The organism is Ruegeria sp. AF7, assembly GCF_056541885.1.
This window is the reverse complement of the sequence record NZ_JBQFYX010000019.1, coordinates 1-54,081: the sequence shown is the minus strand read 5'-3', so window position 1 is coordinate 54,081 and position 54,081 is coordinate 1. Positions and strand designations below refer to the sequence as shown.

General features: G+C 56.0%; 63 protein-coding genes, 1 tRNA gene and 1 pseudogene (1 of these 65 only partly in view). 28 read left to right on the top strand and 37 right to left on the bottom strand.

From position 1 onward, the window contains the following. The 19 genes and pseudogenes from rplF to ACR0AP_RS18530 form a co-directional block, all read right to left on the bottom strand. Positions 1-110, bottom strand: partial view of a 50S ribosomal protein L6 gene (gene rplF, locus ACR0AP_RS18620; protein WP_039523384.1) — the 5' portion only. Its footprint begins 424 nt before the window's first position; only the first 110 of its 534 coding nucleotides appear in the window; its start codon is at positions 108-110; its stop codon lies off the left edge, out of view. Between the two features lie 11 nt (positions 111-121). Beyond that, positions 122-514, bottom strand: a complete 393-nt coding sequence (gene rpsH, locus ACR0AP_RS18615) for a 30S ribosomal protein S8 (protein WP_209505841.1) — start codon at positions 512-514, stop codon at positions 122-124. 13 nt (positions 515-527) lie between these two features. Then, positions 528-833, bottom strand: coding sequence for a 30S ribosomal protein S14 (gene rpsN / locus ACR0AP_RS18610; RefSeq protein WP_142639784.1), 306 nt, complete (start codon positions 831-833; stop codon positions 528-530). A 19-nt stretch (positions 834-852) separates the two neighbouring features. Beyond that, positions 853-1,413 carry a 50S ribosomal protein L5 gene (gene rplE, locus ACR0AP_RS18605; protein WP_209505843.1) on the bottom strand — a complete coding sequence of 187 codons (561 nt, stop codon included), beginning with the start codon at positions 1,411-1,413 and terminating at the stop codon, positions 853-855. Beyond that, positions 1,406-1,717 carry a 50S ribosomal protein L24 gene (gene rplX, locus ACR0AP_RS18600; protein WP_480474055.1) on the bottom strand — a complete coding sequence of 104 codons (312 nt, stop codon included), beginning with the start codon at positions 1,715-1,717 and terminating at the stop codon, positions 1,406-1,408. The genes rplE and rplX overlap by 8 nt, the downstream gene beginning before the upstream one ends. 2 nt (positions 1,718-1,719) lie before the next feature. Beyond that, complete coding sequence (gene rplN / locus ACR0AP_RS18595) at positions 1,720-2,088, bottom strand: 50S ribosomal protein L14 (RefSeq protein ID WP_005621870.1); 369 nt, start codon at positions 2,086-2,088, stop codon at positions 1,720-1,722. A 74-nt stretch (positions 2,089-2,162) separates the two neighbouring features. Continuing rightward, on the bottom strand, positions 2,163-2,393 hold the full coding sequence (gene rpsQ / locus ACR0AP_RS18590; RefSeq protein ID WP_209505845.1) for a 30S ribosomal protein S17: 231 nt from the start codon (positions 2,391-2,393) through the stop codon (positions 2,163-2,165). A gap of 4 nt (positions 2,394-2,397) precedes the next feature. After that, complete coding sequence (gene rpmC / locus ACR0AP_RS18585) at positions 2,398-2,604, bottom strand: 50S ribosomal protein L29 (protein ID WP_209505847.1); 207 nt, start codon at positions 2,602-2,604, stop codon at positions 2,398-2,400. A 156-nt stretch (positions 2,605-2,760) separates the two neighbouring features. Further along, positions 2,761-3,243, bottom strand: coding sequence for a hypothetical protein (locus ACR0AP_RS18580; protein WP_480508529.1), 483 nt, complete (start codon positions 3,241-3,243; stop codon positions 2,761-2,763). A gap of 178 nt (positions 3,244-3,421) precedes the next feature. Continuing rightward, positions 3,422-4,042, bottom strand: a complete 621-nt coding sequence (locus ACR0AP_RS18575) for a 2OG-Fe(II) oxygenase family protein (RefSeq protein ID WP_480508527.1) — start codon at positions 4,040-4,042, stop codon at positions 3,422-3,424. A 236-nt stretch (positions 4,043-4,278) separates the two neighbouring features. Then, complete coding sequence (gene rplP / locus ACR0AP_RS18570; RefSeq protein WP_267364819.1) at positions 4,279-4,692, bottom strand: 50S ribosomal protein L16; 414 nt, start codon at positions 4,690-4,692, stop codon at positions 4,279-4,281. 12 nt (positions 4,693-4,704) lie between these two features. After that, a complete protein-coding gene (gene rpsC, locus ACR0AP_RS18565) occupies positions 4,705-5,415 on the bottom strand; it encodes a 30S ribosomal protein S3 (protein ID WP_209505853.1) in 711 nt (236 codons plus the stop codon). Continuing rightward, a complete protein-coding gene (gene rplV, locus ACR0AP_RS18560) occupies positions 5,415-5,795 on the bottom strand; it encodes a 50S ribosomal protein L22 (protein ID WP_209505855.1) in 381 nt (126 codons plus the stop codon). The genes rpsC and rplV overlap by 1 nt, the downstream gene beginning before the upstream one ends. Before the next feature lie 3 nt (positions 5,796-5,798). Then, complete coding sequence (rpsS, locus tag ACR0AP_RS18555) at positions 5,799-6,077, bottom strand: 30S ribosomal protein S19 (RefSeq protein WP_005980699.1); 279 nt, start codon at positions 6,075-6,077, stop codon at positions 5,799-5,801. 3 nt (positions 6,078-6,080) lie between these two features. Continuing rightward, complete coding sequence (rplB, locus tag ACR0AP_RS18550; RefSeq protein ID WP_480508525.1) at positions 6,081-6,923, bottom strand: 50S ribosomal protein L2; 843 nt, start codon at positions 6,921-6,923, stop codon at positions 6,081-6,083. A gap of 191 nt (positions 6,924-7,114) precedes the next feature. Next, the gene (locus ACR0AP_RS18545) at positions 7,115-8,167 is read right to left on the bottom strand and encodes a hypothetical protein (RefSeq protein ID WP_480508523.1); all 1,053 of its coding nucleotides are present in this window, start codon (positions 8,165-8,167) and stop codon (positions 7,115-7,117) included. A gap of 12 nt (positions 8,168-8,179) precedes the next feature. Continuing rightward, a complete protein-coding gene (locus tag ACR0AP_RS18540; protein WP_480508521.1) occupies positions 8,180-8,716 on the bottom strand; it encodes an ImmA/IrrE family metallo-endopeptidase in 537 nt (178 codons plus the stop codon). A gap of 205 nt (positions 8,717-8,921) precedes the next feature. Then, positions 8,922-9,005 (bottom strand): annotated as a pseudogene (locus ACR0AP_RS18535) (50S ribosomal protein L23); the annotation flags it as partial. Positions 9,006-9,022: 17 nt separating this feature from the next. Further along, the gene (locus ACR0AP_RS18530) at positions 9,023-10,057 is read right to left on the bottom strand and encodes a fatty acid desaturase (protein ID WP_480508542.1); all 1,035 of its coding nucleotides are present in this window, start codon (positions 10,055-10,057) and stop codon (positions 9,023-9,025) included. A gap of 319 nt (positions 10,058-10,376) precedes the next feature. On the opposite strand from ACR0AP_RS18530, the gene rplO reads away from it, so the two are divergent. From rplO to ACR0AP_RS18440, 18 genes are all read left to right on the top strand, one after another. Beyond that, positions 10,377-10,850, top strand: a complete 474-nt coding sequence (gene rplO / locus ACR0AP_RS18525) for a 50S ribosomal protein L15 (RefSeq protein ID WP_480508519.1) — start codon at positions 10,377-10,379, stop codon at positions 10,848-10,850. Positions 10,851-10,960: 110 nt separating this feature from the next. Next, on the top strand, positions 10,961-12,325 hold the full coding sequence (secY, locus tag ACR0AP_RS18520; protein ID WP_480508517.1) for a preprotein translocase subunit SecY: 1,365 nt from the start codon (positions 10,961-10,963) through the stop codon (positions 12,323-12,325). Continuing rightward, the gene (locus tag ACR0AP_RS18515; RefSeq protein WP_209505861.1) at positions 12,322-12,966 is read left to right on the top strand and encodes an adenylate kinase; all 645 of its coding nucleotides are present in this window, start codon (positions 12,322-12,324) and stop codon (positions 12,964-12,966) included. Before secY ends, ACR0AP_RS18515 begins: the two co-directional genes overlap by 4 nt. A 16-nt stretch (positions 12,967-12,982) precedes the next feature. After that, positions 12,983-13,342, top strand: coding sequence for a hypothetical protein (locus tag ACR0AP_RS18510; RefSeq protein ID WP_480508515.1), 360 nt, complete (start codon positions 12,983-12,985; stop codon positions 13,340-13,342). Between the two features lie 264 nt (positions 13,343-13,606). Next, positions 13,607-13,975: a 30S ribosomal protein S13 gene (gene rpsM / locus ACR0AP_RS18505; RefSeq protein ID WP_209505862.1), complete on the top strand. Its 369-nt coding sequence runs from the start codon at positions 13,607-13,609 to the stop codon at positions 13,973-13,975. A gap of 15 nt (positions 13,976-13,990) precedes the next feature. After that, a complete protein-coding gene (gene rpsK / locus ACR0AP_RS18500) occupies positions 13,991-14,380 on the top strand; it encodes a 30S ribosomal protein S11 (RefSeq protein WP_170462414.1) in 390 nt (129 codons plus the stop codon). 114 nt (positions 14,381-14,494) lie between these two features. Further along, a complete protein-coding gene (locus ACR0AP_RS18495; protein ID WP_209598874.1) occupies positions 14,495-15,511 on the top strand; it encodes a DNA-directed RNA polymerase subunit alpha in 1,017 nt (338 codons plus the stop codon). A 175-nt stretch (positions 15,512-15,686) separates the two neighbouring features. Continuing rightward, positions 15,687-16,109: a 50S ribosomal protein L17 gene (rplQ, locus tag ACR0AP_RS18490; protein ID WP_480508513.1), complete on the top strand. Its 423-nt coding sequence runs from the start codon at positions 15,687-15,689 to the stop codon at positions 16,107-16,109. 109 nt (positions 16,110-16,218) lie between these two features. Further along, a complete protein-coding gene (locus ACR0AP_RS18485; RefSeq protein WP_480508511.1) occupies positions 16,219-16,626 on the top strand; it encodes a hypothetical protein in 408 nt (135 codons plus the stop codon). A 65-nt stretch (positions 16,627-16,691) separates the two neighbouring features. Then, a complete protein-coding gene (locus ACR0AP_RS18480; RefSeq protein ID WP_480508509.1) occupies positions 16,692-18,077 on the top strand; it encodes a trypsin-like peptidase domain-containing protein in 1,386 nt (461 codons plus the stop codon). A 3-nt stretch (positions 18,078-18,080) separates the two neighbouring features. Then, positions 18,081-19,391, top strand: a complete 1,311-nt coding sequence (locus tag ACR0AP_RS18475; protein WP_480508507.1) for a replication-associated recombination protein A — start codon at positions 18,081-18,083, stop codon at positions 19,389-19,391. Between the two features lie 186 nt (positions 19,392-19,577). Then, entirely contained in the window at positions 19,578-20,621 is a 1,044-nt protein-coding gene (locus ACR0AP_RS18470) for an RluA family pseudouridine synthase (RefSeq protein ID WP_480508540.1), read from the top strand. Continuing rightward, a complete protein-coding gene (locus ACR0AP_RS18465; RefSeq protein WP_480508505.1) occupies positions 20,618-21,289 on the top strand; it encodes an HAD-IA family hydrolase in 672 nt (223 codons plus the stop codon). Before ACR0AP_RS18470 ends, ACR0AP_RS18465 begins: the two co-directional genes overlap by 4 nt. A 3-nt stretch (positions 21,290-21,292) precedes the next feature. Continuing rightward, complete coding sequence (locus ACR0AP_RS18460; protein ID WP_480508503.1) at positions 21,293-22,000, top strand: ATP12 family chaperone protein; 708 nt, start codon at positions 21,293-21,295, stop codon at positions 21,998-22,000. A gap of 205 nt (positions 22,001-22,205) precedes the next feature. Beyond that, positions 22,206-23,222, top strand: coding sequence for an amino acid ABC transporter substrate-binding protein (locus tag ACR0AP_RS18455; protein WP_480508501.1), 1,017 nt, complete (start codon positions 22,206-22,208; stop codon positions 23,220-23,222). A gap of 123 nt (positions 23,223-23,345) precedes the next feature. Continuing rightward, positions 23,346-24,578: an amino acid ABC transporter permease gene (locus ACR0AP_RS18450; RefSeq protein ID WP_480487310.1), complete on the top strand. Its 1,233-nt coding sequence runs from the start codon at positions 23,346-23,348 to the stop codon at positions 24,576-24,578. Positions 24,579-24,581: 3 nt separating this feature from the next. Then, positions 24,582-25,880 (top strand): amino acid ABC transporter permease, encoded by a 1,299-nt coding sequence (locus tag ACR0AP_RS18445; RefSeq protein ID WP_480508499.1) that lies wholly within the window; start codon positions 24,582-24,584, stop codon positions 25,878-25,880. Between the two features lie 12 nt (positions 25,881-25,892). Next, positions 25,893-26,684 (top strand): amino acid ABC transporter ATP-binding protein, encoded by a 792-nt coding sequence (locus ACR0AP_RS18440; RefSeq protein ID WP_480484762.1) that lies wholly within the window; start codon positions 25,893-25,895, stop codon positions 26,682-26,684. A gap of 44 nt (positions 26,685-26,728) precedes the next feature. On the opposite strand, the gene ACR0AP_RS18435 is transcribed toward ACR0AP_RS18440, so the two are convergent. From ACR0AP_RS18435 to ttcA, 8 genes are all read right to left on the bottom strand, one after another. Continuing rightward, positions 26,729-27,226 carry a SixA phosphatase family protein gene (locus ACR0AP_RS18435; protein WP_480508497.1) on the bottom strand — a complete coding sequence of 166 codons (498 nt, stop codon included), beginning with the start codon at positions 27,224-27,226 and terminating at the stop codon, positions 26,729-26,731. Then, positions 27,223-27,909, bottom strand: a complete 687-nt coding sequence (locus ACR0AP_RS18430) for a ferredoxin (RefSeq protein ID WP_480508495.1) — start codon at positions 27,907-27,909, stop codon at positions 27,223-27,225. The genes ACR0AP_RS18435 and ACR0AP_RS18430 overlap by 4 nt, the downstream gene beginning before the upstream one ends. 22 nt (positions 27,910-27,931) lie before the next feature. Next, a complete protein-coding gene (gene argB, locus ACR0AP_RS18425; protein ID WP_209505885.1) occupies positions 27,932-28,795 on the bottom strand; it encodes an acetylglutamate kinase in 864 nt (287 codons plus the stop codon). Between the two features lie 60 nt (positions 28,796-28,855). Beyond that, entirely contained in the window at positions 28,856-29,509 is a 654-nt protein-coding gene (yihA, locus tag ACR0AP_RS18420) for a ribosome biogenesis GTP-binding protein YihA/YsxC (RefSeq protein ID WP_480484759.1), read from the bottom strand. After that, positions 29,506-30,243, bottom strand: coding sequence for an MOSC domain-containing protein (locus tag ACR0AP_RS18415; protein ID WP_480484758.1), 738 nt, complete (start codon positions 30,241-30,243; stop codon positions 29,506-29,508). Before ACR0AP_RS18415 ends, yihA begins: the two co-directional genes overlap by 4 nt. Next, positions 30,240-32,069 carry a membrane protein insertase YidC gene (gene yidC / locus ACR0AP_RS18410; protein ID WP_480508493.1) on the bottom strand — a complete coding sequence of 610 codons (1,830 nt, stop codon included), beginning with the start codon at positions 32,067-32,069 and terminating at the stop codon, positions 30,240-30,242. The genes ACR0AP_RS18415 and yidC overlap by 4 nt, the downstream gene beginning before the upstream one ends. Before the next feature lie 126 nt (positions 32,070-32,195). Next, positions 32,196-33,731, bottom strand: coding sequence for a putative bifunctional diguanylate cyclase/phosphodiesterase (locus ACR0AP_RS18405; RefSeq protein WP_480508538.1), 1,536 nt, complete (start codon positions 33,729-33,731; stop codon positions 32,196-32,198). Positions 33,732-33,796: 65 nt separating this feature from the next. Beyond that, on the bottom strand, positions 33,797-34,690 hold the full coding sequence (gene ttcA, locus ACR0AP_RS18400) for a tRNA 2-thiocytidine(32) synthetase TtcA (protein WP_480508491.1): 894 nt from the start codon (positions 34,688-34,690) through the stop codon (positions 33,797-33,799). Positions 34,691-34,804: 114 nt separating this feature from the next. On the opposite strand from ttcA, the gene ACR0AP_RS18395 reads away from it, so the two are divergent. Further along, a complete protein-coding gene (locus ACR0AP_RS18395) occupies positions 34,805-35,740 on the top strand; it encodes an alpha/beta fold hydrolase (RefSeq protein ID WP_480508489.1) in 936 nt (311 codons plus the stop codon). On the opposite strand, the gene yidD is transcribed toward ACR0AP_RS18395, so the two are convergent. From yidD to rpmH, 3 genes are read right to left on the bottom strand one after another with little or no spacing between them, the layout of a single operon-like run. Next, complete coding sequence (yidD, locus tag ACR0AP_RS18390; RefSeq protein WP_480508487.1) at positions 35,737-35,970, bottom strand: membrane protein insertion efficiency factor YidD; 234 nt, start codon at positions 35,968-35,970, stop codon at positions 35,737-35,739. The genes ACR0AP_RS18395 and yidD overlap by 4 nt on opposite strands. Further along, a complete protein-coding gene (rnpA, locus tag ACR0AP_RS18385) occupies positions 35,967-36,392 on the bottom strand; it encodes a ribonuclease P protein component (protein ID WP_480508485.1) in 426 nt (141 codons plus the stop codon). The genes yidD and rnpA overlap by 4 nt, the downstream gene beginning before the upstream one ends. Positions 36,393-36,418: 26 nt before the next feature. Beyond that, entirely contained in the window at positions 36,419-36,553 is a 135-nt protein-coding gene (gene rpmH, locus ACR0AP_RS18380) for a 50S ribosomal protein L34 (RefSeq protein ID WP_005980833.1), read from the bottom strand. Between the two features lie 269 nt (positions 36,554-36,822). Here rpmH and ACR0AP_RS18375 point away from each other — a divergent pair, with 269 nt between their 5' ends. The 4 genes from ACR0AP_RS18375 to ACR0AP_RS18360 all read left to right on the top strand — a co-directional run bounded on the left by ACR0AP_RS18375 (position 36,823) and on the right by ACR0AP_RS18360 (position 40,545). Further along, the gene (locus ACR0AP_RS18375) at positions 36,823-37,581 is read left to right on the top strand and encodes a TVP38/TMEM64 family protein (RefSeq protein WP_480508483.1); all 759 of its coding nucleotides are present in this window, start codon (positions 36,823-36,825) and stop codon (positions 37,579-37,581) included. Positions 37,582-37,584: 3 nt separating this feature from the next. Continuing rightward, a complete protein-coding gene (locus ACR0AP_RS18370) occupies positions 37,585-39,003 on the top strand; it encodes a dihydrolipoyl dehydrogenase family protein (RefSeq protein WP_480508481.1) in 1,419 nt (472 codons plus the stop codon). 18 nt (positions 39,004-39,021) lie between these two features. Next, positions 39,022-40,404, top strand: coding sequence for an ATP-binding protein (locus ACR0AP_RS18365; protein WP_480508479.1), 1,383 nt, complete (start codon positions 39,022-39,024; stop codon positions 40,402-40,404). A gap of 64 nt (positions 40,405-40,468) precedes the next feature. Further along, positions 40,469-40,545: transfer RNA gene (locus ACR0AP_RS18360), tRNA-Arg, on the top strand. A 339-nt stretch (positions 40,546-40,884) separates the two neighbouring features. Here the strand turns inward: ACR0AP_RS18360 and ACR0AP_RS18355 are convergent. Further along, a complete protein-coding gene (locus ACR0AP_RS18355) occupies positions 40,885-41,412 on the bottom strand; it encodes a hypothetical protein (RefSeq protein WP_480508477.1) in 528 nt (175 codons plus the stop codon). 1,191 nt (positions 41,413-42,603) lie between these two features. On the opposite strand from ACR0AP_RS18355, the gene ACR0AP_RS18350 reads away from it, so the two are divergent. Further along, positions 42,604-45,063, top strand: coding sequence for a DUF4062 domain-containing protein (locus ACR0AP_RS18350; RefSeq protein WP_480508475.1), 2,460 nt, complete (start codon positions 42,604-42,606; stop codon positions 45,061-45,063). 415 nt (positions 45,064-45,478) lie between these two features. Here ACR0AP_RS18350 and ACR0AP_RS18345 read toward each other — a convergent pair whose 3' ends face one another. Then, positions 45,479-46,273, bottom strand: a complete 795-nt coding sequence (locus tag ACR0AP_RS18345) for an SDR family oxidoreductase (RefSeq protein ID WP_480508473.1) — start codon at positions 46,271-46,273, stop codon at positions 45,479-45,481. 349 nt (positions 46,274-46,622) lie between these two features. Between ACR0AP_RS18345 and ACR0AP_RS18340 the strand changes: the two genes are divergently transcribed. Continuing rightward, positions 46,623-47,255 carry a tyrosine-type recombinase/integrase gene (locus ACR0AP_RS18340; protein WP_480508536.1) on the top strand — a complete coding sequence of 211 codons (633 nt, stop codon included), beginning with the start codon at positions 46,623-46,625 and terminating at the stop codon, positions 47,253-47,255. 249 nt (positions 47,256-47,504) lie between these two features. Here ACR0AP_RS18340 and ACR0AP_RS18335 read toward each other — a convergent pair whose 3' ends face one another. Both ACR0AP_RS18335 and ACR0AP_RS18330 read right to left on the bottom strand, forming a co-directional pair. Then, complete coding sequence (locus tag ACR0AP_RS18335) at positions 47,505-47,687, bottom strand: GDCCVxC domain-containing (seleno)protein (protein ID WP_480508534.1); 183 nt, start codon at positions 47,685-47,687, stop codon at positions 47,505-47,507. Between the two features lie 40 nt (positions 47,688-47,727). Beyond that, on the bottom strand, positions 47,728-48,051 hold the full coding sequence (locus ACR0AP_RS18330) for a hypothetical protein (RefSeq protein ID WP_170447553.1): 324 nt from the start codon (positions 48,049-48,051) through the stop codon (positions 47,728-47,730). 98 nt (positions 48,052-48,149) lie between these two features. Here ACR0AP_RS18330 and ACR0AP_RS18325 point away from each other — a divergent pair, with 98 nt between their 5' ends. From ACR0AP_RS18325 to ACR0AP_RS18315, 3 genes are all read left to right on the top strand, one after another. After that, positions 48,150-48,539, top strand: coding sequence for a MerR family transcriptional regulator (locus tag ACR0AP_RS18325; RefSeq protein WP_480508470.1), 390 nt, complete (start codon positions 48,150-48,152; stop codon positions 48,537-48,539). Between the two features lie 505 nt (positions 48,540-49,044). After that, positions 49,045-49,251, top strand: a complete 207-nt coding sequence (locus ACR0AP_RS18320) for a cold-shock protein (protein ID WP_170430361.1) — start codon at positions 49,045-49,047, stop codon at positions 49,249-49,251. A gap of 87 nt (positions 49,252-49,338) precedes the next feature. Beyond that, the gene (locus tag ACR0AP_RS18315) at positions 49,339-50,337 is read left to right on the top strand and encodes a fatty acid desaturase (protein WP_480508468.1); all 999 of its coding nucleotides are present in this window, start codon (positions 49,339-49,341) and stop codon (positions 50,335-50,337) included. On the opposite strand, the gene ACR0AP_RS18310 is transcribed toward ACR0AP_RS18315, so the two are convergent. From ACR0AP_RS18310 to ACR0AP_RS18300, 3 genes are all read right to left on the bottom strand, one after another. Continuing rightward, a complete protein-coding gene (locus ACR0AP_RS18310) occupies positions 50,329-50,577 on the bottom strand; it encodes a ParB N-terminal domain-containing protein (protein ID WP_480508466.1) in 249 nt (82 codons plus the stop codon). The two genes, ACR0AP_RS18315 and ACR0AP_RS18310, sit on opposite strands and share 9 nt — an antisense overlap. 74 nt (positions 50,578-50,651) lie before the next feature. After that, on the bottom strand, positions 50,652-51,341 hold the full coding sequence (locus tag ACR0AP_RS18305) for a hypothetical protein (protein ID WP_480508464.1): 690 nt from the start codon (positions 51,339-51,341) through the stop codon (positions 50,652-50,654). 1,639 nt (positions 51,342-52,980) lie between these two features. Then, complete coding sequence (locus ACR0AP_RS18300; protein WP_170403722.1) at positions 52,981-53,613, bottom strand: tyrosine-type recombinase/integrase; 633 nt, start codon at positions 53,611-53,613, stop codon at positions 52,981-52,983. Positions 53,614-54,081 lie beyond the last annotated feature (468 nt).

The window sequence follows — 54,081 nt, the reverse complement described above, 5'->3', positions numbered from 1 at the left end:
GCGGTGAAGCTGCGGGTGCCTTTCGGACCTTTGACTTCGATGGTCTGACCCGACACAGAGGCGGTAACGCCGCTGGGCAGCTCGACCGGTTTTTTACCAATACGAGACATTGCAGACCTCCTTAGAAGACGGTGCAGAGCACTTCGCCGCCAACATTGTTGGAGCGAGCGTTTGCGTCCGACATCACACCTTTCGGAGTGCTGACAATCGACACGCCCAGACCCTGACGGACCTGTGGGATGTCATTGACGCCCATGTATACGCGGCGACCGGGTTTCGAAACCCGCTTCAGTTCGCGAATGACAGGGGTGCCTTCGTAGTATTTCAGGCTGATTTCGATGGCCGGATGACCGTTTTCACCGGTCGTCTTTTCATAGCCACGGATGTAACCTTCGTCCGCCAGCACGTCCAGAACCCAAACACGCAGCTTCGACGCCGGAGTGGAAACGGTGGACTTGCCGCGCATTTGCGCGTTGCGGATACGGGTGAGCATATCGCCGATAGGATCATTCATATCTATGTCTCCCTTACCAGCTCGATTTCACCATGCCGGGGATCTGACCAGCAGAACCCAGCTCGCGCAGCATGATACGGCTGACCTTCAGCTTACGGTAGTAAGCGTGGGGACGACCGGTCAGCTGACAACGGTTGTGCAGACGGGTAGCCGAGCTGTTGCGCGGCAGTTTCGCCAGTTTCAGACGCGCTTTGAAACGCTCTTCCATCGGCTTGCTCTCGTCATTCGCGATTTCTTTCAGCTCGGCACGCTTTGCGGCATATTTGGCCACCAGGCGTTCGCGCTTCTTCTCGCGTTCGATCATTGCTTTTTTAGCCATGTCTCAATCCTCCCGGCGCTTACGCGTTGAACGGCATGTTGAATGCTTTCAACAGTGCCTTTGCTTCAGCGTCGGTTTTCGCTGTGGTGGCAATTACGATATCCAGGCCCCAGACCTCGTCGACCTTGTCGAAGTCGATTTCCGGGAACACGATGTGCTCTTTCATGCCCATGGCAAAGTTGCCACGACCGTCGAAAGAGGGCTTAACACCGCGGAAGTCACGAATACGCGGCATCGCGATCGTGATCAGACGATCCAGGAATTCGTACATCCGGTCACCGCGCAGGGTCACTTTCGCACCCAGCGGCATGTCTTCCCGGACGCGGAAACCCGCGATCGATTTCTTCGCCTTGGTTGCAACGGCCTGTTGACCGGCAATCGCAGTCAGATCCTCGACAGCAGCTTTCGCTTTCTTCGAGTCTTTGACAGCCTCAGCACCACAACCGATGTTCAGAACGATTTTTTCCAGCTTGGGCAGCTGCATGTCGTTCTTGTAGCCGAACTCTTCTTTCAGAGCGGCACGGATGGTCTCGGCGTACTGCGCTTTCAGGCGCGGGGTGTAGGTTGCGTTATCAAGCATCGATCACGTCCCCTGTGGTCTTGGCAAACCGCACCTTCTTGTCACCTTCCATACGGAAGCCAACGCGGGTTGCTTTGCCGTTCTTATCCAGCAGTGCCAGGTTCGACAGCTCGATCGGGTTTGCCTGAGGCAGGCGACCACCTTGCGAGGTTTGCGACTGGCGGGTGTGGCGGATGGCGATGTTGATACCATCGACAACAGCTTTACCGGCTTTGGGGTCAACCGAGGTGATAGTTCCCTCTTTGCCCTTGTCCTTGCCGGACAGCACGACGACCTTGTCGCCTTTGCGGAGTTTAGCAGCCATGATTACAGCACCTCCGGAGCCAGCGAGATGATTTTCATGAAGTTCTTCGCGCGCAGTTCACGAACAACGGGGCCAAAGATACGGGTACCTACGGGCTCGTTGTTGTTGTTCAGGATGACGGCGGCGTTGCGATCGAAACGGATCGCGGTGCCGTCTTCGCGACGGACTTCTTTGGCGGTGCGTACGACGACGGCCTTGCGGACGTCACCTTTCTTTACGCGGCCGCGCGGGATGGCTTCCTTCACCGAGACGACAATGATGTCGCCAACGGAGGCGTATTTACGCTTGGAACCACCCAGGACCTTGATGCACTGAACTCGGCGTGCGCCAGAGTTGTCAGCGACATCCAGATTGGTCTGCATCTGGATCATGTGGTTTCTCCCGACCTGTGGGGGCTGGTCTGATTAAATCCCCCAGGGTTTCGACAAATGAAAATCCCGGAAGCTTACGCTTCCAGAACTTCCCAACGTTTCGTCTTCGATTTCGGCGCGCATTCGATGATGCGTACGGAGTCGCCGACCTTGAAGGCGTTCTTTTCGTCATGAGCCCGGTATTTCTTGGACTTACGAACGGTTTTGTGCAGCAGCGGGTGCTTGAAACGGCGCTCGACCAGTACGGTGATGGTCTGTTCGTTGGCGTCGCTGGTCACGGTGCCTTGCAGGATACGCTTGGGCATCTGATTACTCCTCGGATGCCGCGGCAGCGGCCTTTTCGTTCAGGATGGTTTTGACGCGGGCAGCGTTGCGGCGGGCCGCTTTGATGCCAGCAGTGTTTTCCAGCTGACCGGTTGCCTGTTGAAAGCGCAGGTTAAAGCTTTCTTTCTTCAGGTTGACCAGTTCCTCGCGGAGCTGATCAGGGGTCTTGTCACGCAGTTCTTGGGCGTTCATCGCCTTTTTCCTTTGCTCAAAACACCAGAAGGCCCCGTACTCGGGTCACCTTTGACCTGGTGGATGAATGATAGACATACGAATCGCCCGACAACGCCGGGAGACCGCAAGATGCCGCTCTATAGGGGTTTGGGGGGTGGGTGGCAAGAGGAAGTTTCAGCCTTGAATTTTCGCATCATTATCGCCGCCGCCACGGCGCGGGCGATACTCCAATCCAAATGGAATGGTAACAAAAGCCGCGATCAGCGCAGCCGCTGTCGCGCCAAACCAAAAACTAACACTTCCAAACACGGGAATGAAGTAGCGTTGATCCATGGGCGCGCCAATCACGTCCAAGAAACTCACCGGCAATCCGGCACGCTGGTTAAGGTTGTAACTAACAGCTGCTTCGAAGCAGAATGCCAAAAGGCAAACTGCTGCGACAGCGGGCAACTGGAAGCCCCAAAGCGACTTCTTTTCAATCTCGCACAATTGCATAAGTTGAATTCGCGCTACCCGACCCAGAAAAATTGGTGCCAATGCCGAAAGGCGTAAGATCTCACCTAAATAAGCCGGTTTGCTGACCAACAAAAAATAGATCAGGGCCAAGGCCCAAACCAGAAGAACTGCCAAAATATAGTAGACTGCGGCCTTGGGCATTTGTCAGCGTATCCTCAAGTTTTTGTGGAAGTAGTAGGTGCCCTCAACGGAAGCAAAACACAACCCAAAGAAGATGGTAATCCCGAAAAATCAATCAGTTTCGAGGAAAGCTGTAGTTGGTTTGGATATTCTCTCTAACAAATTGAGGCAAAGCTGATTGGTGCCAACACCAATGGCCTCACTCCCATTTGTAATTAAAGCTGACACTGATCCGCTCATCCTCGGACATGTTCATCGGCACCTCGTGGCGCAGCCAGCTTTCCCATAGCAGGACATCGCCCACCTGCGGCTTCATATAGATGAAGGGCTGCAAATCGCGTCGCCCGCCTTTCAGCCGTGTCGGCGCGGCCATCATGCGGCCCGAACGGGGGTCTTCCAGTTTCAGCGCGCTCGCGCCTTCTGGCATCGCCACATAGGTGGTGCCGGAAATCACACTGTGCGGGTGCAGGTGGCTGGAATGCATGCCGCCTTCGGGCAGGATGTTGATCCACAGGTCTTCCAGCTTCAGCTTGCCCTCGCCCAGATCAAACTCCAGATCCTTGGCAAAAGCCGCCACATGGCTGTCCAGCGCCTTGACCAGATCGGCGAATATCGGAAACCGCCAGGGCAGGTCGGTCAGCGAGGCATAGCTGGTGTAACCGGGATAGCCGTTTTCTTCGCACCAGTCCTGACCGGCCTCGTCATCCTCGGCGATGACAAGGCACGAGCTTTCCAACTCCTCCGCATCGATCGGGGGACCAAACTCGGACAAAGAGGCACGATAGAGGCGGGTGACGAAGAGTGATTCAATCTGTGGCATGGCGCCGTCTTAACCCAGCCGCGTGGCGAAAGCGATGGCTGTTTTGCGAGGCTCTGCCTCGCGCTCCGGGATATTTGCGGCCAGATGAAGAACGGATCCCCTGCTTCATCTGGCCCAAAATATCCCGGGGGAGGCGCGCGGCACGCGCGACGGGGGCAGAGCCCCCTATGGAAAAACCCCCGCCGGTGTTCCGACGGGGGTCAATCTTGTCACGAGCGGGGGTGCCCCCGGATCGCTTACCAGTCTTCGCGAACCACGACGCGGGTCTTGATCGGCAGCTTCATCGCAGCCAGGCGCAGGGCCTCGCGGGCGATGTCGTCATTGACGCCGTCGATCTCGAACATCACGCGACCGGGCTTGACCTTGCAAACCCAGCGGTCGACCGAACCCTTACCTTTACCCATACGAACTTCGATCGGCTTTGCAGTGACCGGAGTGTCGGGGAAGATGCGGATCCAGACACGGCCCTGACGCTTCATGTGACGCGTCATGGCACGACGTGCAGCTTCGATCTGGCGTGCGGTTACACGCTCAGGCTCGATCGCTTTCAGGCCGTAGGTGCCAAAGTTCAGATCAGAGCCGCCCTTGGCTTCGCCCTTGATCCGGCCTTTGTGCAACTTGCGGAATTTTGTACGCTTTGGTTGAAGCATATCTTTCCCTCCTTAGCGACGACCGCCACCAGCACCACGAGGTGCAGGGCCGTCCTGGAGTTCCTGTGCTTTACGGTCACGTGCCTGCGGATCGTGCTCCATGATCTCCCCTTTGAAGATCCAGACCTTGATCCCGATGATCCCGTAGGGGGTCATCGCTTCGGCATGTGCGTAATCGATGTCGGCGCGCAGCGTGTGCAGCGGCACACGGCCTTCGCGGTACCATTCGGTCCGTGCGATTTCGGCACCACCCAGACGGCCAGCGACGTTCACCCGGATACCCAGGGCGCCCATGCGCATGGCGTTCTGTACGGCACGCTTCATCGCGCGGCGGAACGAAACACGGCGTTCCAGCTGCTGAGCGATCGACTCGGCAACCAGCTGACCGTCAAGCTCGGGCTTGCGCACTTCGACGATGTTCAGGTGCAGTTCGCTGTCGGTCATCGCGGCCAGCTTCTTGCGCAGAACTTCGATGTCTGCACCTTTCTTGCCGATGATGACACCCGGACGTGCGGTGTGGATCGTAACGCGGCACTTCTTGTGCGGACGTTCGATGATCACACGGGCAACACCGGCCTGCTTGCACTCTTTCTGAATGAACTCACGGATCTTGAGGTCTTCCAGAAGAAGATCACCGTAGTCCTTGGTATCTGCGTACCAGCGGCTGTCCCAGGTGCGGTTGACCTGAAGGCGCATGCCGATCGGATTGACTTTATGTCCCATTAGGCTTGCTCCTCAACTTGACGCACCTTGATGGTGATCTCCGAGAACGGCTTCATGATCTTGCCGAAACGGCCACGGGCACGCGGGCGACCGCGCTTCATGACCAGGTTCTTGCCAACCCAGGCTTCGGCGACGATCAGCTCGTCAACGTCCAGGTTGTGGTTGTTTTCGGCATTCGCGATTGCGGACTGCAGGCACTTCTTGACGTCCTGCGCGACGCGCTTGTTCGAGAAAGTCAGGTCGGTCAGGGCCTTCTCGACTTTCTTGCCGCGGATCATAGCTGCTACCAGGTTCAGTTTCTGCGGGCTGGTGCGAAGCATGCGCGTTTTCGCCATTGCTTCGTTTTCAGCCACGCGGCGGGGGTTCTTTTCCTTGCCCATGACTTACTTCCGCTTCGCTTTTTTGTCTGCGGCGTGGCCATAATAGGTCCGGGTCGGCGAGTATTCACCGAACTTCTGACCGATCATGTCTTCCGAGACGTTTACCGGGATATGCTTCTGGCCGTTGTACACACCAAAGGTCAGACCCACGAACTGGGGCAGAATGGTGGAACGACGCGACCAGATCTTGATGACTTCGTTGCGGCCCGACTCGCGCGCTGCTTCGGCTTTTTTCAGCACGTAAGCATCGACGAAAGGACCCTTCCAAACAGAGCGAGACATGGATTAACGTCCCTTCTTCTTGGCGTGCCGCGAGCGGATGATCAGCTTCTGGGACGCTTTGTTCTTGTTGCGGGTACGCTTACCCTTGGTGTCCTTACCCCACGGCGTAACCGGCGTACGGCCACCCGAGGTACGACCCTCACCACCACCATGCGGGTGATCGATCGGGTTCATAGCAACACCACGAACCGACGGACGCACGCCCTTGTGGCGCACACGACCGGCTTTACCGAGGTTCTGGTTGCTGTTGTCGGGGTTGGACACGGCACCGATGGTGGCCATGCATTCCTGACGGACCATGCGCAGCTCGCCCGAGCTCAGACGGATCTGAGCGTAACCGCCATCGCGGCCCACGAATTGCGCGTAAGTACCGGCCGCACGTGCGATCTGACCGCCTTTGCCAGGCTTCATCTCGATGTTGTGGACGATGGTACCGATGGGCATGCCAGAGAACGGCATTGCGTTGCCCGGCTTGATATCGGCCTTTGCCGACGCGATGACCTTGTCACCAACAGCCAGACGCTGCGGAGCCAGGATATACGCCTGCTCGCCGTCTTCGTATTTTACCAGTGCGATGAACGCGGTCCGGTTCGGGTCATATTCGATCCGCTCGACGGTTGCCGCGACATCAAATTTGTTCCGTTTGAAGTCAACGATCCGGTAGAGACGCTTTGCGCCACCGCCGCGGCGGCGTGAAGTGATCCGTCCGGTGTTGTTCCGGCCGCCCGATTTGGTCAAACCCTCTGTGAGAGACTTGACCGGACGTCCTTTCCAAAGCTCCGAACGGTCGATCAGCACCAGCCCGCGCTGGCCCGGCGTCGTCGGCTTGTACGACTTGAGTGCCATGCTTTCTGTCTTCCGTTTAGCAAGTGCAGGGGAGGTCCCCCGCTATGTGATAGGCCCCCGTAGGTGCCAAAGGTATAGGGCCCCGAAGGTCCCCGGTTGCAAAATATCTAAGGCCCCGGAACGAATCCGAGGCCGCAAGATTGGGAGCGTTTAGCAGTGTTGGCGGTGGGTGTCTATAGGGGTGGAAGTATTTATTCCCGACCATCCAAGTTCTCAATTGTGCTGTCCACTGAAGGAATATCTTTGTCTAGATCTGAGTTGCCGTCTTTCGAAAAGGAAGCGTCGTCACTAACACTTTTTTCTCGCTCCGCTTCCCACTCTTTCACATAGTCATTGTAATGAGTAGGTTTTGGTTGCTCCCCTTCGGCATGAGTCAGCTTCAGAACTGGCATCTCGATTCTGTTGAGTTTGATAAATTTCTCCAGGTAGTCCTTTAAAACCTTGCAATCTTCGACAACAGCTGGCCGCCTTAGTAGGTCCGCTTCCAGCTTTTGAAGTTCTCGCTCGTCGGGATTTCGAACTGTATTAATTGATATGATCGGATAAGGTTCACCATTCAGAACACCTTTGAACGACTGCGTCTCATGAAACCTGAAGTCCGCATCAAAACCGGTAGCGTCTGGATTCCCTTTTGCCTTTGCTAGCAGGAAGGCAAGTGCCGGGGAGATGGTAAAAGTGTTGACGGTCGAGTTGCGCGATATTCGAAAACCGCCATCTATACCTTTGCCCAAGAAGTCGAAACTCGCGGGATCTTTATCAACCGCTCTTTCGAACTCTTCGGTTCTGAGTTCATTCAACCCAGCATAAGGGTCTTCGGAACCTCCTTTTCCGATACCAATACTACAGTTGGGGCTGGGAAACGCTGCAATCCAACCGTTTCCCTTAGTGTTTAGGCCCTCATAGGCCGCAACTTTTTCACCAAAAGCATGCAGAGTTTGAGAAAAGGCAGTCACATATGCGCCTAGATGGGTAACGCTCTCAACTCGGTTTACGAACAAAATTTCGTCCCCGATTGTCTTCCAAATTTTAGGCAAATTCGCTTTCTCTTCCGGTCCTATACCTTCAATATCACCGCAAACTTTTGCAAAGTGCTCAGAATACAAATTTGGAAATTGATCGTAGAAAAGCTGGAACGCCTTGAGCCAACGGAAACTATTGTTTTTTGACTTAAAAGCTGTGGATCCAGTCAGATCAACAGACAAAAATATGCGAACCCGATAGTCGGGAACAGATAGTTCTTCCATCAATTTTCTCGATTAAGAAATCTTAAGGTTATCCGCTCGAATTTTTGCGGCATGCAGACTGACCCCGCATACTAACGCAGCATTTGAAGCTCCGCCTTCGCGATATGCCGCGGCAAACTCTTCCGAAGGCATTAAGAACGCGGCAGCAAACCAGTTTGCCTCCCATTCAGCCCTTTGCTGGTCTTGGTCACTTTGATCCACATAACGAGTTGCACGCATAACCGCGTTTTCGTCGACTTTCTTTATTGCACCAAAATGCAGCAGAAGGTGACCCAGCTCGTGCGCAATCGTAAAGCGATCTCGCTTCAAAGAAGTATGGCGGGAGACATATATCTCAAAATCATTGACTGCGCGCGCGACGATCGAACCACTGTCTTCATCGCCAAACCCACTTGTGCCAACGACAAGCTTGCCGCCACTTTTCTGAACAAGCTCCTCAATGCTATCCCCGGGGCCGAATCCAATCTTTTTGGCCAAGTCCTCAGCATATTTTTCGACACCAGCTTTGGAAGCACCCAGTGCCTTGGGAGCGTGAAAATTATCTTTCAAAATACCCTCCATTTGCAAACGTTAGACATTTGCAGAGCAATTTTAGCACGTAAAACAGAGCCGAAACAAGTTAATATAGCATTATATTGTCCTGCGTCACTTTATCCACCCAACATGATGTGCCTGTATGTAATTTAGGTCGCACAACTTTCAAAAAAACCCTGCTTTCGCGAGGGCCATTACCTCTTTCCAAAGACGGGTTCGATCAGAGACCGGCGGACACGTCGATGGAGTTGCCCTTTTCCAGGGTCACATAGGATTTCTTGATGTCGTTCCGACGGCCCAGCTGGCGGCAGAGCCTACCCCTCACCCGTAAAGCGCGCGGGCCTCGGCGAATGACAGCAGTCGGCGGCTTTGCTCATCCCAAAGGTGCAGGCGCGCGTTGGCGAGGCTCTCGCGGATGGTCATCCGGTTGCTGTTTGCCAGCTCATCATGGTCGCGCAGCACTTCGGTCAGGCGATAGAATGGAATGCGGCTGTACAGGTGATGCACGTGGTGGATGCCGATATTGGCGGTGAACCACTGCAACACGGACGGCAATATATAATGAGAGCTTCCGTGCAGCGCCGCTTCGTGCAACTGCCAGTCTTCATCGGCGTCCCAATGCGTGTCCTCGAACTGGTGTTGCACATAGAACAGCCATACCCCGGCGGTGGCGGCAATCAGGGTCGAGGGCAGGAAGATCAGCACCATCGGCATCAGCCCGCCAAAATAGTAAATGGCCACAAGCGCAACCAGAATGGCAAGATTGGTGGCCATCGCGCTGACCCAGAACCGGACGCTGTCGGTCAGACCCAGCGGAAGGCGGTTTTGAAACAGGAACAGATATCCGGGGCCAAAAACGAACAGGGTGATCGGGTTTCGATACACACGATACCAGAACCGGTTCATCGGGGTTTTCGCCTGATATTCGGCCACGGTCAGGGTGTGGATATCGCCCATCCCGCGTTTGCCCAGATTGCCGGAACTGTTGTGATGTGTGGAATGCGTGCGGCGCCAGACATCATAAGGTGTCAGCGTCAGAACTCCGATCGAGCGTCCAACCCAGTCACTGACCGTCCGGTTCTTGAAGAACGCGCCGTGCCCGCAATCGTGCTGGATGGCAAACAGGCGCAACAGAAAGGCCGCGTTGAGAACGGAAATCGCAAAAGCAAGCCAATAGCTGACCGACAGCGACATCCAGGACAAAGCCCAGAGCGCGAAGAAGGGGATGATACTGACGCCCAGCTCAAACGCGCTGCGCAGCTGGTCGGGTTCGCGATATTTGGCAAGCGTTGTTACCCAGTCACGTGCAGCGGTAGCCCCAGGCTGTTTCCGGGTCGAGAGAGTGGTTTCAGTCATGCGCCTGCCAAGTTCTTGTTTGTGGCAATCCGGATAGACTACCGCCCGGTCATGGCAAGCGATATTTGCCAAAATCGCCATATTTCGTGCTCAATTTTCGGTCAGACCCCGGTGAAGGTGTCCTTTTGGGTTCACCCGCGGGGCCGGTCCCGGGGCTTTTGCCGGTCATGACAAGCGGCTGGCGATCTACAGTCTTGCCAAGCCCTGCCATCGGGCCTATACGCCTGCGGTGGCTTTTTGGCCGCGAGAATCAAAACCAAGAAATGCCGTGTTTGGCCCATCACGCTTCGGGGGTCATATCCGGCTTAGGAGAAGCGAAATGAAACTGAACGAATTGCGCGACAATCCTGGCGCCGCCCCAAAACGCACCCGCGTTGGCCGTGGTCCGGGTTCCGGCAAAGGTAAAATGGGTGGCCGTGGTATCAAAGGCCAGAAATCCCGCTCGGGTGTGGCCATTAACGGCTATGAAGGCGGTCAGATGCCCTTGTACCAGCGTCTGCCCAAGCGTGGCTTCAACAAGCCCAACCGCAAGGAATTCGCCGTCATCAATCTGGGCCTGATCCAGAAATTCGTCGAAGCCGGCAAGCTGGACGCCAAGGCTGCGATCACCGAAGACGCTCTGGTTGCGTCCGGTCTGGTCCGCCGCAAGCTGGATGGTATCCGCGTTCTGGCCAAAGGCGAGATCAGTGCCAAGGTGAATCTGGAAGTGACCGGTGCGTCGAAAGCTGCCGTCGAGGCAGTTGAAAAAGCGGGCGGTTCACTGAAAGTCACAAAAGCCGCTGCGGCAGAGTAAGCGCTTGTGAGCGGGCAAAGACCCGCTTACATAGACTTCAGAGTTTTCCAAGACGCCGTCCGAGCCGGAAAACGGTTCCGGGCGGCGTTTGCATAAGAGAGACCGACTTTATGGTATCAGCAGCAGAACAAATGGCAGCCAACACAAGCTGGGCTGCCCTTGGCAAGGCCACCGATCTGCGCAACCGCATCCTGTTCACGCTGGGTTTGCTGATCGTCTATCGCCTGGGCACCTTCATTCCGGTGCCGGGGATCGACGGAGCAGCATTGCGCGAGTTCATGGAACAAGCGGGGCAGGGCATCGGCGGCATGGTTTCGATGTTTACGGGCGGGGCGCTTGGCCGAATGGGCATCTTTGCCCTTGGCATCATGCCCTATATCTCGGCCTCGATCATCGTGCAGCTGCTGACATCGATGGTTCCCGCGCTCGAACAGCTCAAGAAAGAGGGCGAGCAGGGCCGCAAGAAGATCAACCAATACACCCGTTTCGGCACCGTGGCGCTGGCCACCGTTCAGGCCTATGGTCTGGCTGTTTCGCTGGAATCGGGCGATCTGGCGACCGATCCGGGGCTGTATTTCCGCATGTCGACCATGATCACGCTGGTCGGCGGCACCATGTTCCTGATGTGGCTGGGTGAGCAGATCACCGCGCGCGGCATCGGCAACGGTATCTCTCTGATCATTTTCGTCGGCATCATCGCCGAGGTCCCCGCCGCCCTGGCGCAGTTCTTCGCGTCGGGCCGTTCGGGCGCAATCAGCCCCGCCGTGATCGTTGGTGTGATCGTAATGGTGATCGCCGTGATCATGTTCGTGGTCTTCATGGAACGGGCGCTGCGAAAGATCCATATCCAGTACCCACGCCGTCAGGCCGGGATGAAAATCTACGAAGGCGGCTCCAGCCACCTGCCGGTCAAGGTCAACCCCGCGGGCGTGATCCCGGCGATCTTTGCCAGCTCGCTGCTGCTGCTGCCGGTGACGATCTCGACCTTCTCGTCGGGCGCTGCAAACGGGCCGGTCATGTCGTGGCTGCTGGCCAATTTCGGCCCCGGACAGCCGCTGTATCTGCTGTTCTTCGCGTCGATGATCGTGTTCTTTGCGTATTTCTACACGTTCAACGTGTCGTTCAAGCCGGATGATGTGGCGGACAACCTGAAAAAGCAGAACGGGTTCGTGCCCGGTATCCGCCCCGGCAAGAAAACCGCCGAGTATCTGGAATACGTGGTCAACCGCGTACTGGTGCTGGGGTCGGCCTATCTGGCTGCCGTCTGTCTGCTGCCTGAAATCCTGCGGGGCCAATTTGCCATCCCGTTCTATTTCGGTGGCACCTCGGTTCTGATTATCGTCTCCGTGACCATGGACACGATCCAGCAGGTTCAGAGCCATCTTCTGGCGCATCAATACGAAGGGCTTATCGAAAAGTCTCAACTGCGCGGCAAAAGCAAGAAACGCGGCAGGAAGGGACCCTCTCGTCGATGAATATCATTCTGTTGGGCCCCCCGGGGGCAGGGAAAGGAACGCAGGCGCGTCATCTGGTTGAAACACGCGGCATGGTGCAGCTCAGCACGGGCGACATGCTGCGCGAAGCCAAAACCTCGGGCACGGAGATGGGCCGGAAGGTTGCGGCGATCATGGATGCGGGCAAGCTGGTCACCGATGAAATCGTGATCGGCCTGATCGAAGAGAAACTGACCACCGAAACAGGCGCCGGTTTCATCTTTGACGGCTTTCCCCGAACGCTGGCGCAGGCCGATGCGCTGGCCGCTCTGCTGACCAAGCTGGGCCAGTCGCTGCACACCGTGATCGAGATGCGCGTTGATGACGACGCGCTGGTGGGCCGGATCACCGCACGCTCAACCTGTGGCGGATGTGGCGAGGTCTATAACGACAACACCAAGCCGATCCCGGCAGATGGCAAATGCACCAATTGCGGCAAGGAAAATGATTTCCAGCGCCGCGCCGATGACAACGAAGACAGCCTGCGCACGCGCCTGATGGAATACTACAAGAAGACGTCTCCGCTGATTGGCTATTACTACGCCAAGGGCGATCTGCGCCCCGTGAACGGGCTGGCGGATATCAAGGAAGTGACGGCGTCGATCGAGGCGATACTGGGTTAGTCCGCCGGGACTTCGTATGATTTATCGAAACGCAGCTGTGCCTCCTGAATTGGAGCCAAAGATTGATCTTTATAGAGATCTTTTGGAAGAGGGGCGCAGCCTTTTCTTAAAGTCTACGAAGCGATGGTTTTTGCTTGGATTACCCATCGTTGCATTGTGGCTGTTCTTGGCAGAGTACATTTTGCAGTATATCAGCGTTTCTCTGTTCTACCTCTTCACTGTATTTGGTTTACCTGCTTTGATCACGTGGGATATCCGCCGTAAGCGGGATGCTTTGCAAAACCAGATTTTCGCTATTCAGTATGAGTTTCAACGAAAGGGATTGAGCATCGCTCACGATCCAGGGTCAAACATCAGCGTTGATAAGTGGTCTTAACTGCTCCAAAGTTCGAGATATCTAGGCTTTTGAGTTCTCTGTAATTACCTTCGAGATTGACGGTCCTCGTTTCGGACTTGACGCCAGCGCCAAAAGCCCATATCGACCCCCATCCCTAAAGGGAATCAAGACCGCATGCGGGATTCGTCCCAATTGCCCCGACCACCTCGAATAATACTGGACCCTCTGGCGTCACTGCCACGGTAAAGTGTTGTGAAAAAAGGTTCCGGAGTTACGGAACCGCAACAAAAAGGAAAGTGACACGTGGCACGTATTGCCGGCGTAAACATCCCGACTGCAAAGCGGGTTCCAATCGCCCTCACATATATCACCGGTATCGGCAACACCTCGGCCAACGCAATCTGCGAAGCCGTGGGCATTGAAGCGCACCGCCGCGTCAATGAACTGTCGGATGCCGAAGTTCTGGCCATCCGCGAACATATCGACGCCAACTACACCGTCGAAGGTGACCTGCGTCGCGAAGTTCAGATGAACGTCAAGCGTCTGATGGACCTGGGCTGCTATCGCGGTCTGCGTCACCGCCGCAACCTGCCGGTTCGCGGTCAGCGTACCCACACCAACGCTCGTACCCGCAAAGGCCCCGCAAAGGCCATTGCCGGTAAGAAGAAATAAGGGAGGGTCTGACCGATGGCACGCGACAAGACTCGCATCAAGCGCAAAGAGCGCAAGAACATCGCATCGGGCGTTGCCCATGTGAACTCGACCTTCAACAACACCAAGATCCTGATCTCGGACGTACAGGGCAACGCCATCTCGTGGTCGTCTGCCGGTACCATGGGCTTCAAAGGATCGCGGAAATCTACCCCGTATGCCGCGCAGATGGCTGCGGAAGACGCAGGCAAGAAAGCGCAGGAACATGGCGTCAAGACGCTGGAAGTCGAAGTTCAGGGCCCCGGTTCGGGCCGTGAATCGGCTCTGCGTGCGCTGGCTGCCGTGGGCTTCAACATCACGTCGATCCGCGACGTGACACCGATTGCTCACAACGGCTGCCGTCCGCCGAAGCGTCGTCGCGTCTAAGCGATCTGGAATTAAGCTGGGGCTGTGTTTTTACACGGCCCCAGCACGTCATTTTGAACCTCGGGCGTCTGCACCTTGTTGGTCATGGGGCGCGGGCAGGAATGGAGGGATTACATGATCCACAAGAATTGGGCAGAATTGATCAAGCCGACCCAGCTGGAAGCCAAGCCGGGCAACGACCCTGCGCGTCAGGCGACCCTGGTTGCCGAACCGCTGGAACGTGGTTTTGGTCTGACCCTGGGCAACGCCCTGCGTCGCGTTTTGATGAGCTCGCTGCAAGGCGCGGCCATCACCAGCGTCCAGATCGACAACGTCCTGCACGAGTTCTCGAGCGTGGCGGGTGTGCGTGAAGACGTCACCGACATCATCCTGAACCTCAAGCAGGTTTCCTTGCGCATGGAAGTCGAAGGCCCCAAGCGCCTGTCGATCAATGCCAAAGGTCCGGCAATCGTTACGGCTGGTGACATCAGCGAAAGCGCAGGTATCGAGGTTCTGAACCGCGATCACGTCATCTGTCACCTGGATGACGGCGCCGACCTGTTCATGGAGCTGACCGTCAACACCGGGAAGGGTTACGTTTCGGCTGAAAAGAACAAGCCGGAAGATGCGCCCATCGGTCTGATCCCGATCGACGCGATCTATTCGCCGGTCAAGAAAGTCGCCTATGACGTTCAGCCGACCCGCGAAGGCCAGGTTCTGGACTATGACAAGCTGACCCTGAAGATCGACACCGATGGTTCGATCACCCCCGATGACGCACTGGCCTACGCCGCGCGCATCCTGCAGGATCAGCTGTCGATCTTCGTCAACTTCGACGAGCCGGAATCGGCTGGTCGCCAGGACGAAGATGATGGTCTGGAGTTCAACCCGCTGCTGCTTAAGAAAGTGGACGAGCTGGAACTGTCGGTCCGTTCGGCAAACTGCCTGAAGAACGACAACATCGTCTATATCGGCGACCTGATCCAGAAGACCGAAGCCGAGATGCTGCGCACCCCGAACTTCGGCCGCAAGTCGCTGAACGAGATCAAGGAAGTGCTGTCCGGCATGGGTCTGCACCTCGGCATGGATGTCGAGGACTGGCCGCCCGACAACATCGAAGATCTGGCAAAGAAATTCGAAGACGCGTTCTAAGCATCTTCGACTGCGGCGGCGGGGCCAACCTGCCGTCGCAGGTTTTGTACATTTCAGACCAATGGGGTCTGAAAGCCGGTACAAAACGTACAATCCGGGCAATCCCGCCCCAAGGTGAGCTTCTGACACGCATCGGAAGCCGGACAAAGCAAAACGCGAAAGAAGGAATTGAAAAATGCGTCACGCACGTGGTTACCGCCGCCTGAACCGTACTCATGAGCACCGCAAGGCTCTGTTTGCAAACATGGCTGGCTCGCTCATCGAACATGAGCAGATCAAGACAACTCTGCCCAAGGCAAAAGAACTGCGCCCGATCATCGAAAAGCTGGTCACCCTGGGCAAGCGCGGCGACCTGCACGCCCGCCGTCAGGCCGCAGCACAGCTGAAAGAAGACAAAGATGTCACCAAGCTGTTCGAAGTTCTGGGCCCCCGCTATGCCGAGCGTCAGGGCGGTTATGTCCGTATCCTGAAAGCAGGCTTCCGCTATGGTGACATGGCTCCGATGGCGATCATCGAATTCGTCGATCGCGATGTTGATGCCAAAGGCGCCGCAGACAAAGCCCGTGCTGCTGCCGAAGAAGCCGCAGCAGAAGAATAAGCACTAAGGTCATCGACCGAATGCGCCTGCCCGAGCAATCGGGCAGGCTTTTTTGTGCCTCAGCCAGCCGATTGTCAACATACGGTTTGTCCATTAAGTTCAAACCGTTATGGCAAAGAAATCTGCAACTGGATACTCGGGCAAACCGCTCTGGGCGAAACTGGGGTTCAAACCCGGATATGCGGTCCGTACGCTCAACGCTCCTGCCCATTATCCCGACCTGACAGCCGGTTCTGACGGTGTTCTGTTCGACCCTGCAGCCGATCCTGCGGATGCGGTTCACATGTTCCTGAACCATCCGGACCAGATCGCCGAATTGGCCGCTGAGCAAATCGCCCACATACGGAGCGGAGGAATGCTGTGGGTCTCCTGGGCCAAGAAATCTTCGCCCCTGCATGCTGGCGTGACCGAGGATATGCCGCGCAGTGAAATCCTGCCGCTGGGCTGGGTCGACGTGAAGGTTTGCGCGGTTGATGCCGATTGGTCCGGGCTCAAGTTCCTGCGCCGCCGAAGCTGAGCGCGCGGCTTGCATTTGTCGCCTTTGCCCCGCATATCCCAAGGATAATCTAATCCGGAGCCCCCATGATCCGCGCATCCTTTATCGCTCTTATGCTTGTCATGGCCCTGCCAGCATTTGCCGAAACCCGCGTCCCGCAATCGCAGTCCGAAATCTCTCTGGGCTTTGCTCCGGTGGTCAAAAAGGCCTCGCCTGCGGTGGTGAATATCTACGCCAAGATCGTGCGGCAGGGGCGGGCCAGCCCGTTTTACTCGGACCCGTTTTTTCGGGATTTCTTTGGCGGCAGCCTGGGAGCGCCGCAGCAGCGGGTTCAGAACTCGTTGGGCTCCGGGGTCATCCTGTCTGAAGATGGCTACGTTGTGTCCAACTACCATGTTGTAGGCTCGGCGACCGAAATCAGGGTCGTGACAACCGACCGGCGCGAGTTTTCTGCCACAGTCGTACTGGGGCACGAAGAAAGCGACATTGCGATTCTGCGTCTGGAAGAGGCGCAAGACCTGCCCTACCTGACCCTACGCGATTCCGATCAGGTCGAGGTTGGCGAACTGGCCCTTGCCATCGGCAACCCGTTCGGGGTGGGGCAAACGGTGTCCTCTGGTATCATCTCGGGCTTGGCGCGCACAGGTACTGCGACAGGCAATGCACGCGGGTATTTCATTCAGACAGATGCAGCGATCAACCCGGGCAACTCCGGTGGTGCGCTGATTGATGTGAACGGGGACCTTATCGGGATCAACACCTCTATTCTAACACGCTCGGGCGGGTCGAATGGCATCGGTTTTGCCATCCCCGCAAATCTTGTGGCCGAGTTTCTGAAACAGGCCCAGCAGGGCAATGACAGTTTTATCAGCCCCTGGGCAGGCATGACCGGTCAACATATGAGCGCGGATATTGCTGAATCCCTTGGTCTTGCCATCCCGCTGGGTGTTGTCATCTCGGACCTTCATGACCTTAGCCCGCTGCGCGAGGCGGGGCTTAAGGTGGGGGACGTCGTGACCCATGTGGACGGGGACGAAGTGAACTCGCCTGCCGAGATGAAGTTTCGCATGTCCGTAGCGGGGGTGGGGGGGACATCGGTTCTGACACGGCTGCGCGGCACCCAGAGCGAAGAGGTTGAGGTGGCACTGATCAAAGCGCCGGAAACCCCCGCCGCTGAAAAGACGACATTGGATGAAGACACTGTCCTGCCGGGGCTGGTGGTGTCCCGCGTCAATCCTGCGGTGATCTCCGATATGGGCTTGCCACTGTCCCAGACAGGTGTCGTTGTTGTTGATCCCGGCCCCTATGGTGGACGCGCGGGTTTGCGATCGGGGGATATTCTTGAAAGCATCAATTCCAATGACGTCGAACGTCCTGGGGATGTGGAGAATGCGCTGACAGATCCGGGTCGTCGTGTGCAGATGGGTCTTCTGCGCGGTGGCCGGTCAGTCTCATTGCGGTTCCGGCTGTAACCCGTGAGCGATCTGTTCGATACCGGGCCAACGGAACCCACCGCTGCGCCACACCGTCCCCTGGCGGACCGGTTGCGCCCGCAGTCACTGGCCGAGGTCATCGGTCAGGAACAGGTTCTTGGCCCGGATGCACCGCTGGGGGTCATGCTGGCGTCAGGCAGTCTGTCCAGCCTGATCTTCTGGGGGCCGCCCGGTGTCGGCAAGACGACGATCGCACGGTTGCTGGCGCAGGAAACCGATCTGCAATTCGTTCAGATCAGTGCGATTTTCACCGGTGTTCCGGATTTGAAGAAGGTTTTCGAAGCGGCCAAGATCAGGCGCCAGAACGGGCAGGGGACCTTGCTGTTCGTGGACGAGATACACCGCTTCAACAAGGCGCAACAGGACGGGTTTCTGCCGCATATGGAGGACGGCACGATCCTTCTGGTCGGGGCAACGACCGAGAACCCGTCCTTTGAGCTGAACGCCGCGGTTCTCAGCCGGTCGCAGGTTCTGGTGCTGGAACGGCTTGGCCTTTCCGATCTTGAACGCCTGACCCAGCGTGCGGAAAAAGAGCTGGACCGCGCGCTGCCGTTGACACCCGCAGCCCGCGATGCGTTGCAGGAAATGGCAGATGGTGACGGGCGGGCGTTGCTGAACCTGATCGAACAGGTCTCGGCCTGGAAGGTGGATGCGCCACTGGACACGGACGCGCTGTCGACGCGGCTGATGCGGCGGGCGGCGAAATATGACAAGTCGGGCGATGAACATTACAACTTGATTTCAGCCCTGCACAAATCGGTACGCGGGTCCGACCCGGACGCGGCGCTGTACTGGTTCGCGCGAATGCTGACAGGGGGCGAAGACCCGCGCTATCTGGCGCGTCGGATCACACGGATGGCGGTCGAGGATATCGGCCTGGCCGATCCGCAGGCACAGGCCATTTGCCTGCAATCCTGGGAAACGTATGAGCGGCTCGGCTCTCCCGAAGGTGAGCTGGCGCTGGCGCAGGCGCTGGTCTATCTGGCCCTGGCCCCGAAATCCAACGGTGCTTATGTCGGCTATAAGGCAGCGATGCGGCTGGCCAAGCAATCGGGCAGCGAGCCACCGCCCAAACATATCCTGAATGCCCCTACATCAATGATGAAGGATCAGGGATATGGTGCCGGCTATGCGTATGACCATGACGCCGAAGACGGGTTTTCCGGTCAGAACTATTTCCCTGAAACGATGCAACGCCCGGTTCTGTATCAACCGGTCGAGCGCGGGTTCGAGCGTGAGCTGAAAAAGCGCCTCGATTACTTCGCCAAGCTTCGGACCCAGCGCAACAGCTAGGCTGGCTGGGAATGTATTGATCGTGCCGAGAAGTGGCGGGCGGTGCTGAGCCCCCTCGAACGCCAAAGGTTCCTGTCTGATACCTTGACTCTTGCCGCGTTGCGCGCGAGAGACCCCCATGATTTCTGGGACACGGACAAAGACGCAATCCGGGCGGATCACCCGCGCGGCGCAAGGGGCAATGGCATGAGTGGCGTACAGATGATTACAGTCGCTGAAGGGGACGGCGATCAGCGTGTGGACCGCTGGTTGCGCCGCCTGTTCCCGCATGTCAGCCAGGGCCGCATCGAAAAGATGTGCCGCAAGGGAGAACTGCGTGTGGATGGTGGCCGGGCCAAGGCCTCGACCCGATTGGAGGTCGGGCAGGTGGTTCGTGTGCCGCCATTGCCGGGGCCTGATCCCAAACCGGTTGAGGTCAAGCATCGTATCTCGGATGCGGATGACAAGATGATCCAGTCCTGCGTGATCTACCGTGATGATCACATTCTGGCCCTGAACAAGCCGCAGGGCCTGCCGGTTCAGGGCGGCAGCGGGCAGACCCGGCATGTCGACAGCCTGTCCGAGGCGTTGCGGTTTGGGTATGACGAAAACCCGCGTCTGGTTCACCGCCTGGACAAGGACACGTCAGGAGTTCTGCTGCTGGCCCGCACGCGCGAAGCCGCAAAGGGGCTGACAGCCGCTTTCCGCCACCGCGACACGCGCAAGATTTACTGGGCGCTGGTTGCAGGTGTTCCCACGCCATATCTGGGTGAAATCAAGACGGGTCTTGTGAAAGCAGCTGGTCATGGCGCCCACGGCGAGGGTGAAAAGATGATCCCCGTCCATATGAACGAGATCGACAGCACCCCCGGTGCGAAACGGGCACATACACATTATGCGACCCTCTACCGGGTGGCCGGGCGCGCCGCTTGGGTGGCGATGGAGCCAATCACGGGCCGCACCCACCAACTGCGCGCGCATATGGCAGCGATCGGTCATCCGATCATCGGCGACGGCAAATATGGTGGCTCGGGGCAGGAAAACCTGGGTGATGGCTGGGGCGCGCAACTGGGTGGGATCATCAGCAAAAAGCTGCATCTGCACGCGCGGCGACTGTCATTCCTGCATCCGATAACGCGCAAACCGGTAACGGTGACTGCGCCCTTGCCGGAACATATGAAACACAGCTGGGACACCTTCGGCTGGACCGAGGATCTGGCCGCCGACGACCCGTTTGAGGCGCTGCAATGAGCGCACCGCTGCGGCTGGTTTTGTTTGATGTCGATGGCACTCTGGTCGACAGTCAGGGCAGTATCGTTCACGCCATGACCACCAGCTTTCAGGCCGCTTCGGTCCCTGTACCGACGCGAGAGGTGATCCTGTCCATTGTCGGGCTGTCCCTGCCACATGCAATCGCACGGTTGGTGCCGGACCAACCTTCCTCGGTCCAGAACGATCTAGTTGAAGGGTACAAGGAAGCTTATCATGCGCATCGCTTGGATTTGGGCGCGGCCAGCTCTCCGCTCTATCCCGGTGCGAGAGAGGCGATTGAAGCTTTGCACGCCGTGCCCGAAGTGCTTCTTGGGGTGGCAACCGGCAAATCCCAGCGCGGACTTGATGCGTTGATCGAAGTACATGGGCTTGAGCGCTACTTCGTCACCCGGCAGGTCGCCGACCACCATCCGTCGAAACCGCATCCTTCCATGGTGCAGGCCGCGTTGGCCGAGACCGGTGTCGAATCCGACTGCGCGGTGATGGTCGGCGATACAAGCTATGACATGGACATGGCCGCCGCTGCCGGGGTGCGCGGCATCGGCGTGGCATGGGGGTACCATGATCGGTCTGCTTTGACCTCGGCCACCTGCATGATTGAGACCTTTGACCAGTTGCCCACTGCGCTGGCCGGGATATGGAACTGAAACATGAGTGACTGGAAACCGAAACGCTTCTGGAAAGACAGCCGGACCATCGATGTTGAAGGTGGGTTTACGGTTGAACTGGATGGCCGCCGCGTCAAGACCCCTGCCAAAGCAGCGTTGATCCTGCCGACCCGCGCCATGGCCGAAGCGGTTACAGCGGAATGGGATGCCCAGCAGAGTGAGGTAGATCCGTCGACGATGCCATGCACCCGATCGGCGAATGCGGCAATCGACAAGGTTCGGTCCCAGCACGGGGAAGTTGCCGATATGCTTGCGGATTACGGCGATTCTGATCTGCTGTGCTATCGAGCGACACATCCAACAGAGTTGCAGGAACGTCAAAGCGCCGAATGGGATCCGGCACTGGATTGGGCCGAGGTCGCACTGTCTGCTCGCTTGCGGCCAGTTGTCGGTGTGCTGCACAAACCGCAATCTGCCGCTGCCCTGTCGGCGCTGCGTGCTCGCGTCCATGCGCTGGATGCGTTTCAACTGGCGGCGTTCCACGATCTGGTCAGCTTGTCAGGGTCATTGATTCTCGGGTTTGCGGCGGCCATGGATTGGCGCGAACCGGCCGAAATATGGCGCATTTCGAGGTTGGACGAAACCTGGCAGATCGAACAATGGGGTCACGATGACGAGGCCCATGCGGTTGCCGAAACGAAGAAAGCCGCATTTCTGCATGCTAAACGCTTCTTTGATATGTCGGTTTGATCCTTATTTTCCGATTTTTGGCCAAATGTTCAAATTGGTTGGGGTCTGATCCATCGTTTTCGATGATCCGACCCTTGACGTTTGTTTATGAATACGCCCAAACTCAGTGCCACTAAAGGGGAGACACCTTTGGAGTAACCTATCCGGCATCCACTTGCCGGGCAGAGCCGCCTCTGATGGGGCGGGAAATCAGGAAGAGGTAAAAATGAAAAAATCCGTAATCTTGGGCGCGGCAACGATTGCCGGTCTTGCTGCTGGCGCAGCCGTGGCAGGGACCGTTGACGACGTTAAAGCGCGCGGCAAGCTGAACTGTGGTGTGACCACCGGTCTGGTTGGCTTTGCTGCTCCTGACGCCAATGGCGAATGGCAGGGCTTTGACGTATCGCTGTGCCGTGCCGTTGCTGCTGCTGTTCTGGGCGATGCAAGCGCAGTAGAATTCGTTCCGACCACCGGTAAGACACGTTTTACCGCTCTGGCCTCGGGCGAGATCGACATGCTGGCGCGTAACACCACCTGGACCTTCAGCCGCGACGTCGACCTGAAGTTCGAATTCACCGGTGTGAACTACTATGACGGTCAGGGCTTTATGGTTCCCAAGGCACTGGGCGTAAGCTCGGCCAAGGAACTGGACGGCGCAACCGTTTGTATCCAGACCGGCACCACAACCGAGCTGAACCTGGCGGACTTCTTCCGTTCGAACAACATCAGCTACGAACCGGTTCCGATCGAAACCAACGCCGAAGCACAGCAGCAGTACCTGGCTGGCGCATGTGACGTTTACACCACCGACGCTTCGGGTCTGGCGGCAACCCGCGCCACATTCGAAAACCCCGGTGATCACATCCTGCTGCCTGAAATCATCTCGAAAGAGCCGCTGGGCCCGCTGGTCCGTCACGGCGACCACGAGTGGGGCGACGTTGTGCGCTGGACTCTGAACGCGCTGATCTCGGCTGAAGAACTGGGCGTAACCTCGGCCAATATCGATGAACTGGCCGCTGGCACCGAAAACCCCGAAATCAACCGCCTGCTGGGTACCGAAGGCACCCTGGGCGAAATGCTGGGTCTGGACGCTGACTGGGCAGCCAAGGCGATCAAAGCCGGTGGCAACTATGGCGAAGTGTTTGCCAAGAACATCGGTGAAGAAACCCCGATTGGTCTGGCACGCGGCCTGAACGCACAGTGGACCGAAGGCGGCCTGCTGTACTCGCCGCCGTTCCGCTAATATCGACGGAGAAGGGCGCAGGGCAACCTGCGCCCTTTTTCACCAAAACTTACGCGAACGGACGCAGAGCGGGGACAACCTCGCCACAAAAACAAAGTCCGCAAGCCACGGGGATTCCAAAATATGTCGACTATGACTGACCCGCCGAAAGCTGATTTTCGGCTGTCGATGCTCATAAACGATACCCGCTATCGCTCGATGACATTTCAGGTGATTGCGGCAATCGTTATTGCGCTTAGCATCTGGTATCTGGGCAACAACCTGATCCAGAACCTCAGGGCCGCTGGCCTTAACATTTCCTATTCATTCCTTGGCGATCCGTCTGGGTACGATATCAACCAACGCCTCATTGAATATGACAGCCAGGCCTCTCATGGGCGGGCGGCGATTGTGGGTATTCTCAATACGCTGCTGGTCGCCTTTCTGGCCTGCATAACCGCGACCATCTTTGGTGTTCTCGCGGGTGTTCTGCGCTTGTCCAACAACTGGCTAATCTCAAAGCTGATGGCGTTTTATGTCGAGATCTTCCGGAATATTCCGGTTCTGATCTGGATCCTTATCATCTTCTTCATCATCACCGCTACGATGCCCGCACCAAGGGCCTATTTGGGTGAAGATGCCGATCGTGGAATGGTGCTCGGACTCTTTGCCTTCACCAACCGGGGAATTTACGTACCGCTTCCCTACTTTACAGGTGGTTTTGGCGGCGTTGCGAACTGGTTGCTTGTAATTGCAGTATTGGTCGCGTCCTATTTCTCTACGCGGTTAGTGAAAAAAAACGCCCAGATCAAACAAGAGGAAACAGGCGTCAGACCGAACACCCTGCTGTTGAACGCTGCGATTTGGTTCTTGCCGGTTATCGTTGTTCTATTTTTGTTGGGACTGTCATGGGACCTGCCTGATCCTTTGGCCAACCGATTTAATCTGCGCGGGGGTCTTCAAATCGGTGCACCACTAATCGCATTGTGGTTCGCCCTGTCGATTTACACCGGTGCCTTCATTGCCGAAAACGTACGTGCGGGTATTCAAGCGATCAACAAAGGTCAGACCGAGGCTGCCGCGGCGCTGGGTCTTCGCCCTGGACGGATCATGAACCTCGTGGTCCTGCCGCAGGCGTTGCGGGTGATTATCCCGCCACTGATCTCGCAGTACCTGAACATCACCAAAAACTCGTCGCTGGCGATTGCCGTGGGCTATGCAGATATCACCGCAACGCTGGGTGGTATCACGCTTAACCAGACAGGTCGTGCAATCGAATGTGTTCTGCTGCTGATGCTGTTCTACCTGACAGCCTCGCTGCTGATTTCGATGGTGATGAACATCTACAACGCATCCGTCAAGTTGAAGGAGCGCTGAGCCATGAGTGATCAAACGACGAACTCGATCGCCTTCGTGGCCGAAGGTACAATCCCCCCCTCACCGCCCCCAGCAAACGAGGTCGGTGTGGCCAAGTGGATGCGCGAGAACTTGTTCTCGGGTGTGGCTAACACGATCCTGACGGTGATCTCGCTGATCCTGATCTACCTCATTTTGAAGAACACGCTACCGTGGATTCTGAATGGAGTTTGGAATGCGAACTCGCTGGCGGAATGCCGCGAAATTCTGGCAGGTAAGACTGGTGCGTGCTTCGCGGTTCTGACTGAACGTTGGCCGCAACTGATCTACGGCTTTAAATACCCGGCCGAAGAATACTGGCGCCCGAATCTGGCCTTTGTGCTGATGTTGGTGGCCTTTGCCCCTGTGCTGTTTTTCGATCTACCGCGCAAGCTGCTGATCTTTACCGGGCTTTACCCGTTTATCGCGTTCTGGCTGATCTGGGGTGGTACATTCCTTGCGCCGTTGGTTGCGCTGGTGGGCTGTATCGCTGCGGGTACGGTGTTCCAGAAATTGGGTAAGAACAGCTTTGCCGCCGGGTTCTTTGGTGCCATCGTCATTGCACTGATAGTCTGGAATGTCGGCGCAGTACTGATCCCTGAAGGCGCGTCAGAAAACGCTTGGTTGACTTACGTTCCCAGCCGTGACCTGGGTGGATTCATGCTGAACATGATGCTGGGTGTGACCTGTGTGTCGCTGTCGGTGCCGCTGGGTATCGCGCTGGCGCTGGGTCGTCAGTCGGATATGCCGCTGATCAAGTGGGTTTGTGTCATCTTCATCGAATTCATCCGCGGCGTGCCTCTGATCACGCTGCTGTTCGTAGCTTCGGTGATGCTGGCCTACTTTTTCCCGCCTGACAGCACTGTCGATCTGTTCCTGCGCGTTGTGATCATGATCACCATGTTCTCAGCCGCCTATATCGCCGAGGTGATCCGCGGCGGTCTGGCCGCGCTTCCACGTGGGCAGTACGAAGCAGCAGACAGTCTGGGCCTTGATTACCCGCAGGCGATGCGGCTGATCATCCTGCCGCAGGCGCTGAAGATCTCGATCCCCGGGATTGTGAACGTGGCCGTGGGCCTGTTCAAGGACACCACACTAGTTTCGGTCATTTCGATGTTCGATCTGGTGGGCATGATCCGGGGTCCCATCCTGGCGTCAACCGAATGGAACGGCGTCTATTGGGAGCTTCTGGGCTTTGCCGCGCTTTTGTTCTTCGTCGTCTGTTACGGCATCTCTCAATATTCTCAGTGGCTCGAGCGTCGCCTTGCCACGGATCATCGTTAAGGAGTTCAACACATGTCTGAACTTGCAATTGACCGCGAAATCGACCGTTCCAAAATGCAGGTGAGCGACGAGGTCGCCATCGAAATCACCAACATGAACAAGTGGTACGGTTCCTTTCACGTGCTGCGCGACATCAATCTGACCGTCAATCAGGGCGAGCGGATTGTTATTGCGGGTCCGTCCGGGTCAGGGAAATCTACCCTGATCCGCTGCCTGAACGCGCTGGAGGAACACCAGCAGGGCACGATCATCGTGGATGGGACCGAGCTGTCGAATGACCTCAAGAACATCGACAAGATCCGGTCCGAGGTTGGCATGGTGTTCCAGCACTTCAACCTGTTCCCGCACCTGACCATTTTGGAGAACTGCACGCTGGCCCCGATCTGGGTGCGCAAGACGCCTAAGAAAGAGGCCGAAGAGCGCGCGATGCATTTCCTTGAAAAGGTGAAAATCCCCGAGCAGGCCGACAAGTATCCTGGTCAGCTTTCGGGTGGTCAGCAGCAGCGTGTGGCAATTGCCCGCTCGCTGTGCATGATGCCGCGGATCATGTTGTTCGATGAACCGACATCGGCGTTGGACCCCGAGATGATCAAAGAGGTGCTCGACACCATGATCGAGCTGGCCGAGGAAGGCATGACCATGCTGTGCGTGACGCACGAGATGGGCTTTGCCCGTCAGGTTGCCAACCGCGTGATCTTTATGGATGCCGGTCAGATCGTGGAACAGAACGAACCTGAAGAGTTCTTCAACAACCCGCAAAGCGAGCGGACCAAGCTGTTCCTCAGCCAGATTCTGGGACACTGAACGTTTCAAGATAGTGGAAAGGCGGGGTTTTGCCCCGCCTTTTTCTATTCCAGCAACTCACGCGCAGTGGTGAAGCCCAGCACCGCGCCCATTTGCCAGCGCACGTCTGACCAGCTGTCGGCGTCGAATTTCATCACAGTGGTTGCACAAGTCGGATAGTCGAAAAAGCGCATGTGATCCGGCGGCCGTTGCACAAGGCGGTTGGCGAATTCGGCGATTCCGGGGTTATGGCCCAGCATCAACACAGTCGGTTCCGTGGCACCTGCTAACTCGCGCAACATGTCTTCGGCATCGGCGTGGTAGAGCGATTTGTGAAAGCGGACCTTATCGGCCTTTAACCCCATCCGGGCCCATGTCTCGCGGGTGCGGGTTGACGTCGAGCTTAGCACTTCTTCCGGCAGCCAGCCGTTATCGCGCAGCCATGCACCAATGGCGGGGGCAGACCTGCGCCCACGCTTGTTCAGGGGGCGTTCATGGTCGCCAAGTCCCGGATTGTCCCAGCTGGATTTGGCGTGACGCGTCAGGATCAGGGTGCGGGTCACGACGGGTGAAAAGCCATCATATGATGGGCTGATTGTTCGGGGTCGCGCCCTGCGCCAGCGCTGAGCGGGCAAGCGAGGCGGGCCAGACAGCCGCCCGTCATGCAGGACTGCCCCTTAGCGGTATCAAGATGGTTGTGGCAGGCTGCGATGTCATAGAAGTTTTGCGCGTTCAGCGCGCCGACAGGGCAGGCCGTCGTGCACGGTGCGGCGCAGGTGTCACAGGGGGAAACGCCGGACGCCTCGGGGATCGCAAGCTCATGGGCGAAATGCAGTGCGCCGCGATATGAGATCATCATGCCGACCGTGTCATGTACCAAGGCCCCCACCGGGCTGCTGAAAGTGCGTCCCGATTTCAGGGCCCAGTCGATGAATGGCGCATAGGGCGGACCACCAAAGGGGAAATAGGCCTGTGCACCGAACGCATGCGCCATCTGGCCGACGGTTCTGGTTGACCAGCGGTCTACTGGATCAGGCCCCCGCCATTCCGGCGAGGCTTTCAGAGCAGGCCAGAAATCAGGACCCGCGCCCAGCAAGATCAGAGTGCCAGTGTCAAGTTGCCGGGCTGCCACGCGATGAGGATGCAGCGCGCCCATGACAATCAACCCCGCCTGACGCGCCGCATGTTCTACGCGGCCATAGGTTTCCACATCCGGAACAGAGGAAGGTTGCGCAAGCTCTGTCATCTTCCCTCGGCTGTTGCTGCGATCAGTCTGGCCGTATCAGCGACCCGGCGCCATGTTCCGTGAACAGTTCAAGCAGAACCGCATTGGGCGCGCGCCCGTCAAGTATCACGACGGCCCGAACGCCGCTGTGCAGGGCATCGAGGGCAGTTTCGGTCTTGGGGATCATGCCACCTGCGATGGTGCCTTCGCGGGTCATCTCGCGAATCTGGCCGGCTTTCAGCTCAGTCACCACATCGCCTGCCGCGTTCTTGACGCCCGAGACATCTGTCAGCAGCAGAAGGCGGTCTGCTTTTAGTGCCGAGGCTATCGCCCCGGCCGCCGTATCGCCGTTCACGTTGAACGTTTCGCCCTCACGGCCCGCGCCCAGAGGGGCGATAACCGGGATCACATCATGTGAGAACAGATCATGCAGGATTTTCGGGTTCATCTCGGAAGGGGTGCCGACATAACCCAGCGACGCATCCGTCTGGTCACAGATCATCAGGTTTGCATCTTTGCCCGACAAACCCACGGCCGAACCACCCTGACCATTGATTGCCTGAACGATGCGCTTGTTCACCAAGCCAGACAGAACCATCTCGACCACCTCGACGGTTGCCGTGTCGGTCACGCGCTTGCCGTTCACAAAGTCGGACTTGATATCCAGCTTGTCCAGCATTGCGTTGATCATTGGACCACCACCATGCACAACAACCGGGTTCACGCCCACCTGACGCATCAAGACGACATCGCGCGCAAAGCTCTCCATAGCCTCGTCACTGCCCATGGCATGCCCGCCCAGCTTGATGACGACGATGGCCCCATCATAGCGTTGTAGATAGGGCAATGCGCTGTTCAGGGTTGCTGCGGTGGCGATCCAGTCCCGGTTCATGTCACGTGTCTTCATTGCTAAGGTCCCTCTGACCGTCCGTGTTAGGGCCTTTGCACCGCGCTGCCAAGGGCGAAGCTATTCCAGATGTGCAATGATCGAGCGCAGGGTCGGAATCCCGTCGCCTTTTTCGGACGAAGTCAGGACGATTTCCGGGAATGCGGCAGGATGTTTGGACAAAGCCGCACGGGTTTGTTCCAGAACCCTCTCGCGCTCGTTGGCCTTGACCTTGTCGGCCTTGGTGAGAACGCATTGAAAGGTCACGGCACTGGTATCCAGCAACTTCATGATTTCAGTGTCGACCGGTTTTACCCCGTGGCGCGCATCGATCAGGACAAAGGCACGGCGCAGTGTCTGACGGCCGCTCAGGTATTGCTTGAGAAGCTTCTGCCATTTTTCAACCACGTTAACCGGTGCATTGGCATACCCATAGCCCGGCAGGTCCACCAGATAGAGGTCCGGGCCTTGCGTGAAAAAGTTGATTTCTTGCGTGCGGCCCGGTGTGTTAGAGGCACGCGCCAGACCCTTTGTTCCGGTTAGCGCATTGATCAGGCTGGATTTGCCGACATTCGAGCGACCGGCAAAGCAAACCTCCAGCCGGTCAGGAGCGGGCAGGCCCGTCATGGCGACTACGCCTTTGACAAATTCAGACGGGCCGGCAAACAGTTTGCGACCGCGTTCTTTTGCGAAGTCATCCGGCTCTTCGGCCAGCGGAAACGGAAGCGTGGTCATAACACCTCCAGCGTATCATTCAGGCGGATTTCACCACCCTGAACAACCTCGGCATAGACGCCGAAATCCTGATGATCCCAGCTGTTCAGCGCGCCCAGAGTATCCGCGTCGCGTTCGCCGGTTTCCGGATTTGCGGTGGTGGCCAGACAGCGGACTATACGCTCGCGAACCCGGAGCACGGTTTCGCCAATGCGAAGGTCTCGGCCCAGCCAGTCGAATTCATCCCACTCAGGCAGACCTTCGAACCAGATGTTCCCGCGCCATCGCGCCGCAGACAAAGACTGGCCCAGCTTTTGTTCAACAGCGCGATGAGACGCCATGTTGCACAGGCTGATTGACGGGAAATCGGTATCGGTCATGCCGCGCCCGGGCACCCGGACAATTCGGGCGGACGCAGCGCGATCCGTGGGCATAAGCGGTTTTACCCAGTCCAGGAAAACCGATTCTTCTGTGTCAGGATGAAAGCTCAGATTCGGGCGGTCCGGGTGGTGCAACGTGACCTGCTCGCCGTCCAGTTTCGCCCAAATCGCCATAAGCTTGGGGGCTTTTGAACCGCGACTGAAATTCACACACGGGGCCCATTCCGTTCCGTCGGTCTTGGCCGCTTCATGGGCAACGGCCCAAACGCGATCCCCGGGCATGGTCTGCCCGGGGTTGAGGGTAATCTGGCTCAGGGCTTCACGCCCATGGCTTTTGATCGGGTGACGCCAAAGGCCTGAAACTGTTCCGCTCATTTCTTGTCCGTGTTCGGCAATCGCTTAAATCCGGATTTGATGTTTCCGAACACGTCCGGCGTATAGCCCTGACTGCGCATGATCAGATACTGTTGGGTAAAGGTGATCGTGTTGTTCGCAATCCAGTACACGACCAGACCGCTGGCAAAACCGCCCAGCATGAACATGAAGACCCACGGCATCCACGCGAAGATCATCGCTTGTGTGGCATCGGTTGGTGCCGGGTTCAATTTCTGTTGCAGCCACATCGAGATTCCCAGCAGCAGCGGCAGAATACCGATAAAGATAAGCGCCATCAGGGTGTCCGGCTGCGGGCCAGCCCAGGGCAGCAAGCCAAAGAGGTTCATGATCGAGGTCGGGTCAGGTGCGCTCAGGTCCTGGAAGGGGCCGAACCACGGTGCCTGACGCAGTTCGATCGTGACGAAGATCACCTTGTACAGTGAAAAGAAGATCGGGATCTGTAACAGGATCGGCAAACAACCGGCAGCGGGGTTCACCTTTTCCTTCTTGTACAGCTCCATCATGCCCTGCTGCATCTTCTGACGATCGTCGCCCGCGGCTTCCTTCAGGGCTTCCATCTGCGGCTGCAGTTCCTTCATCTTCGCCATCGAGACGTAGGATTTGAAGGCCAGCGGGAACAGGATTGCCTTGATGATCAGCGTCAGGCCGATAATGGACCAACCCATATTGCCGATCAGTGCATGAATGTTGTGCAGCAGCCAGAAAATCGGCTTGGTCAGGAAGAAGAACCAGCCCCAGTCGATGCTGTCGATGAATTTCTGCACACCGTCAGCCTGGTATTCGCGGATGGTCTCCCACTCTTTTGCACCCGCAAACAGCTGGGTTGTCACCTGCTCGGTCGCACCCGGTGCCACGGTCAGCGTCGGAAGTACCGTTTCTGTCTGGTAAATCTTGCGACGCGAGTCGTATTTGGCAGCCGCCTTGAACGCAGAACCGGGTTCCGGGATCAGCGTGGTCATCCAGAAGTGATCAGTGAACCCGATCCAGCCGTTTTCCTTGACCTGAAACACCTCGGCCTGAGCGCGCTCGTCCGGGTCGATATCGAAATCACGAACGTCACCATAGTCCACTTCGGTCAGAGTGCCGTCGGCCATACCGATCACACCCTCATGCAGAATGAAGAAGTTCTTCAGGTCCGGCAGGTCCCCGTCTTCGCCAATGCCGTGGCGCGCAAGAATGCCATAAGGTGCTAATCCAATTTCAATCCCGGTGGCGTTTTCGACAGATTGCGTGACCGTGAACATATAGTTCTCGTCAACCGCGATGGTGCGGCGGAACGTCAGTCCATTGCCGTTTTCCCAGGCCAGCGTCACAGGTGTGTCAACACCCAGGGTTTCACCCTGCTCAAGCGTCCAGATGGTATTTGGTCCGGGAACATCTGCACCGGTCAGGCCCGCGCCAGGAGCCCAGCCATAGAGGGCGTAATAGGCGGATTGCGATCCGACTGGCGACAACAACTCGACAATCGGAGAATCCTCGGCCAGCGAGACCTTGTAGTCTTTCAATGACAGCTCGTCGATCCGACCGCCAGCAAGGGACAGGCTACCGGTCAGGCGGGGCGTGTCGATATTGATGCGGGGCGCTTCGGCATCGGGTTCAGCTTCGGTGGCGGCCGCAGTTGCCTCTCCGACAGTGCTGGTGTCCGCTCCGCTGGGCGTCTGAACCTCACTGCCTTCGACGCTGGTTATTTCAGCCTGATCCGGCGTTGTCGTCTGTTCCGGAGGGGGGAACAGCACGAACCAGACCAGGATCACGAGAAAGCTGAGCGCGGTTGCGAGGATGAGGTTCTTGTTCTGATCGTCCATCGGGGACAGCCACCTTGAGCAGTGAAAGACACCCGCAGGGTTCAACAGAGTGCAGACCCAAAGGTCAAGCGGAATCGCCCGTCATTTCGTCACGGAGGGGTCTTCTTTGTCACGATTCCCGGTTCCCTACCGCGTTTGCCGCCCGATTTTGGGAACACCGTCGATCTTGTTGCGGTAAGACGTGATCCAATCCTTGGTCGTCTCGAATGGCATGGGCTTGCCGATGCCAAACCCCTGAACATGATCGCAACCCAGTTGGGCCATCAGAGCGTGTTCACCCGGCGTTTCGACACCTTCGGCCAAAGTTTCCAGATGCAAACGTTCCGCCATCATCAGAATGGCGCTGGCAAGCTGTTGCTGGCTTGGGTCCAGATCCGCTTTGGCAACAAATGACCTGTCGATCTTGATGCGGGATACGTTGAACCGTTTGATAGAACCGATCGAGGCATGTCCTGTCCCGAAATCGTCCAGATCAATACAGCACCCCATTGCGGCAAGCCCGGTGACATTGCGGGTGATGACATCGTCGGGCCGTCTGGAGAACACGGTTTCCAACACCTCGACCGCCAGCCTGTCGGGGGTCAGATCGAATTGATCCAGTTCCCATTTCAGACGGTCGATCAGACCCGGATTGCGCAGTTCGTCAGATGAAAAGTTTATCCCAATGCGCGGCACAGACAGCATGGACCGATCCCAATCGCGCATTGCAGAGAAGGAATGATGCCGCATGGCCTGCCCCAGCCGATCCATCAGTTCAGCCTGTTCGGCAAAGGGCAGGAACACATTGGGGGCAAGAACCCCTTTCTTCGGATGTTCCCAGCGGGCCAGAGCCTCAAACCCGCTGATACGCCCGTTATCGGTTGAGATCTGGGGTTGAAACCATGGGCGGATCTCACCGCTGTCCAGCGCCGCTTCGAATTCTTTGCGCAAGTTGATCCTGACCTGCGCCCGTCTGCGCGTCTGTGAGGAAAAAGCGCGAATCGTGGAAGGCCCGTTTTGTTGCGCCTCCAAAAGGGCGTTGTTTGCGGCTTCCTGCCAATCGACCGCAGAGCCGTCAGTGATACTGCTGCTCAAGCAAAAGCCGATCGAACAGGACATATGCACGCCGGTGCCATTCAACATGATGGGGTCTTCAACGGCGTTTTGCATACGGCCCGACATTTGAATACAAGCTTCAAGATCCAGTTGCCGTGCCGGGTGCAGAACAACCATCATCCTGTTTCCGCCCATCCGGGTTGCGCAATCATTTGAGCGGATCATGGACAAAACGCGTGAGCAGAACTGCTGTGCAACGTGGTTCGCCGCCGCCTGTCCGTGCAGATCAAGCAATTGCGTAAAGTCATCCAGAACCACCGCAAAACAGGCCGAGTTTTCCCCCTTCAGGCGGGCATCCGCGAATACCTCTTCCAAAACTGTTTCGAACTGGTCCTTTGACAGCAGACCGCCGGGACGCCAAAGCCCTTTACGCGACGGATTGGCTGCGAACGCATTGATGCCTGCGACGATCAGAGGCAGAAACAGGGCCAGTGCGACCAGGGCCTGCTCGCCCCCTATCCAGAATGCACTCAGGCAAAGCGCTGGAACAAAGGCCAGCGCGGCTGGGCTGCCCAGAACGGTTTTCAACGGATGGACAAAACGGTCGGTAAGGGGATGGTTCCGCATCAGCTTTCTGGCCTTGGGCATGATCTGCACAAGGCAAAGCCTATGAAACCAGTCTGAGTCAGTCGTTAACGCAGAAGCGGAATCTCATCCAAATCTCCGGGTTTTCCGTCGGAGTTTAGTGAAAGTTTAATGAAATCAAACAGCTTTCCATCCAGAAGGTGCGATGGCCGCGCATTTGTTAACGCTCGGAACATAACCTGTCTCCGACCCGGGCTGTTCTTTTCCCATTGATCCAGAATCTGTTTGACCTGCTGGCGCTGCAACCCATCCTGACTGCCGCACAGGTCACAGGGAATGATCGGGTATTGCATTGCCTTGGCAAACTTCTCGCAATCGGCTTCGGCGACATGGGCGAGCGGGCGGAATAAAAAAAGATCGCCTTCTTCGTTCACCAGTTTCGGCGGCATCGTGGCCAGGCGGCCGCCGTGGAACAGGTTCATGAAAAACGTCTCAAGGATATCGTCGCGGTGATGCCCCAGGACGACAGCCGAGCATCCCTCCTCGCGCGCGATGCGATAGAGGTTGCCACGGCGCAAACGGGAACACAGGGCGCAATAGGTCCGGCCCTGTGGGATCTTGTCCATCACAACGGAATATGTGTCCTGATATTCGATCCGATGCGGTACGTCCATTCGACCCAGAAACTCGGGCAGGACCGTGGCCGGAAAGCCCGGCTGGCCCTGATCCAGATTGCAGGCCAGCAGATCGACAGGCAACAGGCCCCGCCATTTGAGCTCGTAGAGAACAGCCAGCAATGTATAGCTGTCCTTGCCACCCGAAAGACAGACCAGCCAGCGGGGCGGCTTGCCATCCTTGTCGTGGGCGGACGGATCCACCATCCCGTATTGCTCGATCGCTTCACGGGTCTGGCGCACAATACGTTTGCGCAGCTTCTTGAACTCGGTTGTCGAGGGCGCGCCGGCAAACAACGGGTGGATATCGTCTGCATCATCAAACATGCGCCGTGGTTACAGCGGACCGAAGGCCCGGGCAAGGCGTAGAAGCAGGATCAACCGCGTTTGGAGCGTAGTTGCACCCGTGTTACCCTGCGCGTATTTTTCAGGAGGTATATTATGGACTACTTCTTTTCCGTCCGCGCCCGCAGCGGCGATCACTATTCAAACAAGATGGGTGCCGCGCGATATCTGGCTATTCCGGGAAATGTCGGGCAACCGGCACGGCAGCATGAAATACCGCAGTCTCAATGGATAAGCCGGATTCAGGCCGAAGCCGGGGCGACGGCTACCGAGAATGGGCATATTGTCGTCTTCGTGCACGGGTTCAATACCGAGCAATATCAGATGCTGGAACGTCACCGCAAAATTCGCACCGGTCTTGAGGCGCATGGCTTTAACGGTGTGGTCATCAGCTATGATTGGCCAAGCGATGGATCGGTTCTGGGCTATAACGTTGACCGGGCTGACGCGCGGCGTGCGGCAGAAAAATTGTTCAGTCACGGGATCACGCGGCTGTCCCGGATGCAGACCGCGGATTGCCGGTATAACGTCCATGTTCTGGCGCATTCCATGGGCACGTTCTTGGTGCGCGAAGCCATGGATTATGCAGATGACGACCACGAAACCGCGCAACACAGCTGGATGACCAGCCAGATCGCGTTTGTCGCGGCGGATGTGTCCGCGAAATCGTTCCGTGACGGCAGTTCCAAGACGTCCTCTTTGATGCGACGTTGCACAAGGCTGACATGCTATTACAGCCCCTTTGACGAGGTATTGTCGATTTCAGAGGTCAAGCGTGTCGGAGTATCGCGCCGACTGGGCCGTGTCGGAATGCCAAACGACCGGTCTGAGAAAGCGGTTAATCTGTATTGCGGGTCTTATTTCAAGAATACCCGCGATGAATACGGGGACGGGCCTTCGGCGACACACAACTGGTATTTCGATTCGCCCCGGTTTTTCGAAGACTTGCACCATACGTTATTGGGAAAACTGGACAGAGAGGTCATTCCGACCCGCAGCTTCACCGACCGCGGCAATCTGGCGTTGATTTAAGGGTCGGTATTGTCGGGCACCGGATCGTAACCGTCACCGCCCCAGGGGTGGCACCGGCAAATCCGGTGCGCAGCCAGCCATGATCCCCGGATTGCGCCATGTTTTTCCAATGCTTCCAGCGCATAGGCCGAGCATGTTGGCTGATAGCGGCAGTTGAAACCAACCCAGGGGCTGAAAAGCAGCCGGTACGCGCGAACGGGCAGGGCGACGATATGGGACAGGAAGGTCATTTGCGATCCGCATGCACTTTGCCAAGCGCATACCGCAAGTCGCTCAGCAGGGTGTCATAAGGAAGGTCGGCGGTTACATCAGCCCGCCCGATCAGCACATAGTCCCAACCTTCAAGACCGGACACAGGCAAGACCGCCCGTGCGACTTCTCGCAGGCGGCGCTTGGCACGATTGCGGGCCACGGCATTGCCGACTTTCTTTGAGCAGGTAAAGCCAACGCGCAGTCCGACCGCTTCATCTGGCGCGCGTCTGCGGGCCTGCACCATCATCGAAGACGTACCCTGCCTGCGCGCGCGGGCGGCTTTCAGGAAATCGGCTCTTTTTTTCAGGATCGTCAGGGATGTGGGTAGACAAACAGAAGCCGCCGGGGGCGTATTCCCGGGGTGGCTCTTACCATCCTCAGGGGCCTCCGGCGGCGTCATGTTCATACCCTGATCGGTGGGCGGTTTTACGCGCTCAGCGATTTGCGGCCGCGGGCGCGGCGTGCGTTCAGGATCTTGCGGCCGGCTTTGGTGGCCATGCGCGCGCGGAAACCGTGGCGGCGTTTGCGAACCAGGTTCGAAGGCTGATAGGTGCGTTTCATCGCTCCGTCTCCAATCTATAGCGGTCGGGTGCGGCGCGGATTCGCCTGGCCCTAGTGTTCGAAGCCCGTCCTCTACTGCCAAGCGAAGTGTAAGTCAAACCCCAACGGCCCGGTTTTCGCGGCTTTTGCAACAATTCTGTAAGCCGCTTGCTGAAAAGATTTCAAATCGATCGATTATCGTCTGAAACTGTCACGTTCGCGGCCACATAGATCAAGGCCCCGTGAACCCCCTGTTGCCAAAAGCGCAAGCAGCGCATGTTGGGTGCAAGATGAAGCAAGAAGAGTCGGAAGACCAGATGTCCGAAACAAGCCACGCTCCACGAAACGGGTTGGCGCGCCATATTCCCTTGCTGGTGATTCTCGGTGTCGCCGCGGTGGGGTTTTTCACGCTGGGTGATTACCTGACCTTCGAAACCCTGCGCGACAACCGCGAAGCGCTGCTGGCGTGGCGGGACGCCAACTACTGGGCCATGGTGGCCGGGTTTGTTGCCGTCTATATCGTGATCGTCGCGTTTTCACTGCCCGGAGCAGCCGTCGCCTCGATGACAGGTGGGTTCCTGTTTGGACTGTTTGCCGGAACGGTGTTCAATGTATTTTCGGCCACTATTGGCGCATCGGCCATCTTTTTGGCCGCCCGCTGGGGGTTGGGCAATGCTTTGACGGCCCGGCTGGATGCCTCAAAGGGGACGATTGGGAGGCTGAAAGACAGCTTGCGCGAGAACGAAATCTCGGTGCTGTTCCTGCTGCGGCTTGTGCCGGTTGTGCCGTTCTTTGTGGCCAATCTGGTACCCGCACTGGTGGGCGTCAAATTTCGCAATTTTCTGATCACGACGGCGCTGGGTATTATCCCGGGGGGTATCGTTTACACCTGGATCGGCGTTGGGCTGGGTGGTGTGTTCGACCGTGGCGAAACACCGGACGTTTCTTTGTTGTGGGAACCCTTCGTCATTGGCCCCATTGTCGGCTTGTGTGTGCTGGCTGCTTTGTCGATTGTCATCAAGTCCCTGCGTGGCGGAAAGGACGCCTGACCCATGCAACACCTCAAGACAGATATCCTGGTCATTGGGGCCGGGTCCGGTGGGTTATCGGTTGCGGCCGGTGCCAGCCAGATGGGTGCGAAGGTGATCCTTCTGGAAGGGCACAAGATGGGTGGCGACTGCCTGAACTTCGGCTGCGTCCCGTCGAAAGCGCTGATCGCAAGCGGCAAAGCGGCCTTTGGTCAGGCGCATTCCGCCGCGTTTGGCGTGGCCGATGTAAACCCTCAGATCGACTATGCAGCGGCGAAGGATCATGTGCGGGATGTGATTGCCCAGATCGAACCGATGGACAGCCAAGAGCGCTTCGAAGGTTTGGGTGTCAAAGTGATCCGCGAATATGGCAGCTTTATCTCCCCGACCAAAGTGCAGGCCGGAGATCATGTCATCACCGCGCGCCGGATCGTGATTGCGACCGGGTCGTCGCCAATGGTTCCGCCAATCCCTGGTCTGGACACTGTACCTTATCAAACAAACGAAACCATCTTCGACCTGCGCGAGCGTCCGGAACACCTGCTGATCATTGGCGGTGGTCCGGTGGGTATGGAAATGGCGCAGGCTCATGTCCGGTTGGGCAGCAAGGTAACAGTCGTTGAAGGGCAGAAGGCGTTGGGCAAAGACGACCCCGAGGCCGCGTCCATTGTGCTGGAGGCTTTGCGCAGTGAAGGTGTCGTGATCCACGAAAACGCCGTGGTGGCCCAGATTCGCGGAAAGGATGGCGTTGTGGAGGTCGTGACCGAGAACGGCGATATTCACCGGGGCTCTCACCTTTTGATCGCCGCAGGGCGCAAAGCCAATATCGAGCGTCTGAACCTGACTGCGGCGGGAATTGACCGCACCAGAACCGGAATCAAGACGGATGACAGCTTGCGGACGTCAAACCGCCGGGTCTATGCGATCGGCGATGTCGTGGGGGGGCTGCAATTCACCCACGTTGCCGGGTATCATGCGGGTATCATCATTCGATCCGCCTTGTTCGGCCTGCCCTCCAGGGCGAAAACGGCGCATATCCCGTGGGCAACGTTCACCGATCCTGAACTGGCACAGGTAGGTCTGACCGAAGCTCAGACCCGCGACCGGCATGGCGACAGGCTGGAGGTTGCGCGCTTTGATTATCACCACAATGACCGCGCTTTGGCCGAGCGCAAAACCAAAGGGTTCGTAAAGGTCATGGTGGTGAAGGGCAGGCCCGTCGGCGCCACGATTGTGGGCCATCAGGCGGGCGAGTTGATAAACATGTGGTCGCTGGCTTTGGCCAATAATCTGAAGATGGGGCAGATCGCTGCTATGGTTTCACCCTATCCGACAATCGGAGAGCTTAACAAACGCGTTGCTGGCGCTTATTTCTCTCCAAGGCTGTTTGAGAATCAGACAGTTAAACGTGTGGTCAGGTTTGTTCAGCGTTGGATTCCCTGACCTGTAAAGGAGCGTAAATTGAACTCGCTGTCGGGCCGATTTCTGATCCTGACGACGGTCTTCGTTATGTTGGCCGAAATCCTGATCTTTGTCCCGTCGATTGCCCGGTTCCGCGAGGATTTCCTGCTGAACCGTCTGGAACGCGCTCAGATCGCATCGCTGGCTTTGTTGGCAGATGATATGCTGGCCGAAGATCTTGAGGCGGAATTGCTGGCGAATGCCGGTGTCTACAACGTGGTATTGCGTCGGGATGAAGTCCGCCAACTTATGCTGTCGTCACCGATTCCCGAGGCAATCACCAAAACATTTGATCTACGGGATGCCGGTCCATGGATTTTGATCCGGGATGCGGTGAGCCGGATATTTATACCTGAAAATGAAGTCATCCGTATCATTGGCGAGCCGGTCAAGGGCGCGGGGCTGCTGATCGAGGTCACCATCGACAGCGCCCCCCTGCGTATGGCGATGGTTGATTACGGCCTGCGCATTCTGGGGCTGTCCTTTGTCATCTCGATCATCACGGCGTCCTTACTGTTCCTTGCGGTGCGCGTGGTTCTTGTCCGGCCCATCAAAAGCGTGGTTGGATATATGCAGCGCTATGCCAGCGCGCCCGAGGATGCGCGCGGCATCATCTCTCCGAATTCCAGAGTGACAGAATTGCGCGAGGCGGAAGAAGCGCTGAAGATGCTGCAAACGGAACTGACGCAGGCTCTCAAACAGCGCGAGCGGTTGGCGCAACTGGGTGGGGCGGTTGCAAAGGTCAGCCATGACCTGCGCAACATTCTGACATCGGCGCAGCTGTTCACGGACAGGATCGAATCCAGTGATGACCCGCTGGTCCGGCGAATGGCTCCGAAGTTGGTGAATTCGATCACACGTGCTGTATCGCTGTGTGAAAGCACATTGGCATTCGGCCGTGCAGAAGAACCTGCGCCCACCTTGACGATGGTGCCCCTACGGACAATTGCGGCTGACGTCGCCACCAGCGAACAGCTGGCAGTCGCAGGGGGCTGCGTCGAGATCGTGAACGAAGTGCCGGAAGATCTGATCGCCCGCGCCGACCCCGAGCAGTTGTTTCGTGTCATCATGAACCTCGTGCGTAACGCAAGACAGGCGTTGGAAGCCTCGGGTAAGCCGGGTCACATCACCATCGTCGGGTGTGAATATCAGGATGCCTGGTGTCTTGAAATTCGCGACACCGGGCCGGGTCTTCCGCCAAAAGCACGTGAAAACCTGTTCACACCGTTTCAGGGTGGGGTCCGCAAAGGAGGCTCAGGCCTGGGCCTTGCAATCTCTCAGGAACTGGTGCGCGGGCATGGCGGTAACCTGACACTGAAAGAGACCGGACCCGAAGGAACGATCTTTGAAATCAGGCTTCCGCGTGGAGACATGACTTTTTGATTTTTTTTTGAAGAATCGGCTTGCACGTCTTTGACCACAGGTCTAAACAGCGCCTCACCAACGCGGACCGATAGCTCAGCTGGATAGAGTACTTGACTACGAATCAAGGGGTCGGGGGTTCGAATCCTCCTCGGTCCGCCACTTTCCCCCTTAACCCATTGATTTTAAACGATTAAATCTAAGGTTGAGTTGGAATCCCCCAGGGGATTCGAACCTATCCCGCAACAAATCCCGCAACATTTGGGTGAGGCTAAGTCCGTTTGGGCGGTTAAATACCACGTCCCTGTCTTTGCGGAATCGGATGGGGTGTTGTCGTTTCGGGAATTGTAATTCAGGATGAACAGGTGATGAGGTCCCGCTAATATTGGACCTTTGGGTGGAGCCGAGGCAAATGCCTCGGCCCCGTATCGCCCTTCCGGCGACTGCTCACCTAGCGAGGTGTTGGGACCTCGCTAGGTCAGGGTGGGTGTTATATCGGGTTCATTCTTCTGCTCCTTCCTTGTCTTCTGGGCTGGAAGCGCGCCCGTAATCCTGTTCTGAAATCCGCCACTTTTTTGTTTCTGGGTTGTAGTGCAGTCGCCCTTCATCTTTGAAGCGAGTTAGATAACTTCGGAAGGTATTGTAGTTGATCGGAGTCTCTCTATTGAGAAGCGGCGTTCCTGGGTCTCTTTCCTTACCTTTCTCCAATCGCTCCGGGTCGCGGTTATAAACTTCGGTCCATTCTTTTTCTTTCGCAGCTCTCTTCAAAACAGCTGAGTAAATTTCATGCGTACCTGCTCCTCCAAACAGAAGGGGATCGGGTTCGCCCAAGTATTCTGCAACAAACGCAAGCAGCTCGAATTTGGCTGCGTTTCGACTCGAAAACTTGTCTCCTTCTTTCAATAACTCAGGCCAAGATTTGAGTTTGGCTCTCAACCCGTGAAGTAATGACGCTTCCAGGTCGAGGCGCTCTCTTTCCTTGGCAATCTCAGCAAGCCGTTCTGCGAATATGTCAGTCTGTTGCGTCATTTGCATATAGCATCAAGCATCGCCGAATATTTAGCAATAGGGCCGTTTGTGCTTTCTGAAGGAAAATATAGCAATAAAAAATCCAGTAAAAACAACATTTTAAAATTACTTGACAGAAAACACTATCAATATATACTCCGATTAATCGGAGTATATATTGATAGTGAGTAGATATCAAAATCTCCGAAGGTGAAAAAGAAAAATTTCTCTAGATGTTGTGGAATACTCGATTTCCACGCTCAAATAGCTTTCCAATCTCAATGGTGATTCGGGCGCGATCAATGTGGCATGATGAGGAATCTGCCAGTTTGTTGCAAAGGCAAGATTCCGCAACGTACTCTCAATCAGTCGGCATTGATCCCGCAACAAATCCCGCAACATTTTTGACCTGCCGTGAAGGAAATATGTTGACTAAAGTATTGAAAATAAAGGGAAATAAGAGGTGTTGCGAAATCGGTATCAATCCTCCTCGGTCCGCCACTGGTTTCCTTGTTGAACGTCACATGAACCTGACCCAACCTTCATAGTTGGACCAGAAAAGCAGCGAACGTTCGACATCAGAAGGCGCCCCCAATGTTGGACATCAGTTGAATTTGACCTTTGTGTCATCAGCTAACACGCCGCCGCCATTTCGTATTCCCGCAGATAGTGTGGTTTGATCTGACTTCCCTTTCGGAAAATCAGAGCTGATTTGTAGGTCAGACAGCGAAGCTGCCTGTTCCTGCTAATCTGCCACGTGGCGAACGCGGGAGGGGGCGAGGCAATGCTATTCGACAGGGGTGGTGCGGCCCGCAGGCACAGCCGAGGACACGGCCCTGTCTAATGGGGTTGCCCGAGGGGGAGGGCTGCGCCCTTACCCTGACGGCCAGGGCGTTTGGCTTGTCCAAATCCCGCTGGCCCACGAAAAGAAAGTGGTGAGGTAGAGGGCCTGCCGCCATTTGCGATTGAGCCCTTCTGTCAAAATTCAAAAAGTAATAGACGGCCACACATCTGCCGTTCGCTGCCCTTGCAACATCGAGCCTGACCAAAGGCAGCTTTGCGCAGAGACCAGACTTTTCAAAGGTGCGCCAATGGTGGAAAAGCCGTCAAAAAGTCTAAAACCGATCTTTGCAAACATCGCTTGGCGCCTTAACCTTTGGAAACGCATAATATTCTTGGCGATAGCCCAAATCTCAGAGCAAAGTTGACGTGTTGAACGGTAATTTCCAACTAATCTCAGTTTTCATCGGTTCCCCAAGTGGGCTTGAAACGGAACGCTCAACATTTCGCGATGTTGTTGACGAGTTAAATAGAGATCATTCCCGCCACTGGGGGTGCATGATAGATCCAGTCGGCTGGGAAGAAACATTGCCTGGGCGCGGTCGTCCGCAAGCTCTAATCAACCAAGAGTTGGATCGATGTGAATATTTCATTGGTGTAATGTTCGATCATTGGGGCTCGCCAACAGCAACTGGAAACTCTCGCTTCAGTTCAGGATTTGAAGAAGAATTTGAGCGTGCCAAAGAGCATGTCAAGTCCGGAAAAATGCAAGATATAACAGTGTACTTCAAAGCGATACCACCTGAGAGGCAGCGCGATCCAGGCGCGTCGTTACAGCGTGTCTTAGAGTTCAAGGAGGATTGCTTCTCAAAAAAAGATGCACTGTACAAAGAATATCCCGACGAGGCTGCGTTTGAAACGTTAATCCGAGCAAAACTGAATTCAATCGGATGGGCGGAGTTCGAAAAACGACAAGCCAAATCAACACGAAAAGCCAAAACGGAAACGCCGCAGGCCTCAGTTAAGTCTATGCCTGAGGAAGAAAGTGAAAAAAACCACCTGTTTTCGGAACCCGCCAGACTCTTCCTTGAAAACATCGCGCAACGGCATGCTGGTTGGGAAGAAACCAGTGCAGTCGAAGCTGCGCGCTTGCGGCTTGTAGCTTCAACACTTTATCGGACCGGCAATGACGATATTGTCTTGGGTGCCCACGATGCGAACCTCCTCTTCAGATATCGTAATGACGTCGAACTTGGTCAAGAGGAGATTCGAGGGTTACAAGACTGCGGGATCGCAGGGTTTGACAGCCAGAACATACCTTTGTGGTATTGGATTGCGCGCCAGTTGGAAGGATCAAAAAATTTAGAAACCCTGGTTTTCAAAGCATCGATTTCCGACGAGGCAAAACAGGCGAATACCATCAGGTTGATTTCTCTTTTGGACATGAAGCTTCCTGAAACTGGGCAAGCCTTTGGTCGAAAAGCTGTTATCAAACGCTGGCTGAGCGAAGATGCCAAACGCGGTGTATTTGCAGAAGCGCTCGGGTACCTAGCGCGTCATGGCAAAAGAGACGATATCCCAATACTTGAAGAACTGTATCACAACAGCACACCTCAGTATCAAGCAAAGCTAGGCGATCTCATTCTCAGGCTTGAAGCTCGGTCCGGTATCACACGGGCGCTGACGCGTGCACTAGAATTGGCCGTAGATGACGTCGATGAAAAGACGGCGGACGAGTTGTTTAAAAACCCAACCTCGTTGACCACGGAATTCTTGATTGAGTGCGCGGGATCACCCTCGGGAACCATACGTCAGCGAGCAACAGCCACACTGTATGATCGAAGTGCTCTACATAAGGAGCTAGCGGGAACACTCATAAGCGATCCGGACTATACGGTCAGGTACTACGCAGCACTTGCACTGCATGATGCAGGCTTTCCCTTGGAAGACAATTTGGCAAAGAAGGCTCTCGCAATAACCAAAAAGAAACAAGGGTTTGGATCGATCTTCGTAAACACAGAAACGGACAATGAGCATCTGGATCGGTACAAACTAGCTATTCTAGCAACCAAGGACTTCCGAGAACTTCGGAAGAATTACGACGAAGGCGGAATATACGACGATGAAGCCGCCTTGGTTCTGTTTCGCGAACACACAACCAAGATGAAACAAGCTATGCGCCGGGAGCTGCAAGATGGGTTTGAGCAGTACTTTGATACGCGCCTAAGCAAGCTTGAAGATATTCTTGGCAGCGAAAATGAAACTTTTAAAGGATCAAAAAAACTTATTCCGTTCCTTCGTAAGCGCCTTGTGACAGCTGCGCTGGAGGCTCTGTGCGGCATTAAGCAAAAGCAAGACCTAGAGCTAGTTCGGCGTGTTTTGGACGATCACGAAATAAATATGTCGGAGTCCGCAATAGAGTTCTTAGGTAAATTCGGCGACTGGTCTGACCTGGCCCGCATTAAGGCAATTACTGACTATCGACCGCCAACACTCAGCCTTCTCAACATTGGTTCCCCTAAAGCACTCCCGCTTAAAGCAGCTGCGATGCTTTCGATTGGAAAGGATCGCATTGCGGACCTTTTAGCGGAGGATATGGAGCTGTTGTTACGTCGAGAGTTGTTGAAGCAATTAAAGAAGAAAGACATTGCCTCAATGAATGATGAGATTCTGCTTCAAATGCTTGACCACGATGACGATGAATGTCGTGCCGTTGTGGCGCTAAAGTGCACGCAATCCCTTTCAAAGACACGTCTCAAATCTCTCCTCAAATCCTACACCGAGCATGATGGTTATCGATACTACAATAGTATTCATTGGCTGGACTTGGGCGTAAGCATGCCTCGCGATACAGCCAAGTCTATTGCGTCTCAGGAGTTAGGTCGCCGCTAACCGAGGTACGCATTTCAAGTGTTTCGCGCAAGATAACCGCGATCATTGAATCTCCGTGCGAACGTCCGGTTCGCACTTTTTCGCGGCCTGCCGCAAGAGCGAGATAGGCGACATGATTAACGGCGGCTATGGGCTCTGACCGCCATTCGGTGCGAACCGCAGAGAATGGCGGCGGCGAGCCCTGAGCGGCCCTCTCAAATTTACGCTGCGTGTGCATAGTGTACCGAATTTTCTGCGCAGGCGAAAAAGTCCGCGCCGCCACGCGGCGGCGATCTCGGCCATTCGCGCATCGCGCAGCATTTATTGAGGTGGGAATTTACAAGTCGCGGGACAAACCGTGATTTCGCTGCGATTGAGGCAATGACCCCAATATAGGCACGGGAACGGACGAAAGATCGCCCGCCCCGCCTAATAATCAATCGCCGGGTGTTGCAGCAGTACCCGCGAGGATGCCGCCATCAATCGTTAGTTCTGTTCCGGTCATGTAGGCCGCCTCGTCTGAAGCGAGCAGCACGGCAAGGGCTGCAACCTCTTTCGCTTCGCCAAACCGCCGCATGGGTGTGTCTGCCACCATTGCAGCTTCGCGTTCAGCCCTGTCCGGACCGTTGCCTAGCATTGGTTCCCACATCGGCGTCATGATTGCCGCTGGATGGATAGAGTTACACCGGATGTTCAGCCCTTGCGCGGCGCAATAAAGCGCGACTGACTTCGTGTGGTTGCGTATTGCGGCTTTCGAGGCCGCGTAGGCAGCGGCCATCGGGATGCCGACGAGACCGGAACGGGATGAGATGTTCACGATGCTGCCTGCACCCTTCGCGCGCATAGCTCGGATCGCATAACGGCAGCCGAGAAATGTGCCATCGGTGTTCACCGTATGGACCTTCCGCCAGTCAGCCAAAGCAGCATTTTCGGGATCATGAGCAGGTGGCGCACCGTCGAACGGCCCTTCAAACCCCGTGATACCAGCGTTGTTCACCAGAACGTCAAGGGCGGGAAAGCGTTCTGCAACCGTATCCCACGCCGCTTCGGAAGCCACATCAAGGCGCGCGAAAGTTGCACCGATCTGGTCGGCCATGGCCTGCCCGGGCTTAGCGTCGATATCTGTCAGGATGACGTCGGCACCTTCGTCGCGGAAGGCGCTTGCGATGGCGGCACCAATGCCGCGGGCACCCCCAGTTATGAGGGCTGTCTTTTTCTTTAATCTGGGCATGAAAGCTCCGTAAGGTATGAATTCGATGGAGTCCGAGCGTTGGTCGCCCGAGGCGCAGTTCCGCCTAGTAGGCGGGTTTCCGGGTTACCGGTGCCGTTTGTCCATCGTAGTTCTCTCCTCTTCTTCGGATAATTACATAATAGAAAGCGGCACCCCAATGATCAAGCTGATAGCAGCAGCCGTTCATAGACTTTGCAGCATCGTTCATTATGGGCTCCGAACGGCCCAATGCATCCGCAGCGTTTCCCAAAGAACGCGCAACCGACAACGGCCATTCAAATCACAAGTAAATTGAGGCGTCAGCACGGTGCTGATGTCTGGGTTTGGCGGGAGGATTGGAGGGCGCACTATGCCAAGAGTCCAATTTCCTGCTGTCACCCCGAAACGAAGAGCCTGGAACAAGGGCCGGATCATCGGCCAGAAACGACCACTGTTGCCGAAACAGGTCTGGGCGATCCGCGCGCGGCTCGAACTGTCGGGCAACCTGCGCGATCTTGCGCTTTTCAACGTGGCTATCGACAGCAAACTACGAGGATGCGATCTGGTGAAACTGGCGGTTGCTGATCTGGTCAAGGATGACCGCGTGCGGGAGCGAGTTTCTGTGATCCAGAGTAAAACCAAGCGGCCCGTTCAATTCGAACTGACGGGAAACACGCGCGAAACTGTCCTGGCTTGGGTCAAGTCGCCCGAGATGTTTGCGTGCCGTTGCATGTTCCCGAGTCGGTTCCATGACCGCCCGCACATCTCGACGCGCCAGTACGGTCGGCTCGTCCGCGACTGGGTGACGGCGATTGGTTTAGAACCGAGCGGGTACGGCACCCATTCGCTTCGCAGGACAAAGGCGGCCGAAATTTACCGAAAGACCGGCAATCTTCGCGCAGTTCAGCTGCTACTTGGTCACACCAAAGTGGACAGCACCGTGCGCTACCTTGGCGTTGAGCTGGAAGATGCGTTGAGCATCGCCGAGCAAATCGACATTTGAACCACGTTGGCGGGCGGCACTTGCCGTTCGCCAATCCGAACCGGACCTGCGTTCGCGCCGCAGCAGCGGTTCGGATCGAGCCCAACCTGTACCCTGGATTTTATTGCTGCATGCGCTTGCAGCAGTAACGACACTGCAACTGCCGAATACCTTGTGCGGCCAAGCAGCGGAAAAAACTGTCATTCATGCAAATAGCAGCGATGCTCGCGGCGGCGGCTCACAGTTCGCTCAACAAAACCGTCCTTCACTTCATCCGCAACAGCTATCGCCTAGCTGAATTGGTGGACACGGGACCGTGGCATATGAACAGTAAACACAACAGTCGCCTTCCAACGGCTTCAAAACTGTTTTGCACGACTTGCATTCATAGAACCACTGGCAAGCATCCGTTGGCATTTGCTCGGTTTCACTGTGGCCGCACTTCGGGCAAATCAGGGTGCTTTCTAGGACTACAGTTTGTTTTGTCGTAGTCTCACATCTGCATGATCAGGTAATCGTTAATCCATGCCTCGTTAAACACAACGACCCAACCCACGCCGGTGATTAGAGTCGTTCCTGCAAGCCACCATTTCAACGTCGGCAAGGAACCGCGCCGATAAGATACCATCCATGATATCACGACGAGCGCCGTTGACATCGTCAGCACATAGTAACTCGCTGCGGCAACCTTCCCAAAGATTGCTAACCAACTGCCACCCAGCCCCAGTAACATCATCGTCATGGGCAAAACGCAGCAAGTCGCGACGCCAAGCGCTGATAGCGATCCCAAATAGCTGAGGCTAAGGTACTTCTGCATTCTGTTTCCCTGATGGACTACGTCGCGCGGAGTTGTAGAGACAACAACCTCTCGTTTAACTTCTGTAGCCACTACAGGATCAAGACAGGAAATCTCACATGTTTGCGATTGGGGAGGCATCCCGGCAAAGCGGTGTCGGAATTGATACTATCCGCTACTACGAACGCGAAGGGATCGTGCCGAAACCAGAAAGGGCATCGAATAATCGACGCATGTACTCCGCGCACGATGTTGGACGGCTTCGTTTTCTAAGGAAGTGCCGAGACATGGGTTTTTCGCTTGCCGATGCAAAGGTGCTTCTCAACCTATACGAAGGTGATAGCGAGGATTGCCAATCCGTTAAGGAACTGGCCGAGCTTCATATCTCCAATGTGCGTATGAAGATAATCGAACTTAAGCGATTGGAGGCCGCCCTGAATGAACTTACGGCCAACTGTAACATCGGGAACGTTTCTTGCCCGATGCTTGCGCAGATACGGACCTACTAATGGCACTTTGAGGCTCGCAGTCGCCCTATGCCAACGCAGCATGACCCAAGATTCGGGCCGCGCAGAATCTACCGTTCGTTAGAGAAGCCAACTCGTTGATCCAGTACTGTTTCCATCAATCAATGAACATTCGGGCGTCGCCGCGGTGTTCTTGAAGCACACTGCGATTTCGGACAGTGAGCACTACCTACCGTGTCTGAGCAATCAATTTGCTGCATACGCACTCGGCAGGTTTTTATCATGAAGCCGACCTCTGATTTCCGAATCGCAGAGCAATGGTTCTGCTTATCCTTGTCCTAAATTGGGCTAGGCAGACTCAGATCTTCTGTTGCTTTCTATTGTATCAAGGCTTGTATCGTGCGTACTCGAAGTCCATATACACAAGGCTAACGTTTTTCTTTTTCGACCTGCTGTCTCCCAAATTCGGCGTTCAGTCTTTCGATTCAGACCGACCACGCCGAGTCGCCGCAATAATGCGGGCGGCAAGTATTAGGAGACTTCCACCATGGCAAATGGCACAGTAAAATGGTTCAACTCGACCAAAGGTTTTGGCTTTATCGAACCTGAAGATGGCAAGCGCGACGTGTTCGTGCATATTTCAGCACTCGAACGTTCCGGCATTAGCGAATTGAAGGACGGCCAGAAGGTTACCTTCGACGTCGAAGCTGGCCGTGACGGGCGCGACAGCGCCGCCAACCTGGCACTCGCATAGCCTGCTGGGGGCACCCTTCTGGGGTGCCCGTTTGCTCAGAGGGCTCCTAAGAGCCGTTGGAGAACAAGTCAGTTGCAACAGCAGGAATTGACCCGAGCGCTCGCGCAATACCGTGTGCCCGATACGAAGCGTAGCGTTTTTGAACTGACAATCACTGTCATCCCCTTTTTCGCGCTATGGGGCGCAGCGTGGTTTGCGCTATCCCTTAGTATCTGGGTCACTGTTCTACTGGCCATCCTGAACGCCGCATTTCTGGTGCGTATCTTCATCATCATGCATGATTGTGGTCACGGATCTTTCTTTAGAAACCGCACCGTTTGCAATTGGACTGGCCGGGTTCTGGGTGTTCTCGCCCTGACACCCTATGACGTCTGGCGGCAAAGCCATGCGATTCACCATGCCTCAACCGGTAACCTTGATCGGCGTGGTATGGGTGACATTCCTACATTGACCATTGAGGAATACCTGAAACGGAATTGGTTGGGGCGTGCCGCTTACAGGTTAATCCGGAACCCCTTCTTCCTGTTCTGTATCGTACCGGTCTACACGTTCTTTTTTCAAAATCGCTTGCCCTTTGGTTTCATGCGATCGGGCTGGCTGTATTGGGCAAGTGCAATGGGAACAAACGCCGCGATTGCGGTGGTCCTGGCTCTGATTTTTTGGACCGGAGGCCTGGATGTACTGGTTTTTGTATTCCTTCCAACCATGATCGTCGCCGCGTCGATTGGTATTTGGCTATTCTATATTCAACACCAGTTTGAACACACGACTTGGGAGCGGGAAGAAGTGTGGAATCTTCAGAACGCCGCATTCTATGGAAGTTCTCACTATGCCCTGCCAGGCATCCTGCGGTGGTTCTCTGCCAATATCGGTGTGCACCATGTTCACCACCTTGCCAGCCGCATACCGTTTTATCGGCTAAACGAGGTTTTGCGTGACCATTCCGAGTTGGAAAATTGCCAGCGTATTACTCTATATGAGAGCCTTCATTGCGCACGATTGCATCTTTGGGATGAAGAAAGTCAGCGCCTGCTGACGTTTTCTCAGGCTTTGTCGAACGCCAATCCCAACAAGAGTTTAGTGTAATCTAGCGCGCACCAAAAAGGCTTCGACAGTATCACCGCCCAAGGCGCGAATGGCCTCTAGTCGGTGAAGGCCTTCAATTAGCACGAACCTCTTGTTGTCCGAGCGTATCTGGATCGGGGTCTTCTGGCCGTTCTTCAGAATATCTTCGGCCAGCGTCAGAACTTTTTGTTGATCAAGCGTTTTCGCCCGTTTCACAGGTACATAGATCAGGTCGAGCGGGTATGGTTTCTTCTCCAGCATAAGCTACGTGTGCAACCTTTCTTGCATTTGGAACGGTCAGGAACTCTCTTCGGAATCAGGTGCTTGATTTTGCGTCATAGAACGGAACGGACGGCGACGCGCAGTTCCTGATGCATAATCCAAGTGGCTGGTTCATCGTCATTTTCGACGTGAGAAAATGCCAGAACTTGCGCGGCGCCATCATTCTGTACCGATCCGGCTTCGGGAAGTGCGAGTTCCAGATATTCTGCGATCAATAGTCCGATTTTCTTGAAGACCTTGATGGAGGCCTCGCGGGATTTGTAACCGGCCGCCTGAGACAAGTGACCAATGGTCAGACCTTCCTTGCCTGCGATTGTAAGTGCTTTGAGCATTGTGACCTGCGCAGGGGTGAGCCTGATCTGGCGCAATGCCTCGGCATATTCTCTTTCGCTGGGAACGAAGGTGCCAGAGTTTCCCTCCAAACGGCGTTGACCGCTACGTTTCCTGTCTCGTTCTTCGAGAATTTCTTTTAAGGTTTCAATGGCCAATGCTGGTGTTTCGCCGACCGCATCGGCAATCATTGCCTGCGTTTTAGCTGGTGGCTTGGGGAATGCGCGCGCAACGCTGTTACCGCTCAGAATGCCAGCCTTGATCAAGTACTTGCCAAACTCTTCCTCAATCACACCGGCTACGTCAGCGTTCCGCGACTTACGAACACTGCGTTCCTGAAATGCTCTTTGTTCCAGACCACGAGCTGACATCTTTGAACCGGGAAGGGTTACTTGAGGGGCATTTTTGCGCATCAGAGAAACACCACCACAATTATGGCCGCAACAAACACCAATAACGCAATAGATGTTTTAATCCCGTAGGATCTGCGACGAGCCCTTTCGGCTTTGAGCCTTTTGCCCAGATTTTCGTCAATCGAGTTATGGTTCACGGCTTGGTCCCTCCGGATATTTCAGGCGGTATTGGTTTCCAATAACCTATTGTCGCGGCACAGTTTCGGTGCACTTATCGTTCTGTCGTGTGTACGGCCGATTGCATTCCCAACCGTCACCTCTCCGATTCAAGTGAGCATTTGAAGGGACAAGGATCGCAACGCACTTGTCCTGGTTTGCGCGAAAGCCACGTTCGCATTTCCATCCAGAGTAGGTTTCAGGCGCAAGGTATGCATGTAGTGGAACGGCCACAGGCTCACAGCCGCTCTCCGCTGCCCTGTAACCTCTGAGGCATACCCAACCATCCGCGCTGTTTTTGTCAGTCAGACGGCCGTTGCTTGGGACACTAATCGCAACACAATCCTGGCTTTCCTTACGAAATCCCCAGTTGCAGTGTATTTCCTGTGCGCCAAACCGGGTTTCAACGTACCCATTTTGCGGCGCAGTCATTTCTTCGCATTTTTCTCCGACTTGCCGGAAGAGCCGATTGCACACCCATCGATCTCCAGTCGATGCAAGGTAGGCATTCTCAGGAACATTGATTTCCTCGCAAAACTCCCCGACATGCTGGAAACCATGTTTGCATTCCCAGCCACTGCCATAGGAGCTACCCGTCAAATATGCGTTTTCTGGTAAGTCTGTTTTTTGGCAGGATCCGTTTTTGTTTTCGAAACCTTCCTCACAAACCATTCCGTCGGCATTGCCTGTGACTTGGGCAGGAAGCTGCGTCCCTGTGAGCAACAACAAGAGTGTCGGGATCAAACACAGAACGCGGTTCGAAAACACGATGAATGACAGATTGAGGCGAAGCCTGGGGCCTGATCTATCGGGCATCAAGCACGCTAATTATTAGCCATGTGTTGTTCATACGGCGCCTTCTTTCATGAGTCACGCGACGACTGGGACTTGTCAGGTGACAGTTGTGTATGCTTGCGAGGAACTAGCTCATCACGAAGACCCCAGCGAAACCCGTTCCTATGCTGGGGCACATGCTACAGTTATTCTGAAGGCCATTGGATCATCGAAGCCGGCAGCATCGCGGCGACGAGTAATTTTCACCAATGCACTTTTGTGGTCCTTAGCCAGAATAGAGTCAAGGAAGTTTCCCTTGTCGCAATGCAAGTACCGCCAGGGCAGGTAGTTTTTGAAACTGCCGGTGACCAAGATCCTTAGTAAACTACCGAAAGAAATTGTCTGGCCTGAGTGCGGCGAAAGAGGAGTATGTGATCAAGGCTTCCCCGTAACTAGGAATGACTGGCCTGATGACATTGGCTGCAACGCAGCGATTTTCGCGCCGCTTCTGCACAAGTGCTCGCGGCGTGATCAAATGGCCGCTCGGTCCCGCACCCTGTAAATTGCGCCTGAGCCGAGAAAACTGTGCTGCGAGCGTACGCAACAAGATTTTGACACTTCCGCTCAGGGCACGCTACGTCCCACTCCTGCGTAAAAGAACTAGAACCACTATGGATTGGCGACCGACAGCGCCGCTCGCCAAACTGTCTCAGATGTCTATGCGCTCTGCAATGCTTAGCGCGTCTTCCAATTCAACGCCCAGGTATCGCACGGTGCTATCGACCTTTGTGTGCCCAAGCAGAAGTTGGACCGCGCGGAGATTTCCTGTCTTGCGGTAGATCTCAGCTACTTTGGTTCGGCGAAGCGAATGCGTGCCATATCCGCTCGGTTCCAATCCGATTGCGGTCACCCAGTCTCGAACCAGCCTGCCATACTGGCGCGTCGAGATGTGTGGTCGATCATGGAATCGGCTTGGAAACATGAACCGGCTAGCAAACATTTCCGGTGATTTTACCCATACCAATACAGTTTCTCGCGTGTTTTCCGTCAGTTCGAATTGAACAGATCGCTTGGTTTTGCTCTGGATCACCGAAACACGCTCACGGACGCGATCGTCTTTGACAAGATCGGTCACAGCGAGTTTGACCAGATCGCAGCCGCGTAGCTTGCTATCAATCGCGACGTTGAACATTGTGAGATCACGCAGATTTCCAGAAAGTTCGAGCCGGGCACGGATCGCCCAGACCTGTTTTGGGAGTAGCGGTCGTTTCTGACCGATGATCCGCCCCTTGTTCCAAGCTCTGGGTTTTGGGGTGACTGCAGGTAGTTGGACTCTTGGCATATTTTGCACTCCGATCCACCCTCCGCACCCAAGCAACAGCACCGCGCTGACCACCGAATAGTACAAGCGGCGTGAATGCCTGCTGTCCGATTATGAATACTGGCATGGTTTAGTGTGTGCATTAGGCGGCTTGAGCCCATATCACTACACATAAGAACGGTTCGAGTCCAAACCGCGCGTACGCTTCGTCTTCAGCACCGATTACCGATCGGGTTCCACGTTAAAAGGCCCGGGTCAGCACCAATAAGATAAAATGAGATATGATCAGAAAAGCTGGTAAGACCGGCGTCAGGTTATCAGCGACGCCGAGCTAACCCAGGGCTTACTGATACGCCATTTCGCCACGCGCTCAACCCCTGACCCAGCCCCTTGATCCGGGCCGTTTGGATGTAGAATCCGTTCCTGTTTCTTTCTTGTGATTAGGTTGCGGTCAAGGCCTGCTGAGCGGAGCCCTTGCGTAGCTCAAGC

Bases quoted from the DNA above. Each gene is read 5' to 3' on its own strand.
- ACR0AP_RS18440 (WP_480484762.1), top strand. From the start codon at position 25,893: ATGTCTGAACTTGCAATTGACCGCGAAATCGACCGTTCCAAAATGCAG.
- ACR0AP_RS18325 (WP_480508470.1), top strand. From the start codon at position 48,150: ATGTTTGCGATTGGGGAGGCATCCCGGCAAAGCGGTGTCGGAATTGAT.
- ACR0AP_RS18530 (WP_480508542.1), bottom strand. From the start codon at position 10,057: ATGACTGAAACCACTCTCTCGACCCGGAAACAGCCTGGGGCTACCGCT.
- rplB (WP_480508525.1), bottom strand. From the start codon at position 6,923: ATGGCACTCAAGTCGTACAAGCCGACGACGCCGGGCCAGCGCGGGCTG.
- ACR0AP_RS18480 (WP_480508509.1), top strand. From the start codon at position 16,692: ATGATCCGCGCATCCTTTATCGCTCTTATGCTTGTCATGGCCCTGCCA.
- ACR0AP_RS18545 (WP_480508523.1), bottom strand. From the start codon at position 8,167: ATGGAAGAACTATCTGTTCCCGACTATCGGGTTCGCATATTTTTGTCT.
- ACR0AP_RS18375 (WP_480508483.1), top strand. From the start codon at position 36,823: ATGAAGCAAGAAGAGTCGGAAGACCAGATGTCCGAAACAAGCCACGCT.
- ACR0AP_RS18430 (WP_480508495.1), bottom strand. From the start codon at position 27,909: ATGACAGAGCTTGCGCAACCTTCCTCTGTTCCGGATGTGGAAACCTAT.
- rpsN (WP_142639784.1), bottom strand. From the start codon at position 833: ATGGCTAAAAAAGCAATGATCGAACGCGAGAAGAAGCGCGAACGCCTG.
- ACR0AP_RS18485 (WP_480508511.1), top strand. From the start codon at position 16,219: ATGGCAAAGAAATCTGCAACTGGATACTCGGGCAAACCGCTCTGGGCG.
- rpmH (WP_005980833.1), bottom strand. From the start codon at position 36,553: ATGAAACGCACCTATCAGCCTTCGAACCTGGTTCGCAAACGCCGCCAC.
- rplO (WP_480508519.1), top strand. From the start codon at position 10,377: ATGAAACTGAACGAATTGCGCGACAATCCTGGCGCCGCCCCAAAACGC.
- rplQ (WP_480508513.1), top strand. From the start codon at position 15,687: ATGCGTCACGCACGTGGTTACCGCCGCCTGAACCGTACTCATGAGCAC.
- rpsH (WP_209505841.1), bottom strand. From the start codon at position 514: ATGAATGATCCTATCGGCGATATGCTCACCCGTATCCGCAACGCGCAA.
- rplP (WP_267364819.1), bottom strand. From the start codon at position 4,692: ATGCTTCAACCAAAGCGTACAAAATTCCGCAAGTTGCACAAAGGCCGG.
- ACR0AP_RS18455 (WP_480508501.1), top strand. From the start codon at position 22,206: ATGAAAAAATCCGTAATCTTGGGCGCGGCAACGATTGCCGGTCTTGCT.
- ACR0AP_RS18330 (WP_170447553.1), bottom strand. From the start codon at position 48,051: ATGCAGAAGTACCTTAGCCTCAGCTATTTGGGATCGCTATCAGCGCTT.
- ACR0AP_RS18580 (WP_480508529.1), bottom strand. From the start codon at position 3,243: ATGCCCAAGGCCGCAGTCTACTATATTTTGGCAGTTCTTCTGGTTTGG.
- yidC (WP_480508493.1), bottom strand. From the start codon at position 32,069: ATGGACGATCAGAACAAGAACCTCATCCTCGCAACCGCGCTCAGCTTT.
- rpsK (WP_170462414.1), top strand. From the start codon at position 13,991: ATGGCACGCGACAAGACTCGCATCAAGCGCAAAGAGCGCAAGAACATC.
- ACR0AP_RS18395 (WP_480508489.1), top strand. From the start codon at position 34,805: ATGGACTACTTCTTTTCCGTCCGCGCCCGCAGCGGCGATCACTATTCA.
- ACR0AP_RS18340 (WP_480508536.1), top strand. From the start codon at position 46,623: ATGCCAAGAGTCCAATTTCCTGCTGTCACCCCGAAACGAAGAGCCTGG.
- yihA (WP_480484759.1), bottom strand. From the start codon at position 29,509: ATGACCACGCTTCCGTTTCCGCTGGCCGAAGAGCCGGATGACTTCGCA.
- secY (WP_480508517.1), top strand. From the start codon at position 10,961: ATGGTATCAGCAGCAGAACAAATGGCAGCCAACACAAGCTGGGCTGCC.
- ACR0AP_RS18515 (WP_209505861.1), top strand. From the start codon at position 12,322: ATGAATATCATTCTGTTGGGCCCCCCGGGGGCAGGGAAAGGAACGCAG.
- rnpA (WP_480508485.1), bottom strand. From the start codon at position 36,392: ATGACGCCGCCGGAGGCCCCTGAGGATGGTAAGAGCCACCCCGGGAAT.
- ACR0AP_RS18310 (WP_480508466.1), bottom strand. From the start codon at position 50,577: ATGCTGGAGAAGAAACCATACCCGCTCGACCTGATCTATGTACCTGTG.
- rplV (WP_209505855.1), bottom strand. From the start codon at position 5,795: ATGGGCAAGGAAAAGAACCCCCGCCGCGTGGCTGAAAACGAAGCAATG.
- rpsS (WP_005980699.1), bottom strand. From the start codon at position 6,077: ATGTCTCGCTCTGTTTGGAAGGGTCCTTTCGTCGATGCTTACGTGCTG.
- ACR0AP_RS18300 (WP_170403722.1), bottom strand. From the start codon at position 53,613: ATGCCAAGAGTCCAACTACCTGCAGTCACCCCAAAACCCAGAGCTTGG.
- rplX (WP_480474055.1), bottom strand. From the start codon at position 1,717: ATGGCTGCTAAACTCCGCAAAGGCGACAAGGTCGTCGTGCTGTCCGGC.
- ACR0AP_RS18305 (WP_480508464.1), bottom strand. From the start codon at position 51,341: ATGCGCAAAAATGCCCCTCAAGTAACCCTTCCCGGTTCAAAGATGTCA.
- ACR0AP_RS18450 (WP_480487310.1), top strand. From the start codon at position 23,346: ATGTCGACTATGACTGACCCGCCGAAAGCTGATTTTCGGCTGTCGATG.
- ttcA (WP_480508491.1), bottom strand. From the start codon at position 34,690: ATGTTTGATGATGCAGACGATATCCACCCGTTGTTTGCCGGCGCGCCC.
- ACR0AP_RS18445 (WP_480508499.1), top strand. From the start codon at position 24,582: ATGAGTGATCAAACGACGAACTCGATCGCCTTCGTGGCCGAAGGTACA.
- rplE (WP_209505843.1), bottom strand. From the start codon at position 1,413: ATGCTTGATAACGCAACCTACACCCCGCGCCTGAAAGCGCAGTACGCC.
- argB (WP_209505885.1), bottom strand. From the start codon at position 28,795: ATGAAGACACGTGACATGAACCGGGACTGGATCGCCACCGCAGCAACC.
- ACR0AP_RS18345 (WP_480508473.1), bottom strand. From the start codon at position 46,273: ATGCCCAGATTAAAGAAAAAGACAGCCCTCATAACTGGGGGTGCCCGC.
- ACR0AP_RS18495 (WP_209598874.1), top strand. From the start codon at position 14,495: ATGATCCACAAGAATTGGGCAGAATTGATCAAGCCGACCCAGCTGGAA.
- rpsC (WP_209505853.1), bottom strand. From the start codon at position 5,415: ATGGGACATAAAGTCAATCCGATCGGCATGCGCCTTCAGGTCAACCGC.
- rpmC (WP_209505847.1), bottom strand. From the start codon at position 2,604: ATGAACGCCCAAGAACTGCGTGACAAGACCCCTGATCAGCTCCGCGAG.
- ACR0AP_RS18465 (WP_480508505.1), top strand. From the start codon at position 20,618: ATGAGCGCACCGCTGCGGCTGGTTTTGTTTGATGTCGATGGCACTCTG.
- ACR0AP_RS18415 (WP_480484758.1), bottom strand. From the start codon at position 30,243: ATGAGCGGAACAGTTTCAGGCCTTTGGCGTCACCCGATCAAAAGCCAT.
- ACR0AP_RS18460 (WP_480508503.1), top strand. From the start codon at position 21,293: ATGAGTGACTGGAAACCGAAACGCTTCTGGAAAGACAGCCGGACCATC.
- ACR0AP_RS18320 (WP_170430361.1), top strand. From the start codon at position 49,045: ATGGCAAATGGCACAGTAAAATGGTTCAACTCGACCAAAGGTTTTGGC.
- rplN (WP_005621870.1), bottom strand. From the start codon at position 2,088: ATGATCCAGATGCAGACCAATCTGGATGTCGCTGACAACTCTGGCGCA.
- ACR0AP_RS18355 (WP_480508477.1), bottom strand. From the start codon at position 41,412: ATGACGCAACAGACTGACATATTCGCAGAACGGCTTGCTGAGATTGCC.
- ACR0AP_RS18470 (WP_480508540.1), top strand. From the start codon at position 19,578: ATGAGTGGCGTACAGATGATTACAGTCGCTGAAGGGGACGGCGATCAG.
- yidD (WP_480508487.1), bottom strand. From the start codon at position 35,970: ATGACCTTCCTGTCCCATATCGTCGCCCTGCCCGTTCGCGCGTACCGG.
- ACR0AP_RS18370 (WP_480508481.1), top strand. From the start codon at position 37,585: ATGCAACACCTCAAGACAGATATCCTGGTCATTGGGGCCGGGTCCGGT.
- ACR0AP_RS18405 (WP_480508538.1), bottom strand. From the start codon at position 33,731: ATGCGGAACCATCCCCTTACCGACCGTTTTGTCCATCCGTTGAAAACC.
- ACR0AP_RS18510 (WP_480508515.1), top strand. From the start codon at position 12,983: ATGATTTATCGAAACGCAGCTGTGCCTCCTGAATTGGAGCCAAAGATT.
- ACR0AP_RS18575 (WP_480508527.1), bottom strand. From the start codon at position 4,042: ATGCCACAGATTGAATCACTCTTCGTCACCCGCCTCTATCGTGCCTCT.
- rpsQ (WP_209505845.1), bottom strand. From the start codon at position 2,393: ATGCCCAAGCGTATCCTGCAAGGCACCGTGACCAGCGACGCCAACGAA.